At 63.5% G+C, this 57,671-nt stretch carries 45 protein-coding genes; 16 read left to right on the top strand and 29 right to left on the bottom strand.

The genetic code is table 11. The features are described 5' to 3' along the window. Together NKI88_RS16175 and NKI88_RS16180 are read left to right on the top strand one after the other, a co-directional pair. The coding region (locus tag NKI88_RS16175; RefSeq protein WP_352656107.1) for an SDR family NAD(P)-dependent oxidoreductase at positions 1-729 on the top strand (729 nt) is incomplete at its 5' end. Then, positions 726-1,448 (top strand): SDR family oxidoreductase, encoded by a 723-nt coding sequence (locus NKI88_RS16180; RefSeq protein WP_352656109.1) that lies wholly within the window; start codon positions 726-728, stop codon positions 1,446-1,448. The genes NKI88_RS16175 and NKI88_RS16180, both read left to right, overlap by 4 nt. Positions 1,449-1,493: 45 nt before the next feature. Here the strand turns inward: NKI88_RS16180 and NKI88_RS16185 are convergent, their stop codons facing one another. From NKI88_RS16185 to NKI88_RS16220, 8 genes are all read right to left on the bottom strand, one after another. After that, positions 1,494-1,991, bottom strand: a complete 498-nt coding sequence (locus NKI88_RS16185) for a hypothetical protein (RefSeq protein ID WP_352656111.1) — start codon at positions 1,989-1,991, stop codon at positions 1,494-1,496. Between the two features lie 106 nt (positions 1,992-2,097). Beyond that, positions 2,098-2,499, bottom strand: coding sequence for a DoxX family protein (locus NKI88_RS16190; protein WP_352656113.1), 402 nt, complete (start codon positions 2,497-2,499; stop codon positions 2,098-2,100). A 52-nt stretch (positions 2,500-2,551) separates the two neighbouring features. Next, positions 2,552-3,010, bottom strand: coding sequence for a carboxymuconolactone decarboxylase family protein (locus tag NKI88_RS16195; RefSeq protein WP_023690827.1), 459 nt, complete (start codon positions 3,008-3,010; stop codon positions 2,552-2,554). 32 nt (positions 3,011-3,042) lie between these two features. Beyond that, entirely contained in the window at positions 3,043-3,561 is a 519-nt protein-coding gene (locus tag NKI88_RS16200) for an RrF2 family transcriptional regulator (protein WP_023697058.1), read from the bottom strand. 110 nt (positions 3,562-3,671) lie between these two features. Continuing rightward, a complete protein-coding gene (gene preA / locus NKI88_RS16205) occupies positions 3,672-4,985 on the bottom strand; it encodes an NAD-dependent dihydropyrimidine dehydrogenase subunit PreA (protein WP_023746950.1) in 1,314 nt (437 codons plus the stop codon). A gap of 12 nt (positions 4,986-4,997) precedes the next feature. Next, positions 4,998-5,840 carry a class I SAM-dependent methyltransferase gene (locus tag NKI88_RS16210; RefSeq protein ID WP_352656116.1) on the bottom strand — a complete coding sequence of 281 codons (843 nt, stop codon included), beginning with the start codon at positions 5,838-5,840 and terminating at the stop codon, positions 4,998-5,000. Positions 5,841-5,845: 5 nt separating this feature from the next. Further along, positions 5,846-7,201, bottom strand: coding sequence for an NAD(P)-dependent oxidoreductase (locus NKI88_RS16215; RefSeq protein WP_352656118.1), 1,356 nt, complete (start codon positions 7,199-7,201; stop codon positions 5,846-5,848). Between the two features lie 134 nt (positions 7,202-7,335). Then, on the bottom strand, positions 7,336-8,052 hold the full coding sequence (locus NKI88_RS16220) for a gamma-glutamylcyclotransferase (protein WP_352656120.1): 717 nt from the start codon (positions 8,050-8,052) through the stop codon (positions 7,336-7,338). 192 nt (positions 8,053-8,244) lie between these two features. Between NKI88_RS16220 and NKI88_RS16225 the strand changes: the two genes are divergently transcribed. Next, a complete protein-coding gene (locus tag NKI88_RS16225; protein WP_352656122.1) occupies positions 8,245-9,021 on the top strand; it encodes a VOC family protein in 777 nt (258 codons plus the stop codon). 75 nt (positions 9,022-9,096) lie between these two features. On the opposite strand, the gene NKI88_RS16230 is transcribed toward NKI88_RS16225, so the two are convergent. Further along, entirely contained in the window at positions 9,097-9,585 is a 489-nt protein-coding gene (locus NKI88_RS16230) for a hypothetical protein (RefSeq protein ID WP_352656124.1), read from the bottom strand. 209 nt (positions 9,586-9,794) lie between these two features. Between NKI88_RS16230 and NKI88_RS16235 the strand changes: the two genes are divergently transcribed. Beyond that, on the top strand, positions 9,795-10,187 hold the full coding sequence (locus tag NKI88_RS16235) for a DoxX family protein (protein WP_352656126.1): 393 nt from the start codon (positions 9,795-9,797) through the stop codon (positions 10,185-10,187). A 113-nt stretch (positions 10,188-10,300) separates the two neighbouring features. On the opposite strand, the gene NKI88_RS16240 is transcribed toward NKI88_RS16235, so the two are convergent. After that, the gene (locus NKI88_RS16240; RefSeq protein WP_352656128.1) at positions 10,301-12,742 is read right to left on the bottom strand and encodes a GcvT family protein; all 2,442 of its coding nucleotides are present in this window, start codon (positions 12,740-12,742) and stop codon (positions 10,301-10,303) included. Between the two features lie 78 nt (positions 12,743-12,820). Further along, a complete protein-coding gene (locus tag NKI88_RS16245) occupies positions 12,821-14,359 on the bottom strand; it encodes a trimethylamine methyltransferase family protein (RefSeq protein ID WP_352656130.1) in 1,539 nt (512 codons plus the stop codon). Positions 14,360-14,601: 242 nt separating this feature from the next. Here NKI88_RS16245 and NKI88_RS16250 point away from each other — a divergent pair, with 242 nt between their 5' ends. Then, the gene (locus NKI88_RS16250; RefSeq protein WP_352656132.1) at positions 14,602-15,123 is read left to right on the top strand and encodes a transglycosylase SLT domain-containing protein; all 522 of its coding nucleotides are present in this window, start codon (positions 14,602-14,604) and stop codon (positions 15,121-15,123) included. A 56-nt stretch (positions 15,124-15,179) separates the two neighbouring features. Here the strand turns inward: NKI88_RS16250 and NKI88_RS16255 are convergent, their stop codons facing one another. The 8 genes from NKI88_RS16255 to NKI88_RS16290 all read right to left on the bottom strand — a co-directional run bounded on the left by NKI88_RS16255 (position 15,180) and on the right by NKI88_RS16290 (position 30,561). Beyond that, the gene (locus NKI88_RS16255) at positions 15,180-15,617 is read right to left on the bottom strand and encodes a TA system VapC family ribonuclease toxin (protein WP_352656134.1); all 438 of its coding nucleotides are present in this window, start codon (positions 15,615-15,617) and stop codon (positions 15,180-15,182) included. Beyond that, complete coding sequence (locus NKI88_RS16260) at positions 15,614-15,841, bottom strand: hypothetical protein (RefSeq protein ID WP_023707713.1); 228 nt, start codon at positions 15,839-15,841, stop codon at positions 15,614-15,616. The genes NKI88_RS16255 and NKI88_RS16260 overlap by 4 nt, the downstream gene beginning before the upstream one ends. Positions 15,842-15,983: 142 nt before the next feature. Continuing rightward, the gene (locus tag NKI88_RS16265) at positions 15,984-18,200 is read right to left on the bottom strand and encodes a dipeptide ABC transporter ATP-binding protein (RefSeq protein ID WP_023668190.1); all 2,217 of its coding nucleotides are present in this window, start codon (positions 18,198-18,200) and stop codon (positions 15,984-15,986) included. A gap of 47 nt (positions 18,201-18,247) precedes the next feature. Then, positions 18,248-19,405 carry an ABC transporter permease gene (locus NKI88_RS16270; protein WP_023690814.1) on the bottom strand — a complete coding sequence of 386 codons (1,158 nt, stop codon included), beginning with the start codon at positions 19,403-19,405 and terminating at the stop codon, positions 18,248-18,250. Positions 19,406-19,418: 13 nt separating this feature from the next. Continuing rightward, positions 19,419-20,453 (bottom strand): ABC transporter permease, encoded by a 1,035-nt coding sequence (locus tag NKI88_RS16275; protein ID WP_023668188.1) that lies wholly within the window; start codon positions 20,451-20,453, stop codon positions 19,419-19,421. 223 nt (positions 20,454-20,676) lie between these two features. Beyond that, positions 20,677-22,329 carry an ABC transporter substrate-binding protein gene (locus tag NKI88_RS16280; protein ID WP_352656136.1) on the bottom strand — a complete coding sequence of 551 codons (1,653 nt, stop codon included), beginning with the start codon at positions 22,327-22,329 and terminating at the stop codon, positions 20,677-20,679. Between the two features lie 253 nt (positions 22,330-22,582). Next, the gene (locus NKI88_RS16285; protein ID WP_352656138.1) at positions 22,583-28,630 is read right to left on the bottom strand and encodes a translocation/assembly module TamB domain-containing protein; all 6,048 of its coding nucleotides are present in this window, start codon (positions 28,628-28,630) and stop codon (positions 22,583-22,585) included. Between the two features lie 2 nt (positions 28,631-28,632). Beyond that, complete coding sequence (locus tag NKI88_RS16290) at positions 28,633-30,561, bottom strand: autotransporter assembly complex protein TamA (RefSeq protein ID WP_352656140.1); 1,929 nt, start codon at positions 30,559-30,561, stop codon at positions 28,633-28,635. Positions 30,562-30,838: 277 nt separating this feature from the next. Between NKI88_RS16290 and NKI88_RS16295 the strand changes: the two genes are divergently transcribed. The 7 genes from NKI88_RS16295 to NKI88_RS16325 all read left to right on the top strand — a co-directional run bounded on the left by NKI88_RS16295 (position 30,839) and on the right by NKI88_RS16325 (position 43,571). Beyond that, positions 30,839-36,325 carry an alpha-2-macroglobulin family protein gene (locus tag NKI88_RS16295; RefSeq protein WP_352656142.1) on the top strand — a complete coding sequence of 1,829 codons (5,487 nt, stop codon included), beginning with the start codon at positions 30,839-30,841 and terminating at the stop codon, positions 36,323-36,325. Positions 36,326-36,408: 83 nt separating this feature from the next. Further along, entirely contained in the window at positions 36,409-38,514 is a 2,106-nt protein-coding gene (gene pbpC / locus NKI88_RS16300) for a penicillin-binding protein 1C (protein WP_352656144.1), read from the top strand. Between the two features lie 253 nt (positions 38,515-38,767). Then, a complete protein-coding gene (locus NKI88_RS16305; RefSeq protein ID WP_352656146.1) occupies positions 38,768-39,451 on the top strand; it encodes a M15 family metallopeptidase in 684 nt (227 codons plus the stop codon). Positions 39,452-39,681: 230 nt separating this feature from the next. Further along, entirely contained in the window at positions 39,682-40,710 is a 1,029-nt protein-coding gene (locus NKI88_RS16310; protein WP_023673082.1) for a sulfate ABC transporter substrate-binding protein, read from the top strand. Between the two features lie 18 nt (positions 40,711-40,728). After that, positions 40,729-41,580, top strand: a complete 852-nt coding sequence (cysT, locus tag NKI88_RS16315; protein WP_023687973.1) for a sulfate ABC transporter permease subunit CysT — start codon at positions 40,729-40,731, stop codon at positions 41,578-41,580. Next, a complete protein-coding gene (gene cysW / locus NKI88_RS16320) occupies positions 41,573-42,457 on the top strand; it encodes a sulfate ABC transporter permease subunit CysW (RefSeq protein ID WP_023690809.1) in 885 nt (294 codons plus the stop codon). The genes cysT and cysW overlap by 8 nt, the downstream gene beginning before the upstream one ends. A 73-nt stretch (positions 42,458-42,530) precedes the next feature. After that, positions 42,531-43,571: a sulfate/molybdate ABC transporter ATP-binding protein gene (locus tag NKI88_RS16325; protein WP_352656148.1), complete on the top strand. Its 1,041-nt coding sequence runs from the start codon at positions 42,531-42,533 to the stop codon at positions 43,569-43,571. A 14-nt stretch (positions 43,572-43,585) separates the two neighbouring features. On the opposite strand, the gene NKI88_RS16330 is transcribed toward NKI88_RS16325, so the two are convergent. Both NKI88_RS16330 and NKI88_RS16335 read right to left on the bottom strand, forming a co-directional pair. Next, complete coding sequence (locus NKI88_RS16330) at positions 43,586-43,984, bottom strand: type II toxin-antitoxin system VapC family toxin (RefSeq protein ID WP_352656150.1); 399 nt, start codon at positions 43,982-43,984, stop codon at positions 43,586-43,588. Further along, a complete protein-coding gene (locus NKI88_RS16335; RefSeq protein ID WP_081730991.1) occupies positions 43,984-44,256 on the bottom strand; it encodes an antitoxin in 273 nt (90 codons plus the stop codon). Before NKI88_RS16335 ends, NKI88_RS16330 begins: the two co-directional genes overlap by 1 nt. A 240-nt stretch (positions 44,257-44,496) precedes the next feature. On the opposite strand from NKI88_RS16335, the gene NKI88_RS16340 reads away from it, so the two are divergent. Continuing rightward, a complete protein-coding gene (locus tag NKI88_RS16340) occupies positions 44,497-45,483 on the top strand; it encodes a sulfate ABC transporter substrate-binding protein (protein ID WP_023829213.1) in 987 nt (328 codons plus the stop codon). Positions 45,484-45,744: 261 nt separating this feature from the next. Then, positions 45,745-46,194: an RrF2 family transcriptional regulator gene (locus tag NKI88_RS16345; RefSeq protein ID WP_023673075.1), complete on the top strand. Its 450-nt coding sequence runs from the start codon at positions 45,745-45,747 to the stop codon at positions 46,192-46,194. 65 nt (positions 46,195-46,259) lie between these two features. On the opposite strand, the gene NKI88_RS16350 is transcribed toward NKI88_RS16345, so the two are convergent. Next, positions 46,260-47,801 (bottom strand): acyl--CoA ligase, encoded by a 1,542-nt coding sequence (locus tag NKI88_RS16350; protein WP_502902360.1) that lies wholly within the window; start codon positions 47,799-47,801, stop codon positions 46,260-46,262. A 113-nt stretch (positions 47,802-47,914) separates the two neighbouring features. Between NKI88_RS16350 and NKI88_RS16355 the strand changes: the two genes are divergently transcribed. Beyond that, positions 47,915-49,060 carry a hypothetical protein gene (locus tag NKI88_RS16355; RefSeq protein ID WP_352656152.1) on the top strand — a complete coding sequence of 382 codons (1,146 nt, stop codon included), beginning with the start codon at positions 47,915-47,917 and terminating at the stop codon, positions 49,058-49,060. Here NKI88_RS16355 and NKI88_RS16360 read toward each other — a convergent pair. From NKI88_RS16360 to NKI88_RS16390, 7 genes are all read right to left on the bottom strand, one after another. Then, a complete protein-coding gene (locus tag NKI88_RS16360) occupies positions 49,055-49,609 on the bottom strand; it encodes a gluconokinase (RefSeq protein WP_352538907.1) in 555 nt (184 codons plus the stop codon). The two genes, NKI88_RS16355 and NKI88_RS16360, sit on opposite strands and share 6 nt — an antisense overlap. 2 nt (positions 49,610-49,611) lie before the next feature. Beyond that, positions 49,612-50,598: an ABC transporter permease gene (locus NKI88_RS16365; RefSeq protein WP_023673071.1), complete on the bottom strand. Its 987-nt coding sequence runs from the start codon at positions 50,596-50,598 to the stop codon at positions 49,612-49,614. After that, complete coding sequence (locus tag NKI88_RS16370) at positions 50,595-51,575, bottom strand: ABC transporter permease (protein ID WP_023690800.1); 981 nt, start codon at positions 51,573-51,575, stop codon at positions 50,595-50,597. The genes NKI88_RS16365 and NKI88_RS16370 overlap by 4 nt, the downstream gene beginning before the upstream one ends. Further along, positions 51,572-53,137: a sugar ABC transporter ATP-binding protein gene (locus tag NKI88_RS16375; RefSeq protein ID WP_352656154.1), complete on the bottom strand. Its 1,566-nt coding sequence runs from the start codon at positions 53,135-53,137 to the stop codon at positions 51,572-51,574. The genes NKI88_RS16370 and NKI88_RS16375 overlap by 4 nt, the downstream gene beginning before the upstream one ends. Before the next feature lie 94 nt (positions 53,138-53,231). Then, positions 53,232-54,356, bottom strand: coding sequence for a sugar ABC transporter substrate-binding protein (locus NKI88_RS16380; RefSeq protein WP_023682221.1), 1,125 nt, complete (start codon positions 54,354-54,356; stop codon positions 53,232-53,234). Positions 54,357-54,680: 324 nt separating this feature from the next. After that, positions 54,681-55,709 carry an HTH-type transcriptional regulator GntR gene (gene gntR, locus NKI88_RS16385; protein ID WP_023682222.1) on the bottom strand — a complete coding sequence of 343 codons (1,029 nt, stop codon included), beginning with the start codon at positions 55,707-55,709 and terminating at the stop codon, positions 54,681-54,683. Between the two features lie 159 nt (positions 55,710-55,868). Further along, positions 55,869-57,041: an MFS transporter gene (locus NKI88_RS16390; protein WP_050587434.1), complete on the bottom strand. Its 1,173-nt coding sequence runs from the start codon at positions 57,039-57,041 to the stop codon at positions 55,869-55,871. 230 nt (positions 57,042-57,271) lie between these two features. Here NKI88_RS16390 and NKI88_RS16395 point away from each other — a divergent pair, with 230 nt between their 5' ends. Then, positions 57,272-57,559, top strand: coding sequence for a DUF3175 domain-containing protein (locus NKI88_RS16395; protein ID WP_352656156.1), 288 nt, complete (start codon positions 57,272-57,274; stop codon positions 57,557-57,559). Positions 57,560-57,671 lie beyond the last annotated feature (112 nt).

The raw sequence follows: 57,671 nt of genomic DNA on the forward strand, positions 1-57,671 counted from the left end.
CCGGGGGCCGCCGCCATGCATACCGCCCCAAAAAGCTACGCGGGCCGGGCAAACGCATTGTCGCCCCCCGCGCCCCCCGCGGCGCTCCCGGCGGCCCGCCGCCTCGCCGAGGCCGTACGCGCAAAAACCGACCGGCTCGACATCCTCATCAACAATGCCGGCATCGGCACGGCCGGCGCCAAGCGACAGCTCAGCGCCGACGGCTTCGAACTGCGCTTTGCCGTCAACTATCTCGCCGGTTTCCTGCTGACCTCGGAACTGCTGCCGCTGCTCAAGGCGAGTTCGCCGGCGCGCATCATCAACGTCGCCTCGGCCGGCCAGCAGGCGATCGATTTCGGCGATGTCATGCTGACACGTTCCTATGACGGCGTGCGCGCCTATTGCCAGAGCAAGCTGGCGCAGATCCTGTTCACCATCGACCTGGCCGGAGAGTTGAAAGGCAGCGGCGTCACGGTCAACGCTCTGCATCCGGCGAGCTACATGAACACCACCATGGTCCGCCAGGCCGGCGTGACGCCATGGAGCTCGGTCGAAACCGGCGCCGACGCCATTCTCAACCTCGCGACATCGCCCGCGCTGGAGGGCCGCAGCGGCCTCTATATCGACGGCCAAAGGGAGGCCCGCGCCGACGCACAAGCCTATGACGCCAAGGCCAGACAGCAATTGCGAACCCTGAGCCTCGACTTCGTCGGCCAGGCTTCTCCAAAATCGAAGGAACAGCATTCATGACCGGCAAGATCGAACACACGGTCGTCGTCGGCGGCTCATCCGGCATCGGCCTGGCGACGGCGCGAAAACTGCTAGGCCCAGGCATGAAGGTGACCATCACCGGACGAAACCAGGACAAGCTCACCAGCGCCTGGAAGAGCCTCGGCGGCGCCGCCGAAAAAGCTGCCTTCGATGCTTCGAAGCCGGACGAAGTCCGCCAGTTCTTTGGGGAACTCGGACCGTTCGATCACCTCGTGCTGGCTGCCAGCGGCGGCAAGGGACTTGGGCCGTTCGAAACCCTCGACCTCTCAGACATCGCCGGCGGGGTCGACGAGAAAGTCCGGCCGCAGCTGTCCTGCCTGCAGGCAGCCTTGCCGACGCTCGACAGATCGGGATCGGTCACTTTCATCTCGGCGGTGTCGGCACAATTGTCGGCGCCCGGCGTGGCTGGCATTGCCGCCGTCAACGGCATGCTGCTGACGGTGGTGCCGATCCTGGCGGTCGAACTGAAGCCTCTGCGCGTGAACGTCGTGGCGCCCGGCGTCATCGACACGCCATGGTGGGATTTTCTGGCCGAAGACCAGCGGCAGGCGGTATTCAGCGAATATGCCGGCAAAACCCCGGTGGGCAGGATCGGCCAGGCCGAAGACGTCGCCGGCGCAATAGCGTTCCTCGTCTCCAACGGCTTCATGACCGGCCAGGTGCTGACCTGCGACGGCGGCCTGCGCTACGCGGCGTAGCAAATGGTGTTGCAATGGCTTCCCGCCGCCACTGCGGCCACCAAACTACTGGCTCGCCACCACGCCGACACCAACGGACACAACGATGAAAATTACCAAAATCAAAACGCCAACTGAATTTGCCCTCTGGTAGATGGCATTTCCGGAGCCGAGTTTTGTCCTCAGAAAAAGGAGGACATCTGGGGACATTGCCGCTAGAAAAATCACTAGAAAACTGAAATGCCCGATAAATTCAGGCTGAAACCGCTTTTCCACAAAGGGGTACAATATGATTGACGCATATACGAGATAGAAGACGAGCGTGAATCGAGTTGGTGAGCTTGTCAAACCAAGTGACGAAAGAGCGCTTTTCTCTTCAGATTCGTGTAGAAAATACAATACACTCAAGATGCTTGCTGTGAAATAAATACTTAGCAGAGCGTACGAATTTCTGGCGCTAATTGCATGGACATAATTTAGGGCAGCTACCAAGGCCACCGTCAGGAGCCCCACCACAAGCAACCATCTCAGCGCAACGCGTCTTTTACCTTTAAGAACGTACATTGATTGCCCCACACGTCGCATCAAGGATCAATACCGTAACGGTCTTAACTCTAAGTATCGAAGACAATGATAAATGGCGACGCCATGGTAGCAGCGCCATTGCCGACTAGAGCGACTGCGCGATCAGCGTCAGGAATCCGCCGGCGAGCGCGACATTGCCGACAAAGCCGTTGATGCGCGAGGCCCGGTCCGGGCCCTGATGGTCCCAGAAATTGTGGAACATCGGCGTCGCGACAATGAGAAACAGCACCAGCACAGCACTGGCGATCGCGGTCCACAGGCCGGCCATCACCAGCGCGCCGGCAATGGTCTGCAGGACGATGCCGGCCCACAACGCCAATCTCGCCTGCGGCACGCCGCGCGCGGCCATCAGCCCGGTCAGGAACGCCTCGTTTTGAACATTGCGCAGTCCCGCGACAACGAAGGCGCCGCCAAGCAACAGGCGGCCGAGAAACAACAGGGTCGAAGGCAAATCGACAGGCACGAAATCTTCCCCGTACTTAAGCATGAAACAGGTGGAGCGCCGCCCTTTCCACGGCGCTCCATGACTAACCGGACGGTCAGGCTGCTTTGGCAGCCGGCATCGGGTGAATGGCGTGGAACGGGATGCAGAGCCGGTTCCAGGTGTTGATCATGCCGATCGCGACCGACAGCTTGACCAGTTCCTCTTCCGAGAAGTGCTCTAGCGTGCGGGCATAGAGTTCGTCCGAAACGCCATTGTTGGCGATCAGGGTCGTTGCCTCGGTCCAGGCAAGCGCCGCGCGTTCGCGCTCGGAAAACAGCGGCGATTCCTGCCAGGCCGAAACCAGATAGAGCCGTGTCTCGGTTTCGCCATCGCGCCTCGCCTCGCGGCTATGCATCTCGACGCAGTAGGAGCAGCCATTGATCTGCGAGGCGCGGAGCTTGATCAAATGCAGCAGGCTCACTTCAAGCCCGCATTCGTCGACCGCCTTGTTGAGCGCCGACACGGCTTTCATGATCTCAGGCGCCTTGGCGAAGAATTGCAGTCTCTGTTTCATCGTCTTTCCTTTCACATCTGTCTGGCGGGGGATTAAATCTGTTTGGTCGAAGCGGGTTTCTGCGGCCGCTGATGGCGCGCCACAAAGGCACAGCTGGCGGCAAACGATCGCGGATCGCCTTCGGCCTTGTAATCAGCCACGATGTCGGACAACCGGGTTTCCGCGAGGGCCGCGCGATAGGCGCGCTCGGCCTTCAGCATCGCGGCATTGATGCCGCACGGCTTCACATAGGCCGAAGCATCGATCTTGACCGGGCCGCGCTGGCGGATCTCGCCGCAACGGAAGGCCGGCTCGCGACCCTCGACCGCAAGCACGATATCGAGCAGCGTGATGCGCTCGGCCGGACGCGCCAGCCGGTAGCCGCCCGCCGGTCCCGGCACCGATTCCAGGATGCGCGCAGCCGTCAGCTGGTTCAGATGTTTCAGCAGATAGCTCGGCGACAGGCCGAAGGACTCTGCCAAAGCAGCACCCGGCATCGTGCTGTTGCCCTCCACGCTGGCCAGTGTGGCCGCGCAATGGATGGCCGCCTCTACACCCTCGCCCAGCTTCACGATGTTGCGCTCCTATTCATGGATATCTTTTATCCTAGATAAATGTTATCTGCAATAGGAAAATGAAAAACGGCGCTCGAAAAGCGCCGCTTTTTTCTTCGACCCGTTCCCTACTCCGCGGCCACCTTGGCCATCGGGTTGTTCGGGTGCGTCGTCCAATTGGCGTAGACCGGCGACACCGGCTTGCCGGTGCGCTGGTCCATGACGCCGGCGGCCAGCGGCTCCATGGTGATGCAGTTCTCGACCGGACAGACATTGACGCACAGATTGCAGCCGACGCATTCGGCCTCGATCACCTCGAAATGCCTGACCCCGTCGACCATGTTGGTGATCGCCTGGTGTGAGGTGTCTTCGCAGGCGATGTGGCAGCGGCCGCATTTGATGCAGGCGTCCTGGTCGATATGCGCCTTGGCGATGTAATTGAGATTGAGATACTGCCAGTCGGTGACGTTGGGCGTGGCGCGACCGACAATATCGTCGAGCGAGGCATGACCCTTCTCGTCCATCCAGTTTTCGAGACCGGCGATCATTTCCTGCACGATCTTGAAGCCGTAGGTCATCGCCGCGGTGCACACCTGCACATTGCCGGCGCCGAGCGCCATGAACTCGGCGGCGTCGCGCCAGGTGGTGATGCCGCCAATGCCGGAGATCGGCAGGCCGTGGGTCTCGGGGTCGCGGGCGATCTCGGCCACCATGTTCATGGCGATCGGCTTCACCGCCGGGCCGCAATAGCCGCCATGCGAACCCTTGCCGTCGATAGTGGGCTCTGGCGCAAAGCTGTCGAGATTGACGCCGGTGATCGAGTTGATGGTGTTGATCAGCGACACCGCATCGGTGCCGCCGGCGTGCGCGGCGCGCGCCGGCTTGCGCACATCGGTGATATTCGGCGTCAGCTTGGTGATGACAGGCATGCGGGTGTTGGCCTTGCACCAGCGCACCACCATTTCGATGTATTCCGGCACCTGGCCGACAGCCGCGCCCATGCCGCGTTCCGACATGCCGTGCGGGCAGCCGAAATTGAGCTCGATGCCGTCGGCTTCGGTCTCCTCGACCACCGGCAGGATCGCCTTCCAGCTTTCCTCGACGCATGGCACCATCAGCGAGACGACGATGGCGCGGTCGGGCCAGTCCTTCTTGACCTGCTTGATCTCGCGCAGGTTGACCTGCAAATCGCGGTCGGTGATCAGCTCGATATTGTTGAGCCCGAGCAGGCGGCGGTCGGCGCCCCAGATGGCGCCATAGCGCGGGCCGTTGACGTTGACCACCGGCGGGCCTTCTTCGCCCAGCGTCTTCCACACGACACCGCCCCAGCCCGCCTTGAAGGCGCGGATGACATTGTAGGCCTTGTCGGTCGGCGGCGCCGAAGCCAGCCAGAACGGATTGGGCGATTTGATGCCGACGAAATTGTTGCGGATGTCTGCCATGACAGGTCCCTTTTAACCGAGACGAAGGAGCATTTCCACGGGTGCGAGAATGCCGCCTTTAAGCGCGGGGGTGAGATTGCCGATCTTGGTGCCGGCGTTCTCGCCCATGATAAGATTAACGCCAGGCGGCGGCTTTTTTCCTTCCGCCTGCGCCGCAGCCAGGCGCGCCCGTATCGTGTCGAAAAATTCGATGGCGAAGGCGCCACGAGGGCGCTCGGCGGTTACAGAGAACCCCGCGGCGGCGGCAGCCGAACGATAGTCGTCGGGCGTGGCGACGAAGGACATGCTCTCGTCGGATGCCCATGGCAGCGGATACGTCAGCGCACCTGCCTTGAGCCGCATCACATCGTAGACGGCAAAGACGCCGCCCGGCTTGAGCACACGCGCCGCCTCGCTCATCAGCTTTTTCTTGTCGGGAAGATTCATACCGACATGCAGGATCATGGCCGTATCAAAGCTTTTGTTGCTGAACGGCATGTCCAGCGCGCTGCCCTGCACGAACCGGACTTTGTCGGCCATTCCCACCCGCTTCGACAGGCTGGTCGCGATGTCGACATAGCTTTGCGTCAGATCGATGCCGGTGACATCGGCGCCGGCATTGTTGGCGGCGAAGCGGGCTGGACCACCCACGCCGGAACCAATGTCGAGCAGCCTGGCCCCCGGCTTCAAACCCATCTGGCCGATGAGTTCCCTGGTGGCGGCGATACCGCCAATGTGGAACTCGTCGACCGATTCGAGATCGCCAGCGCGTAGATGGGCAATTTCCACGCCGGTATCGGCGAGCACGGCAAGAATGTGCTGCTCAAGATCCGAGACGTCGTAGTGACGGGCGATGCCCGATTCCGCTGAGGCCATGATCTCTATCCCTGTGCCAGACTCCGGTTGATGCTCTCCGCCGCATCGCGGCCTTGCGCCACGGCCGAAACCGTCAAATCGTCACCGCCAAAAATGCAGTCGCCGCCGGCCCAGACATTGGCGAGCGAGGTGCGCCCTTCTGCGTCGACCTTGATGCGGCCGGCTTCGAGTTCGATCGCAGCACCGCTGCCGTTGAGTGCCGCCGGCACAAAGCTCTGGCCGATCGCCTTGAACACCTGGTCGGCGGCCAGCGTAAGCCGCTCGCCGGTGCCGGCAAGCCTGTCGCCGTTCATCGCGGTGTATTCGAGTTCGATGCCCGACACTTTGCCGGCCTCAGTGATGACCCGCTTCGGCTGCAGCCAGTGGCGGATGGTGACGCCGTTGGCGGCAGCCAGATCCTGCTCGAACTCGGAAGCGTTCATGTGTTCCTGGCCGCGCCGGTAGCAGATCGTCACCTCCTCGGCGCCGAGCAGCTTCGACTGCACGGCGGCGTCGATCGCCGTCATGCCGCCGCCGATGACGACGACGCGCCGGCCGATTGGCAGGCTCGCGAGATCGCTGGCCTGGCGCAGTTCGGCGATGAATTCGACTGCATTGACGACGCCACCGGCGTCCTCGCCATCGGCGCGCAGCGCATTCACGCCGCCAAGCCCCATGCCGAGGAAGACGGCATCGTAATTCAGGATCAGGTCCGACAGCTGGTAGTCGCGGCCGAGCGCCTTGCCGTTATGGATATCGATGCCGCCGATCCCCGTGACATAGTCGACCTCGGCCTGGGCGAAATTGTCGATGCTCTTGTAGGCGGCGATGCCATATTCATTGAGGCCGCCGGCCTTCGGGCGGGCTTCCAGAATGGTAACGTCATGGCCGTGGCGAGCGAGCCGGTGCGCGGCGGCGAGGCCGGCCGGCCCGGCGCCGACCACGGCGACCGACTTGCCGGTTGTTTCAGCGCGCGGATAAAACTGCTTGTGCTCGGCCATGGCGACATCGGTGGCGTAGCGCTGCAGGCGGCCGATCTGCACCGGCTTGCCTTCCGCCACCTCGCGCACGCAGACCTCTTCGCACAGCGTCTCGGTCGGGCAGACGCGGGCGCACATGCCACCCAATATGTTCTGGTCGAAAATCGTCTTGGCCGAACCGATCGGGTTGCCGGTCGAGATCTGGCGGATGAACAGCGGAATGTCGATCGAGGTCGGGCACGCATTCATGCACGGCGCATCGTAGCAGAAATAGCAGCGGTCGGATTCGACCAGCGCCTCGTGGTGATCGAGCGGCGGATGCAGGTCGGAAAAATTCTCGGCGTACTGGTCGGCGGCAAGCCGGCCGCCGGCAATGCCGTCCTTGAACTGGCCTTCTGGCATCGTCAGTTCCCCTGTTTTCGTTTTGGGGAAGGCTAGCACGTTTTATTTTTTTATCAATTGGTCAATTTTCGCCGCAAGTTACTGAAAAGCCTAGCTGATAATATGATTTAGTTGCTCATGTTATGGCTTTCAGCCTATGGCACGGGCGAAAGGCCGGAGCTCGTAGCGCCGCCATGGATCGACCGGATCTCGTCGGCAACCAGTTGCTGCAGCCGCCACAGATTGCGGTCGCGGATGCCGAATTCCTCGAGGTGGCTGACGGTGTTGTAGAGATATTCCGCGCCTGAGCCGACATGGCCGCAGGCTCTGGCAAGCACCCCCGCCACCGTGTCCAGCGGCTGCCCGAGCGACGTTCCCCTGCCCGTCGCCCCGACCCAGAAGCCGAGCGCCCGTATCCGGCCCTGCTCCGTGCGCACGGGAACCCACCGGACCGAGCTGACACTCTCATGGTCGTCGATCTCGCGCCGCAACAATCTTTCGATCTGCTGCGGCTTGTCGCCGTCGGGCAGGCGGTAGATGACGCCGTCGCATCGGCCGCCGCGTTCGAGCGCCATCATCAGCCCCGGCTGCGCGACGCTGCCGCGCCAGCGCACCATGTCGAGGCAGAACGAGCGATGCCAGCCAAACGCAGTGGCGCGCTGGCGTTCGACGGACTCGAAAGCCGGCTTCCAGATCAGCGAGCCATAGGCGAACACCCATAACGGCCCCGCATCGGCTTCGTCGGAGAGCCGTAAGGCAAGCGTGCGAAAATCCTCGTCGTTCAGCTGCGTCCAGCTGCCGTCCGGTCCGGGATCGACCTCTTCGCGATGACACAGTGACACAAGCTCAGGCGTGAGCGACATAAGGCGCATGAAACGACTACCCCTCGTTTGCCCAAGGAAAGTCGAAAACCGCCGCACGTGCAAGGCGTCGGTGGGGCGAAGTGCGGAACGATGTGTCAACGCAGCCGTTGAATTTTCTCCGGTTCGCTGTCGGATTCGCGTCGCTGAAAACGTCCTTTGATGGATCGGACGACGATCTATGCATAGGTGAGGAGACCGAGAATGCCGAGATCCCCAATGCCCTTCTTCTGGTACGAGTTGATGACCAGCGACCTCGATGCGGCGCAAGCGTTCTACACCACCGTGGTCGGCTGGCGGGCTGAGCCCTTCGACAAGGCGCCCGGCATGCCGCGCTATATCGTGGTGAACTCCGCCGAGCGTGGCGTCGGCGGGCTGATGACCCTGCCCGAGGAAGCAGCCAGGACGGGTCTGAAGCCGGCCTGGTTCGGCTATATCCACACCAGCGATACCGATGCCTCGACCGAGGCAGTGAAAGCCGCCGGCGGGACTGTTCACCGCGAACCCGACGACATTCCCGGAGTCGGCCGCTTCTCCGTCGTCGCCGACCCGCAAGGCGCCGCCTTCATGTTCCTGCAGCCCAATGGTCCCGACCAGCCCGTCCTTCCGGCAACGACGCCGGGCCATGTCGGCTGGCACGAGCTTTATGCGTCCGACCGCCAGAAGGCCTTCGATTTCTACTCCAGCCAGTTCGGCTGGACCGATGCCGGTAGCATGGACATCGGCGAGATGGGCATCTATCAGACCTTCTCGGCCGGCCCTGAATCCGGCGGCGGCATCATGAACAAGCCACAACAGCTGCCGGTGCCGGTGTGGCTGTTCTACTTCAATGTCGATGCCATCGACGCAGCCGCCAAACGCGTCACTGACAATGGCGGCAAGATCGTCATGGGTCCGATGCCGGTGCCGACCGGCCAATGGATTGCCCAGTTCACCGATCCGCAAGGCGCTTATTTCGCGCTGATCGCGCCGGGCCGCTGATCCCCTCCGGTACTCGCCTGCACGGAACTGCTCTCATCGCGCCGCTGGTGCGATGAGAGGCGCGTCCGGGCGCGGTCACTCCGGCGCCAGCACCGCAACTTTGAGGTTCTCTTTCCTGGCGCCGCTGAGCTGGATCGTGGCTGCGCCAGGCGTCAGCTTGAAGCGCAGGCTCTTGCGGATGCCGGGGCAGGTCTTCACGCCGCTGAAACCCGCTGATTTCACGGCCTGGCCATCCTGAATGACGTCGACCCAGGCCTCATCGGACAGGCTGATCTGGAGCTCTCCTTCCGGTGGCACGGCCACGTTTGCCGTCGCGCCGAACGTGCCGGCTGCCGGCGCGCGTTGCGGTGAGACGGTGAAGCTGACCGCATCGACCGGCTCCAGCGCCATATCCGCGGCTTCGCCGAGAGCAAGAGAGGCACCGGACTGCGCGGCGGGCGCTGCCGGAAACAGTTCCTGCTCGCGTGTCACCGGCCATTTGAAGGCATCGCAGCCGGCATCAGCGGCCATGGCGAAGCTGGTGCTTGCGAGGATTGCGAACAGGCTGATGGCGACTTTTTTCATGGCTAAGGAACCCGTTTGGTTTGGAGTGTCTACATGCAGGTATACAACTTAAACGATCTGTATGCAACCATAACGAGAACGAATTTCGGAGTCCAGACTGGAAGTGATTTCCAATCACCGATTGTTGATGGCAGGCCACGCGAAGTGAATGGTCCAGCGCCGGGTGATAATTTATGGCCGGGCCGCAGGGTTGGAAAAATGGAGTTTAGATGAAGGTTTTTGACGGTCTCGCCAGATTTCAGCCGCAGGCGCTCGGCGTCCTGCGCATCATCACAGCCCTGCAGTTCATCGAGCATGGTTCGCAGAAACTGTTCAATTTTCCGGTCAGCGTCGAGCCTCACGCTCTTAGCGGCCTGACGGCGACGGCAGCCATCCTGGAGTTCGCCGGTGGCATCCTGCTGGCGCTCGGTCTGTTCACCCGCCCGGTCGCGTTCCTGCTGGCCGGCGAGATGGCCATCGCCTATTTCATGGCGCACTATCCGCGCGACTTCTTCCCGGTCAACAACGGCGGCGATGCGGCGATCTCCTTCTGCTTCATCTTCCTCTATCTTGTGTTTGCCGGCGCCGGCGCTTTCGCGCTCGACAACCGCCGCAGCACCTGACGCGCCTGATGCATGTCGCCCAAAAGTGCGCAGCGGTTTTGGGATAACGACTTGCACAAAAAACGACTTGCACAAAACAAGAATCTGAAGCGCCTTGGCGAAGTCGAAGCGCTTCAGGCGCGCATTCGCTCGAAGTTCGCGTCAAAGAGCGGCGCCGCCTGAACGCGCGCCGCGTGGCGCTTGCCCAAAAGTTCGATTTCGAAGCCGTCGCTCTCATCGGCGATCTCCTTCGGCACATAGCCGATGGCGACGGATTTTTTCGAGTGATGCGCATAGCCGCCTGACGTGACCCAGCCGCGCACCGCGCCATCGTACCAGATCGGCTCGTCGCCGATGACATCGGCATCGTCGGCATCGAGGATAAATGTGCGCAGCCTGAGCTTGCCGCCCTGCTTGCGCTCGGCCAGAGCGCCGGTTTTGCCGATGAAGTCGGCATCCTTGCCATAGGCGACGAAACGGTCGAGCCCGGCCTCCAGCGGCCCGTAGATCGGCCGGTATTCGCGCGCCCATGAGCCGTAGTTTTTCTCCAGCCGCAGCGCATTGAGCGCGCGCGAGCCGAACAGGCCGAGGCCGAATTCCTCGCCTGCCGCCATCAATGCCCGGAAGGCAGCGCGCTGATATTCCGGCGCCACCCAGATCTCGTAACCGAGATCGCCGGTGTAGCTGACGCGGCCGACCAGGCATGGCGCCGTGCCGATGTCCATTTTCGCGACCGCCATGAACGGGAACCCGGCATTGGAGACATCCGCGCGGCTGACTTTCGCCAAGACATCCCGCGCCTTCGGGCCGGCGATTGCGAGGCCGGTCAGCTTCTGCCCCAGCGCCTCTAAACGAACCGAGCTATCCGCAGGCAGATGCGCCTCGAACCACCGCATATGATACTGCTCGGCAATGCCGGAGCCGGCGATGAACCACTCGGTCCCGTTGGAATTGGGGGCACCGATATTGGCCAGCGTGAAATCGCCGATGAGCTTGCCGTCGTCCTTCAACATCGGCGCCAGCGTCATGCGGCCGGGCTTCGGCAACTTGCAGGCAAAGATCCGGTCGAGCCAAGCGGCCGCCCCTTCTCCCGTCACCTTGTATTTGGCGAAGTTCGAAATCTCCGCCAGGCCGACGCTCTCACGAACCGTCGCGACCTCATTGGCGACATGGGAAAAATCGCTGGACCGCCGCCACGAGAACTCGTCCTTGACACCCTCGGGCGCAAACCAGAGCGGCACTTCCAGCCCATAGGACACGCCCCATTGCGCGCCCTTGGCCGACAGCAGATCGTAGATCGGCGTCGTCTTCAGCTGCCGCCCGGCGGGCAGCTCCTCATTGGGAAAGCGGATCGAGAAGCGGCGCGAATAATTCTCGCGCACCTTGGCGTTGGTGTAGGCCATCGTCGCCCAGTCGCCGTAGCGCGCCACATCCATGGCCCAGATGTCGGCGCCGGGATCGCCCTCGATCATCCAGTTGGACAGCGCCAGGCCGACGCCGCCGCCTTGTGAAAAGCCCGCCATGACGCCGCAGGCGACCCAGAAACCCGGTAGCCCGCGCACCGGCCCAACCAGCGGATTGCCGTCCGGTGCAAAGGTGAAGGGCCCGTTGATAATCTGCTTGATGCCGGTCCTCTCGAAGGCCGGGAAATGCCGGAAGCCGACCTCGAGCGACGGCGCGATGCGGTCGATGTCCGGCTCCAGCAGTTCATGGCCGAAATCCCAAGGCGTCTGGAACTCGGACCACACCTTGTTGGCCTTCTCATAGGTGCCCATCAGCATGCCGCCGCGCTCCTGGCGCAGATAGAGCTCACCGTCGAAATCGACGGCGTGGATGATCTCGGTGCCGGTCTTGGCGTTCCACGCCGCGACTTCCGGCATATCCTCGGTGATCAGGTACATGTGCTCCATGGCCAGCACCGGCAGTTCCAGCCCGACCATGCGGCCGACCTCGCGCGCCCACAGGCCGCCGGCATTGACGACATGCTCGGCCACCACTTCGCCCTTGTTGGTGATGACGCGCCACATGCCGTCGGGCCGGCGCACAATGTCCTCGACCTTGGTGAAGCGCTCGACCTCGGCGCCCAGTTTCCGCGCGGCCTTGGCATAGGCATGCGTAACGCCGGAGGGATCGAGATGGCCGTCCTCCTTGTTGCGGACGGCGCCGACGAATTGTTTCGGGTCGAGCAGCGGCATCAGCTCGGCCGCTTCATTGGCCGATATTTCTTCGAGCTCGATGCCGAGGTAACGCCCTTTGGCGACGACGCCGCGCAGCCAGTCGAGCCGCGCCTCGGTCGCCGCCAGAAGCACGCCGCCCGTCAGATGCACGCCGGTCGCCTGTCCCGACAGCTCCTCGATCTCCTTGTAGAGCGAGATCGTGTATTTCTGCAGCTTGGCGACGTTGGGGTCGCCATTGATCGTGTGCATGCCGCCGGCCGCATGCCAGGTCGAGCCGGAGGTCAGCTCGTCGCGCTCCAAAAGCACGACATCGGTCCAGCCATGACGCGCCAGATGGAACAGCACGGAGCACCCGACGACGCCACCGCCAATGACCACGACCTTTGCATGCGATTTCATGAGTTTTGCTCTGTTATCAACGAGTTGAGGAGATAAGGTGAATGAGAAAGGCAGCGCCGCGCGCCGACGCTGAAAAAGTCACGGCTCGCCCTGCCCGATCGCTTCCTTGCGCCTGGCCACATACGCCTCCAGCGCCTCGCGCACGGCGATATCCATCACCGGCTCGACATAGTCTTCCAGCGCCTTCTTCCACAGCCGGGTCGCGCGCGCCGTCGTGTCGAGGCCGCCGGCCTCCTGCCATGCCTCGTAATTCTGCCAGTTGGACAGCATCGGCTGGTAGAAGGCGGTGGCATAGCGTTCCAGCGTGTGCGGTTCGCCGAAGAAATGGCCGCCGGTCGGCACCGCGCCCAGCGCCTCGACCGCAAGCTCCGCCTCGTCGACGACGATCGGGCGCAGGAATTCCATCATGTGCTGGATCATCTCGACATCAATGATGAGCTTTTCGAACGATGCCGTCAGCCCGCCCTCCTGCCAGCCGGCGGCATGATAGACGAGGTTGCCGTGGCCGAGCACAGCGCCCCACAGCGCCATCAGCGTCTCGTAGGCGCCTTGCGCGTCCGCCGCATTCGATGCCGACCCCGGTGTCGTGCGGTAGGGCAGATTGTAGCGCCGCGCCAATTGCCCCGAGGCGATGTTGGCCTTGGTGTTCTCCGGCGTGCCGAAGGCCGGCGCGCCCGACTTCATGTCGACGTTGGAGGTGAAGGCGCCGTACATCACTGGCGCGCCGGGGCGCACCAGTTGCGTCAGCACCACGCCGAACAGCGCCTCGGCATTCTGCTGCGCCAGGGCGCCGGCGAGCGTCACCGGGCTCATCGCGCCCATCAGCGTGAACGGCGTCACCGCCACCGACTGGCCGAACTCGGCCATGGTCATCAGCCCCTCGGCCATCATCTCGTCGAAGCGGCGCGGCGAGTTGACCGAGATGATGGTGGCGATGCCGGGATCATCGCGCATCTCATCCAGCGTCAGCCCGCGCGCGATTGCCATCATCTCGATGCCGTCCAGCGCCCGGCCTCGTCCGATCGCCGAGACATGGAAGGATTTATCGGTCAGCGTCAGATTGGTGAAATAGGTATCCATGTGCCTGGTGTTGGCCGGCAGTTCCACCGGCGCGCAGACCTGGTTGCCGAGCATGTGGATGCAGTTGAAATGCTGCGCCAGCCGGGTCAGATCGGCATAGTCGTGCAAGTTTCCAGCGCGCCGGCCGCGCTCCATGTCGTGCACATTGGGCGGCCCGGCGACGAGGGTGAAATTGATCGTGTTGCCGCCGAGATGAATGGTGTTGGCGGGGTTGCGCGGCGTCAGCCGGTAGCTGGACTGCGTGGTCTTCAGCGCCTCGGCGACAAGGCCACGGTCGATGCGGACGTTCGCCGTTGCATGGTCGACCTTTGCGCCCGCCTTCTCGAACAGCGCCAGCGCCCGCTGAGACATCACCTCGATGCCGAAATTTTCCAGAATATGCATCGACGCCTGATGGATGGCTTCGATCTGGTCGGCCGACAGCATCGCCATCGGCGGATAGGGATTGGTCACCCGCCGCAGTGGAAGTTGCGGGATGGCGGCGGGCCCCCGGTTGCTGGTTCGCTCCGCGCCGCGCTTGCGTCTTGGTTCATTCATGCCTGGCATCAGAGCGCCGGCATCCGGACATCGCTGTCAGAAATCCGCCCTTTGCGGACGTGATTTTAGCCAAGGCGGCATTTTTGAATTCTGACGGAGACAGAGGCGACGCAAAAGGTCGGAATAATGGTACAGGCCCACTGAGCGCAGCCAGGCCGGCAAGCCGTTAAGAAACGCCGCAAGATTCCCTTTATGATTTCGGCCTATTCGTTTTCCAATGCGTAGTTCGAGTTTGAGTAAAATTGCCCAACCATATCAACGATGTCTGCGCCGTCTTCGACCAGAACGACGGCTGGTTCGACAACTGGCAGTCGGCCGCCGAGCGCGCCTCGCAGAAATACGGCGTCCCTGTCCCCGTGCTGATGGCGACGGTGCGCAAGGAATCCGGTTTCAAGAGCAATGCCAGGCCGCCGCGTACCAAACTGCTCGGCTTCATTCCGTGGAAACATGTCTCGTCGGCCACCGGTTTCTCGCAGGCGCTCGACGGCACCTGGTCGCAATATCAGAGCGAAACCGGCAGTTGGGCGGCGCGGCGGACCAAGTTTGCCGATGCCGTCGATTTCGTCGGCTGGTATCATTCCAAGACATCAGACACGCTCGGCGTCGCCCGCAACGACACCTACAATCTCTATCTCGCCTACTATCTCGGCTGGACCGCCTACGGCCGCGGTAACCGTGGCGATGCCGGCGTGCAGGGCTATGCCAGGGCGACCGAAAAGATGGCCCGCGACTATGCCGAACAGCTGCAGCAATGCGGCAGCTGACGTTGCCAAGCGGTCTTGCAGCCACGCAGTTTGCGATCGAAGCGGAACTCAGCCATTCATTCGCTTGGGATCAGGTGGAGGATCGACCTCCCTCCCTTTACCGCTGCCGTCGACAGCTTTCGGTCGAACGTCGCCAATTGGCCGTCACGCGCCTTGGCGAGTCCCAACAGATAGCTATCCGATACCTGTGCCGGGGTGAGGATCCTGGCTGCATCGATGTCGTTGGAAGCGACAAGGCTGATCTCGTCAGGCCAGAACTGATGTCCTGAAAGGGCATGCAGCTTGCCGACAATCTGCGCCACCACGGCGGGCGAACCCGGAGAATTGGGGTATTTCGGGTTGCTTACAATCCTGATGACGCCATTCTCGGTAGTGGGACATGTTGCCCATGATAAATGCCCGGTGGATTGGAACCACCGATGGGCATCTTCATGCGCGACGTGAGCTGGATCGATCAACGCAATCAACACATTGACGTCGAGCAGGAAGGTCACGCCAATTCGTCGCGAAGCGCATTTACCATTTCGAGATCGACCATCGGGCCGTCGGGCCGCGATGCAAGCAAGGGGATGCCGTTGCGTTCACCGCCGGTCGGTGGCCTGCGCAGTGAGCGGCGAGCCAGATCGGAAATGACATCGCCAACGCTGCGATCCTGCTGTCGCGCCATGGCCTTGGCCGCAAGGAGGACATCGTCGTCGATTGCAAGTGTCGTTCTCACAACATGCTCCCTATCGCGCATCAAACATCACGCATCACATAAGGCAATTGACAGCAATATTCAAGCGAACGTGGCTGTCGTTCCTTGAGCTATGGCGACGCTGCGGCAATGCGCCAACGAGCGGAATTGCCTCTATGGCTGGTCAGCTCGGCTTCTTGCCATGCGGGCGCTTCGGCGGTTCGCCGGCGAAACCGGGGCCGATCCCATCCGGTGCGTCTTCCGGCACGCCCTCATGCGCTGCGTGTTCCCTGTCGAACTTGATCACCGGCTCCATCGTCGCCAGCACATCGTCCGACAGCCAGCACAGGCTCATATGGCCATCGCCGAGATGCTTCACCGGCGGCACCTTGGTCTCGCACAGATTGTCCGGCACCAGCCTCTTGTAGCCGCAGCGCGTCTGGAACGGGCAGCCGCTCGGCGGGTTCATCGCCGACGGGATATCGCCTTCGAGCACGATGTGCCGTTTGACCACGCTGGTGTCGGCGATCGGGATCGCCGACAGAAGCGCCTCGGTGTAGGGGTGGTAGGGCGGCGCGAAGATCTGGTCGGTCGTACCCTGCTCGACGATGTAGCCGAGATACATGACGACGACCCGGTCGGCGATGTAGCGCACGACGGACAGATCGTGACTGATGAACAGCATCGTCGTCTTGTTCTTGCGCTGGATGTCCATCAGCAGCTCGGTCACCGCCGCCTGCACCGAGACGTCGAGTGCCGACACCGGCTCGTCGGCCACCACCACCTTGGCATCGCCGGCAAAGGCACGCGCCACGCCGATGCGCTGCTTCTGGCCGCCTGAGAGCTGACGCGGCTTGCGCGTCTCGAAGGCCCGCGGCAGCTTCACCAGGTCAAGCAGCTCCAGCATGCGCTTGCGCCGCTCCGCGACATTGTTGCCGACTTTGAATTTTTCCAGCGTGCGGATGATCTGCGAACCGACGGAGTGGCTGGGATTGAGCGTATCGAACGGGTTCTGGAACACCATCTGGATCGATGACACCGTTTCGACGCTGCGCTTCTCGATGCCGGTCGACTGGATCTCCTTGTTGCCCAGCGTCACTGTGCCGGCACTTGCCGTCTCCAGCCCGAGCAGGACCTTGGCCAGCGTCGACTTTCCGCAGCCGGACTCGCCGACGATGGCGACGGTCTCGGATTCGCGGGCCATAAACGAGATCGTCTCATTGGCCTTGACGACGCGGCCTTCGCTGGAGCCGAACACTTCGCTGCCGCCGACCTTGTAGTATTTTCTCAAATCCTCGATCTTGAGCACCGGCGCGCCGGGCACAACCTTCTCATTGACCTTCTTGGCGCCGGGAGGCAGCGCTTCCCAGTCGATCTCGTTGAAGCGCACGCAGCGCGAGAAATGCCCTTCGTGACCGGCGACCTCGATCATCGGGATTTCGGCGGCATTGCAGACGCCCTCGACGAAATGGTGGCAGCGCGGCCCGAAATTGCAGCCCTTGGGCCGCTCATGCGGCAGCGGCAACTGGCCGGGGATAGAGATCAGCGGCCGCGAATTCTTGTCGGCGCCCGGCAGCGGGATCGAACGGAACAGCCCTTGCGTATAGGGATGGCGCATCCGGTCGAAGACGTCCTTGATCTTGCCGGTCTCGACCGCTTCGCCCGAATACATCACCGTGATGCGGTCGCAGGTCTCGAGGATGAGGCCGAGATTGTGCGACACGAAGATCATCGACGTGCCGAACTTCTCGCCCAGCCCCTTGACCAGTTCGACGATGCCGGCCTCCACCGTCACGTCGAGCGCCGTCGTCGGCTCGTCGAGCAGAAGCAGCGCCGGTTTCGACAGCAGCGCCATGGCAATGACGATGCGCTGCTGCTGGCCACCGGACAGCTGGTGCGGATAGGAACGCATCATCCGTTCGGGATCGGGCAATCTCACCGAGCGCACCATTTCGAGCGCCCTTTTGTAAGCCTCTTCCTTCGACACCTTGTCGTGGATCAGCGGCACTTCCATCAATTGCTGGCCGACCTTCATCGCCGGATTGAGGCTCGCCATCGGCTCCTGGTAGATCATGGCGATCTTGTTGCCGCGGATGGAGCGCAACTCCTCGTCGGACAGCTCGCCCATGTCCTTGCCCTGGAACTTGATCTTGCCGCCGACGATCTTTCCGATGTTGGAGAGGTCGCGCATGATGCCGAGCGACACGGTCGACTTGCCGCAGCCGGACTCGCCGACGATGCCCATGGCTTCGCCCGGCATCACCGTGCAGGAAAAGTCCATGACGGCGGGGATCTCGCCCTTGCGGGTGAAGAAGGAGATCGACAGGTTCTCGATCTCGATGATCGGCGCAGCGCTTGGCCCAAGGGTCGGGTTGCCGGGATTTCGAACTGCCTCATTCATGGGTCGCTCCAATCCTATTTTCATGCTCGCGGGCCGAAACCCGCAGATCAGTCTTTCATCGATTGTTCGCGCAGCGAGTCGGCAAGCAGGTTCAAGCCCAGCACGAACGACATCAGCGCGATGGTCGGCGGCAGCGCCGGGTGGATGAAGGAGCGCAGCAGGCGGCTGGCGTCCTTGATTGCGGTGCCCCAATCCGGGCTCTCCGGCGCCAGACCCAGCCCGAAATAGCCGAGCGTGCCGAGCAGGATCGTGGTGTAGCCGATGCGCAGGCAGGCATCGACGATCAGCGGTCCGCGCGCATTGGGCAGGATCTCCCACAGCATGATGTACCAGGGCGATTCACCGCGCGTCTGCGCCGCCGCCACATAGTCGCGCGTCTTGATGTCCATCACCAGGCCGCGCACGATGCGGAACACGCCGGGGCTTGAAGCAAACACCACCGCCACGAAGATATTGAGCTGGTTGGGGTCGATGTGGATGATCTTGAACGGATCGGCATCGAAGACCAGGCCGGCATAGACCCAGCCGCCGATGATCAGCGTCAGCCCGAGCAATATATAGAGGCGGTCCGGCCGGTTCTTGTAGCGCGTCCAGAACAGTACGGAAAAGAAGATGATCGGGAACAGGAAGAACAGCCCGGCCATGGCGTAGGGGATCGGCGTATCCATGATGCCCGGCGTCACCAGCAGGTAAAACAGCAGGATCACCGGGAAGGCCAGCACCAGATTGGCCAGGAAGGACAGCACAGTGTCGATCCGGCCGCCATAGTAGCCGGCGGGCAGACCGAGCGTAATGCCGACCATCAGCGCGAAACCGGTCGCAGCCGGTGCGATGATCAGCACGATCTGGCTGCCATAGACCATGCGCGAAAAGACATCGCGGGCGAGCTTGTCGCCGCCGAAATAGTAGATGAGTTTCGATACCGGCTCGAGCGCGCCCGGCAGCGCATCCTTCATGATCGGCACCTGGGCGAGCGGATCGAAGGGCGCGACGGTCGACGCGAAGATTGCCGTGAACAGCCAGAACAGGCAGATGCCGACACCGACTATGCCGACGCCGCTATCGAACAGCTGGCCGTAGAGGCCGAGCCTTTTCTTGTAGGTGAAGCTCACCCCCATCACCAGGGCAAGCCCTAACCAGACCGGCCAGAAACGCCCAATCACGCCGAGCACGACATTGAAGGCACCGATATATTCGACCTGCATCTGCCCCAGCCCCCTATTGAACTCTGATACGCGGATTGAGGAACGCGTAGCCGACATCCGAGATGAGCTGCGTGATCAGCACGATGAACACCGAGACCAGTGAACAGCCAAGCAGCAGATCGATGTCGTTGTTGCCGGCGGCCTCGACCAGCGTGTAGCCAAAGCCCTGGTAGCGGAACATCACCTCGACGATGACGACGCCGGTAAGCAGCCAGGGAAATTGCAGCATGATGACGGTGAAGGGCGCGATCAGCGCATTGCGCAGCGCGTGCTTGACGACGACGCTGCCGAACGAAAGCCCTTTCAGCCGGGCGGTGCGGATATATTGCTGCGTCATCACCTCGACCATCGAGGCGCGTGTCATGCGGGCGATGTAGCCGATGCCGTAGATCGCCAGCGTCATCACCGGCAGGGTGAAATTGTAGAAGGTGATGCCCTGGCTTGCCGAGGCGGCCGAACCGTTCAGCCAGCCGAGCCAGGAGGCGAAGATGACGGTGAAGATGACGCCGGACACATATTCGGGCGTCGCCGTCGACGCGATCGATGCGACGGACAGCGTTCGGTCCGTTCGCGAGCCCTCGCGCATGCCGGCCAGGATGCCGATCAGCAGCGAAATCGGCACCATCACCAACAGCACGCAGAGCATCAGGATACCGGTGGCGGCGAGTGCGGGGAAGAGCTTTGACGCAACCGAGGTTTTGAACTTGGTCGAGCAGCCGAAATCACCTTCCAGGATGCCGGAGAATTTCGGCTCCAGCGGATCGTTGCAGAAGGAGAAACGCTGCGTCGGCTTGCCGGTCGCCGGATCGGTCACCGGTTGCTTCGGGACGACGCCCAGCCATTGGCCGTAGCGCACGAAGAAGTTCTGCCGGTAGCCATGGTTGACCAGCCAACTTTCGAGCTGTTCGGCCGATGTGTGCATTTCGGTCTGGCTGATCGCCAGCTTCTTCAAATTCGGCTCGAGGTTGATCAGGAAGAAGACGATCATCGTCAGGCACAGCATCGTCAATGCCATGGTGCCGAGACGCCGGATTACGAAAGAAAGCATGGCGGTCCCCTGCCGGTCTGGTTGGGGTTGGAGCCAGTTCGAAAAACCAGCTTTGCCGCTGCCGGCAGAGTTGGCCGTCAAATCGGCACTCGGATGCAATCAACCCAGTTTTATTGAACGGTCTTTCAGGAGAGTCCGCAACTTTTTGCTGCGGCGGCTTCCGGTTCTGGGCCATGCGAGGCGTGACGGGAAGGAGCGAAGCGCCCCTTCCCTGACGTTCCAATCACGCCTGGTCGAGCCAGACCTTGCCGTAGTCGCGCTCGAAGGTCGGATGCATCTTGTAATTCTGCACCGCCTTGACCGAGTGGCTGTAGAGCTTGCGCCAGTATGGCTGGATCATGATGCCGGAATCCTGCAGGATCTGCTCGATGTCCTTCATCATTTCCTTGCGCTTGGCCGCATCGGCGACGGCCAATGCTGCATTGAGCTTGGCATCCCATTCGGGGTTGGAATAGGCCGACTCGTTCCACGCCTCGCCGGTGCGGTAGCCGATCGCCAGAACCTGGACGCCGAGCGGCCGCATGTTCCAGTTGGTCATGGACAGCGGATACTTGGTCCAGTCGTTCCAGAACGTCGAGCCCGGCAGCACCGTGCGCTTTACCTTGAGGCCGGCGTCGCGCATCTGCGCGGCGATGGCGTCGCCGGTATTCTTGTGCCAGTCTTCGTCGACCGTGATCAGCTCATGCTCGAAGTCGGCCTGGCCGGCTTCCGCCATCAGCGCCTTGGCCTTGGCCGGATCGCGAGCGACTTTGGGCAGCTCGTAATATTCCGGGTGGATTTGGCAGACATGGTGGTTTTCAGCCACCGTGCCGGCATTTCCGTAGCCAAGCTGCAGAACGACATTGTTGTCGACCGCCAGTTGCAGCGCGTTACGCACCTTCTGATCGCCGTAAGGCTTGTTGTTGATGTTGGTGCGGCACACGATGGTCGAGGCGGTGACGATTTCGGACTTGACCAGGTCCAGTCCGTCGAGGATCGACACATAGTCGGCCGAGGTCTCGAAATTGGTATGGACTTCGCCGGCCTCGAAGGCACTGACCATGGCTGCCGGATCGGTGCCGTAGTCGACGAACTCGATGCCGTCGAGGAACACCTCGCCGTCCCACCACTTGTTGTCCTCGCGGCGCTTGTAGACCACCTTCTGGCCGACATCGTAGGAGACGAGCTCGAACGGGCCGGTACCGATCGGGCAGGCTTTGAAGTCGCCGCCCTTCTCGTCGAAGCTCTTGTGCACGATGAGGCCGGGATAGTCGCACATGTTCGGAATGAGCGCGATGTCAGCCTTGCCGAGCTTCAGCTTGACGGTGTGGTCGTCAACCTTGGTCACGGCGCTTTCGTCGAGCTTGTCGTCCTTGACCAGCGTGCCGAGACGGCCAGGCATGGAATTGCCCTCGGCCTTCTTGTCGGCCCAGCGCTTGAGATTGAAGATGACGTCATCGGCGGTGAAGGCATCGCCATTCGACCAGGTCACACCCTTGCGCACATGCAGCGTGTACTCGGTGGCGTCGTCGTTGACCTCCCAGCTCTCCAGAAGGTACGGGCGGAACGTGTATTCGCTGGTGTACTTGACCAGCGGCTCAAGCGCCTGACGCTCGGCATTGGCGATTTCCGACCAGTCGGCCTTGCGCGGATCCTTGGGATCCTTGACCCATTGCGCGACTTTAAGGATGCCGCCCTTCTTGCCCTGCACCTCTTCGGCCCTGGCTTGGGTCGGCACGGCTACGCCGAGCATGCCGTAGGCCATCGCAGTCGACGCGCCGAACACGCTCGCCATGGCGAGGAACTCGCGGCGATCGACTTTGCCTGCCTTGGCTTCTTCGGCCATGGCCAGGATGTGATCGGGAACGCGATCGCAATTGCTCTTGTAATTTGTCATACCTTAACTCCCATTGTTGGCTTTCCGCCTTTTAACATTCCGCATCCCTGCCGTGATGTCAAAGACGGCATGGCTACGGAACCTGTTAGGGAATGTGCAACTTTGAAAAGGGAGCGGTTCGCGTGATAACGACAGACTTGGCGCAAAAGTGCTAGCGCGCCCAGATTCCGCCGGAATCTGCTTAGGCGAGTAATTGATACATTTTGGGCGGGTTGAGACAGCGCCAGTTCCGGCGGCGGTAAGGGCCAGGAACTCAATATTCCTTTTCGTAGAATATGCCGCCCTTGGCCTCGCCGCCATCGTTGGCCTCGCCGCGCAGCTTGACGCCGCGTCCCACATTGAGGTCGATCGTCGCCTTGCCCGATCCTGGCCTGTCGCCTTTCTGGATCGTCACATAGGTGCGGTCATTGAGGTACTTGCCCGCCGACACGGCGGTGCCGCCCTGGTCATCGGTGGTCACATCCAGGTCATCGACGCCGATTGCACTGCGCAGGTTTTCGAGCAGCGAGGTGGAGCCGCCGACGCCGGCCAGTTGGCCGGCGGCCTCGGCCAACTGCGCGATCTGAAGCGGCGACAGGTTCGACATAGAGCGGCCGAAAATCAGCTGCGCCAGCACCTCGTCCTCGGGCAGCGCCGGCACCGATGAGAAGTCGAATTTCGGATTGGTCGCTTCGCCCGAGACGACGATGGTGACGGTGGCGCTGGTCGTGGTCGATGTCGCGGTCAAGTTGAGGTAGGGCACCAGCGAGCCCGAAAAGCCGACCGTGCCTTCGGTAAAGGTCAGCCGCTTGCCGAGGATCGACAGCCGCCCACGCTGCAAGGTGAAGGTGCCGACCGCCTGCGGCGAAGCCGCCGGGCCGGTCAGCCTCAGCGAACCGCCGAACTCGGCATCGACACCCCTGCCCTGGATGAAGATCTGGTTCGGCGCATTGACCGTGACGTCGAGGACAAGTCCACTGCCGCCACCCCCGCTGGCCGCCGCCGGTCGCAAGGCCTTGTCCTGCGCCCGCACGGAGGCGGGCGCGTTCTTGTGCTTGACACCGAGCGCTGCCAGCGAGCCCGGCAGCTTATCGGGAACGGTGATGACGGTCTTGGCCAGGTTGACGGTGCCCGAAATCACCGGCGCAGAGGTGAGCGGCCCCTTGATGGTCAGGTCGCCGCCGAGATTGGCTGTCACCACCCTGCCGTCGGTATAGCGGCCGTCAACCAGCTTGATCGACAAATCGGCTGGGAAACCTTGCGCCGGATTGATGCCGAGGGTGCCGGAGGCCGACAGGCTGCCGCGTGTCGACAGCGTGCCGGTCAGCCGGTTGATCCGGGCAACGCCATTGCCGATCGAAATGTCGGCGGCAATGTCGTTGACGGCAAGGCCGGAACGCGCGTCGACCAGGCGGGCGCCCGACGTGCTGACCGTGCCGCCGATCACCGGCGACGCCGCCGGGCCGCGCATCTGGATATTGACGTTGGCGGTGCCGCTGAGCGACAGCCCTTGCGCCGCAAGCTTGGCGGCCAGGAAGGAAAATGGCACCTTGCCGTTGAAGTCGAGCACCAGCGCTGGTGTGCCGGCCGTCGTCACCGTACCGCCGCCCTTGAGGCCAAGCCCGGCGCCGTCGCTGATGTCGGCGTTGAAGGTGAGCTTCTTGCCGGCGAATGTTCCCGACGAAGAGATATTCATGCCGCCAAGACCGGCGCTGCGCGTCTGCGAGGTCTGCACCCCACCAGCATCGATATCGAAAGCGACAGCCGGATTGCCCGGCGCGCCGGTTACCTTGACTGTTCCCGAAATCGAACCGGCGGCCTGGAGGCCCGGCGAAAAACTGTTGGCCAGCGAAGCCGGCACCTTCGACAGCGCGGCACTGATGTCGAGTGCCTGCCCGACCTTGCCGGTCACCGTCGCCGTGCCGCCACCGAGATTGAGCACCAGCTTGTCCAGCGTCGTGGTGCCGTTGGCGATGCTGACGGCCGAGGCCTGGGCGATGGCCGCCTTGATGCCCTGCACCGTGGCCTGGCCGGAAGCGAGTTCGATGGTGGTGGTGCCGCCAGCCACCTTTATCCTGCCCGCAGCCCTCGCCGGAATGCCCTTGACGGTGGCGCCGCCGGAAAACCCGGTCCAGTCGCCGTCGCGCTTCAAATCGACATCGATGCCGCTGATGGCGGTGCCGCCGGAAATGACGCTGTCGGCGCGAATCTTGCCCGAGATGACCGGCGCGGCGAGATAGTTGGCGACCAGCGCATCGATCGACACCGTCTTCGCCTGCAGGTCGCCGCGCGTGATCGAAGCGGTCGCAGCCTTGACGGCGACGTTCGGGCCATCCGCGGTCTTGGAGAATGCAATAGTGCCGCGCACATCGCCTTCGGCCTTTTCCAGCGCCAGCGCCGCCAGCGGTCCGATATCGGGCAGGTCGAGCGCGATGGTGCCGACCGGCACGAAAGCCTCGTCGAGCGCAAGGTCGCCGGAAATCCTATTCTTGCCGAGTGACAGCAGCAGGCCGTTGATGGCGCTCTTGCCGTCGGCAGTCGCCAGCACCGCGCTGCCTTGCAGTGCCTGCCCCGCGACATTGCCGGTCAGTTGCACATTGGCTGCCGGGTTCGCGGCATCGGCCTTGCCGGTCGCAATCAGCTTAAGTCCGGTGATTTCGCGTTCCGCCACCAGCAGGCGGTCGCTGTTGACCGTCAGCGACAGGTCCGGCGCCAGGCTGGGCCCCTGCGCGTTGAGTGCAAAGCTGATCGCGCCTTTGGCATCTTTCGACAACAGCGAGATGTCGGCCAGTGCACCCTTGATATGTGCGCTAAGCTTGTTGTCGGCGAGGCTGGCCTGACCGTCCGCGGTCAGTGCGCCCGACGCCAGCGTGACCGGATTGGCGCTGACATTGCCATTGGCATCCCGCTTCAGCGTGGCGCTGAGCTGCGTGCGCTCTGCCAGCACGCTGCGCGCCGCCGCCGGCAACGCCGCCGACAGCACGTCGGCGTTGAGGTTGAGGTCGATTGCTCCATCGGCAAAGCCGACACGGCCATTGAAGGCGCTGCCCAGCGCATCGCCCTGCACCGAGCCGCTGTCGATGGTGATCGCATCGGCCGCCAGGCTGCCCGCGACCTTGGCGGTGACTTTGCCGGCGATCAGCGGTGCGATGGTCGGATTGTCCAGACCGATCTTGTCCGCCGTCATCGTGCCCGAGATCGGCCCGGTGCGGCTTCTCACATCGAACGCGTCGGAATGCAGCGCCAGCGAGATGCCCTCGACCTTGGTGAAATTCGTCGCCACCGACGGCAACACCGCCGAGATATCGAGCTTGGCTTGCGCAGCCTGCCCCGCCGCCTTCACAGACAGCGCCTGCAGTTCGAGCTTGATCGGGCCTTCCACGCTCCCGAACGCCAGCGGCAGGCTCGGACCGGAAGAGGTCAGGTCGAGCGCGAAATCGCTGGCGCCGTTCGGGTTGAGGGTGCCGGCCGCGTTGCCGGAGATTTTCTCACCCGAAAGCGTCGCCTGGTCGAGCACGACGCCGCCGGCCGCGGAATAGCTGCCGGCCGCATCGACATCGAGCGGCCCGAGCCCGGCCTGACGGGTCTGGCTGGTCTCGGCGCCGGCCAGCTTTGCATCGAAGTGGATGTCGGGATTTGCCGATGGCCCGGTGATTTGCGCCGTGCCGTCGAGCGTGCCCCCGGCATCGAGGCCGGGTGAAAAGCCATTGGCAAGCGCAGCCGGCAGCGCCGAGAAGGTCGCCGCCAGATCGAGCGTCTGGCCCGCCGTGCCCGACAGCGTCACCGAGCCACCGCCGAGATCGACTACCAGCCTTTGAATGTTGGTTATGCCATCGGCAATGGTCAGGCTCGACGGCTCGGCGATCGCCACCTTGATGCCGCGCACCGTCGCCTCGCCGGACGCGATCTCGACGCTGGTCGCGCCGCCGGCAATCTTCGCCCGCCCGGCAGCTGTCGCCGGAATGCCTGATATGGTTGCGCCGCCGGTGAAATTCGTCCAGTCGCCGTCACGCTTGAGGTCGACGCCGATGCCACTGACGACGGTCGTTCCCGAGGTCACGCTCTCGGCCTTGATCCTGCCGGAGATCGCAGGGCTGTTGAGATAGTTGGCGATCAGTGCGCTGACGGTGACTGCCTTGGCTGCCACATCACCGCGCGCGATCGACACGCTGGCTGCATTGATGGTGACAGTGGGAGCCTCGCCGTCTTTGGCGAACACCACGGTGCCGCCGATATCGCCGGCCGCCGTCTGCCCGGCCAGCGACGCCAGCGGCGCGATATCGGGGGCGGAGATCGTCAGCGTCCCCAGCGGCAGGAATTTTTCATCGAGCGTGAGGTCGCCCGACACCTTGTTGTCGCCCAGCGCTACGCTGAGCCCCTTGATGGAGCGCTTGCCATCGCTCGTCACCAGCGCCGCCTTGATGGCGAGCGGCTGTTCGTCGACCGCGCCGGTCAGCGAGATATCTGCGGCCGGGCTCACAATGTCAGCCTTGCCCGATGCGGTCAGCTTGATGTCCTTGACCGTGCGGCCGGAGGCCGTCAGGCTGGCACTGTCGGCCGAAACCGAGAAATCCGGTGCGTTGCGCGCGCCGCTTGCCGTCAGCGCGAAATCGACCCCGCCGGCGACCGGCACGCCGACCAGCGAAGACAGCACCGAGACGTCGCCGAGCTTGCCCTTGATGTCGGCCTGGATATCGCTGCCTTGCGCGCTGGCGGTGCCGCTGGCGCTCAGCGAACCGGAAGTGAGTTCGATCGAGTTGGCGGCGAAAGAGCCCTGCGGATCGCGCGTCGCGGTCGCCGAGAATTTGACCCGTTCGCCAAGCAGCGAACTGATCTGCGGCGGCAGCGCCGTCGACACAGCATCGGCATTCATCTTGAGCGTCATGGCGAGATCGGCCAGCGTCACCTTAGCCGTCAGCCCGGCATTGAGAGCATCGCTGCGCAGCGTGCCTTCGTCGAGGGAAATCTCGTCCCTGCTGATCGAACCGGCAAGAGAGGCCGTCAGCTTGCCGGTGATCAGCGGCGCCAGCGTCGCCACGTCGGTCTTCAGCCCGGCGGCCGCCAGACTTACACTGACCGGGCCGCTGCGGCTCTCGATGTCGAAACCGTCGGAATGGATCTTCGCATCCAGATTGTTCACCTGAGAGCCGCCCGCCACCACCGACACCAGTGAAGCGCTGGCGTCAATCATCGGCGCCTTGCCGTCACCGAAGGCGCGCGCGGTCACATTGTTGATGGCCACCATGATCGGCTGCGCCTGGGTACCGACATTGACCGTGACCGGCTTGGCTTTGGCCACGAGTTCGACCGAAAGGTCGCTGGCGCCCTTGGGGTCGACCATGCCGGCAGCGGTACCATGAACTGCGTCGCTCTCGATCGCAGCGCGCTCGATGTCGACGCCGCCGGTCGCGGTCGCGGTGCCGGCTAGGTCGAAGCTGGTCTTGCCGGCAAACAGCGACTTGAACCGTTCCGGCAGGAAGCCTTCGAACGAACCGTCGCCCTTGGCCTCGATCCGGTTGCCCTTGTCGGTGAGCTGGTGCCGGCCGGTGAGCTGGGTAACGATCTGACCGTCGACCATGAAGGTGCCGATGCCGCTCCAGTTGGCCAGCGGCCCGGTGCCCGAGACGACGATGTTGACCGGCGGCGCGCCGGGTAGCTTGAGCAGGTTGGCGATGATGCCGCCGGCCGGCTCGGAAGCCTTGAGATCGAGGTCGAGCTTGTTTTCATCCGGCGCGAAGTGGATGTTGGCGTCGACATTGCCTTGCTTGCCGTCATGGCGGGTAACGTTGAGCACCGTCTGGATCGCCAGCGGCGACGCATCGACCTTGGCCGATCCCTTGGCCGCAAGTTCGGCAATGCCGCTGCCGGCAAGTTGCTGGCCGAGCGCGATCTCCGGCAAATCGATCGCTCTGATATCAAGCGAAACCGGCAGGCCGGTCGACCCGCTCTTGCTCGGCTCGGTGCTCGCCATAGGCAGCCGTGCCAGTTCTATCCGTTCGGCCGCTATGCGGTCGGCGCTGAAATTCTTCGACAACAGCGCCAGCGGCGACCAGTCGACGGCCACCTTGCGGGCCACCAGCCAGGCGCCCTCGCGGTCTTCCAGCACGACATGGTCGACCGTCAGCGCGCCGGACCAGATACCGTTAATGCCGCTGACCGTGACTTTGCTGTCCCCTGACGAGGCCATGTCAGAGATGATGCCGGCGAGATTTTCGCGGCCGCGCTCGGTCTTGGTCAGCACGACCAACGCGCCGATGCCCGCCGCCGCCACGATCAGCAGCGTGTAGAAAAACAGGCGAAGGATGCGTTTCAAAATCTTCATCGTCAGAACGCCTGTCCGATCCCGGCATAGATGCCGAAACGCGGGTCGCCACGGTCGCGGTTGAGCGGCACGGCGGCGTCGATGCGCAGCGGCCCGAACGGCGTGATGTAGCGCAGGCCAACGCCCGCGCCGACCTTCACGTCTGAAAAGTCCGGCGTCGCTGTGGTCGAGACAGTGCCGGCGTCGACGAACGGCACGATGCCGATCGTGTCGGTCAGAGCAATGCGCATTTCGACCGATGTTTCGAAGAAGGAAAGCCCGCCGATCGGCTGATTGTCGATGTCCTTCGGTCCGATGCCCTGATAGGCATAGCCCCGCACCGAGCCGCCACCGCCGGAATAGAAGCGCCTGTCGGCTGGAACGTTCTGAAGGCCGGTGCCGACGATCGAACCCAGCGCGACGCGTTCGGCAAGCACGAATTTCGAGGCCGTGTCGAGCGACTGATAGGCCGACCCCTCGCCCCTGAGCTTGAGGAAGGCGGCGCCGCTCAGAATGTCGTAACTCGGTTCGGCATAGGCCAGAACCCTGAAGCCGCTGGTCGGGTTGAGCCGGTTGTCCCTGTTGTCGTAGACATATTGCAGCGGAATGCTGGCGATCAGGTATTTGTGCTTGCCGAAAGCGTCGGTGATCCTGGAGTAGTCGAGCGCGATTTCAGCCGAAACCGTCTGCTTCTTGTCGATCTCATAGGACAGGCCGGTGCTGCCCTTGACCGAAAAATGGTCGTAGGCGTCGGGATGTTCGAGTACGGTCTTGACGCTGGCGATGAATTTCGAGGCCGGCCCGACCACCCCCGGCTTCTCGAACATGATGCCGGCATTGTAGTTGAGCTCGCTGAGATCGTTGCTGCCGATGCCGCTGATCTTGCCCTCGATGCGCAGCTTTTCGGCCCGGCCGAACAGATTTCGGTGGCCCCAATAGCCTTCCAGGCCTAGCCCTTCGGTGTTGGAGAAAGTGCCGCCGACGCCGAAATAGCGTGGTTTGCGCTCGCTGACCTGAACGCCGATCGGAATGTTGCCGTCGGGGTCAAGACTGTCGGCTTCCTTCAGCGTCACGCTGTTGAACACTTCGAGCCTCAGCAGCCGGTCGCGGGCATCGTCGATCTCGTCAGGCGAATATTGCCGGCCGCGTTTCAGCCCGGTCATATATTCGGTGAACTCGCGATCGACCTTCTCGGTGCCATCGACGGTGGTGTCGCCATAACCGGCAACCGGCCCGGCGGCCACCGTCAGCGTCACGTCGAGCGTCGAGGTGGTGTGCTCGGCCACGACCTGCCTGTCGGTGATCCGGGCCAGCGGCCGGCCCTCCTGCTTCAGCGCCCGCACGATCAGCGCCTCGGCCTTGAGCACGGCGCCCGAGCCGGCATCGCCGCCGGCTATCAGGCCGAAATCGGCGCTCGCCAGCCCGGCGGCATCGCCCTCCAGCCGAATATTGCCGAGCGTGAATTTGGGCCCGCTCGAGATGCTGATCACCACCGGGATCGGCTGCGGACCCGTAAATTCGGCATCGGGCGGCAAATCGTCCAGCGCCTTGCCCTGGATGGTGATGGTGACGACGCCTTCATAACGGGCGTCGGCATAAAGCGCCGCGACCAGCTGTTCGCGGTCGCTACGCGCCTTGGCCAAAAGGCCGAGCGAGCCGGAAACCGGGCGGTCCTCGTCGGATTTCAGCGACGAGGCGTTTTCGAGCTTCTTAACCAAGTCCTTGTCGGCATTGGGCGCTTCGATGGTCACCGCATAGCGCAGCGGGTCGACGATATCGGCGTCCTCGTCATTCGAAGAGCCCCACAATTTGATGCCGAAGAGCTCAAAGGCGGCCGCCGACCCCGATTCGGTAACGAGCACGGTCGAGCACGCCAACGCCACAATCAGCGCGCGCGAAAGCGTGCGCCGTGGCGCACTTACCTTCGACATCTGCGCTTCATACGCCGGCATCAGGACAACCTAGGTTACAAAACTAAAATTGGAATGAAGTTTTGAAGCGCTCGTAAAGGGGCCACAATCCAATTGTCTGAAATAGGCAGGGCTTGGAATTCACACCTTCTGCGTTTTCGCAAGAAAGCGTGATCCCTTTCCCGTGGATGAACTATCGGCATACCGGTCATTGGCCGGTTTGGGAACCGTTGGCGGGCGGAAACCTGCCCGTCCTCGTGTTGACAAGCTTGACTGAAGCTTGAACATGCCGCGGACGTAGCAGTGTCTGGAGGGTGTTATGGCGATGCGCGCGGCGGCTCGTGGTCTGTCGATCTTGATTCTTCTCATTTTCGCCTGGGGGTCTGTAGCGCAAGCGGCCGAAGCCCGCCGGGTGGTGACCTCAAATAATTCCGACTATTTCGGCTTCGATCTCAGATCGGACCAGAATGTCAGCCTCGATCAGTGCAAGACGACATGCCTCGGCGACCCCGCCTGCCGCGCCTTTACTTACAACAACAAGGCCAAATGGTGCTTCCTAAAATCCGACTATAACCAGTTGAAACCCTTCAGCGGCGCGGTCGCGGGCAAGGTCGTCAATGTCGATGGCGACCCCGATATCGGCGCCCCGCCGGAACTCGCCTTCTTCCCCAACTGGATGGCCGACCAGGCCCAGCAATACCGCAACAAGCTGACCGATCCGGCCTATGACAAGCCGACCGACGGGCTGGAATCACTCCGCGCCGCCGCCGAACAGGCTGCACTGACCGGCGACCATGGCCAGGCCATGAACAAATACGAGGCCGCGGTCTCGGTCCTGCCTGACGACGGCCAGCTTTGGCTCGGTCTGGCGCGTGAAACGCTTGCCATACAGCCGGCCAGCGGCACCTCCGAATCCTACAATCTGCCGGTCAAAGGCACCTCCGCCGCCATCAACGCCTACAAATTGCTGCGCACCACCAAGACCCGCGCCGAAGTGCTGGCGCTGCTCGGCAACGGCCTCGACCGCCGCGATCTCTACCGTCCGGCCCTGCAGGCTTATGAAGCCAGCCTCGCGCTGGTCAGTTCGCCGGCGGTCAAGGCCGAATATGAGGATCTCAAGGCCCGCAAGGGCTTCCGCGTCATCGATCACTCGATCGACGCCGACACCAGCGCGCCGCGCATTTGCGCGCAGTTTTCCGAGGAGCTGGTGAAGACCGGCGTCGACTACGCCCAGTTCGTCACCGTCGACAACCAGCCGCCCAAGGGCGTCGAGGCCAAGGACAAGCAGATCTGCGTCGAAGGCCTGGAGCACGGCCAACATTACGAAGTGACCTTCCGCGCCGGTCTGCCGGCCGCCATTGGCGAGGTCACCGCCGCTCCGGTCGTGCTGTCGATCTATGTGCAGGACCGCGCGCCGTCCGCCCGCTTCACCGGCGACAGCTTCGTGCTGCCCGCCGGCGCCCGCCGCGGCATCCCGGTCGTCACCGTCAACATGAATGCCGCACAGATGAAGCTCTACCGCATCGGCGATCGTTCGCTGGCGCAGCTTCTGTCCGGCTATCAGTTCCTGAAGCAGCTCGACGGCTATGATATCTCCAGCATTTCCGACCAGATGGGTGAGCCGGTCTGGCAGGGCCAGCTCGACATCGCCAACGACCTCAACAAGGACGTCACGACGTCGTTCCCGGTCGACGAAGCTTTGCCGCAGCGCAAGCCCGGCGTCTACGTGCTGACCGCGCAAGCGGTAAACGAAAACGACGAGGACAATTACAATTCGCTTGCCACGCAGTGGTTCGTCGTCTCCGACATCGGCCTGTCGACCTATACCGGCCAGGATGGCCTCAATGTCTTTGCCCGCTCGCTCGGAACCGCCAAGCCGATCGCCGGCGCCGAACTGACGCTGCTGGCCAGGAACAATGAAATCCTCGGCACAGCCACGTCGGACGCCGAAGGCCATGCTGTCTTCAACCCCGGCCTGACGCGCGGCGACGGCGGCATGGTGCCGGCCGTTCTGATGGCCAAGCAGGGCGACAACGATTTCGTCTTCCTCGACATGGGCCGCGCCGGCTTCGATTTGTCCGATCGCGGCGTCGCCGGACGCGCCGCACCGGGCGCGCTCGATGTCTATGCCTGGACCGAACGCGGCATCTACCGCGCCGGCGAGGATGTGCATGTCGCAGCCCTAGCCCGCGACGGCGCCTCCAAAGCGGTGGAAAACCTGCCGCTGACCTTCATCTTCACCCGTCCCGACGGCGTCGAGAACCGCCGCATCGTTGCCGATGGCGTCTCGGCCGGCGGCTATGCCGTCGACCTGCCGCTGGAAGCCAACGCCATGCGCGGCACCTGGACGGTGTCGATCTATACCGATCCCAAGCAGGCGGCCGTTTCCAGCCAGATGTTCCTGGTCGAAGACTTCGTGCCGGATCGCATCGAGTTCGACATGAAGTCCGACAAGCAGGAGATCGCACAGGGCGAAACCGCCAACATCGACATTGACGGCCGCTTCCTCTATGGCGCGCCGGCCGCCGGCCTCGCGCTCGAAGGCGAGCTGACGCTGTCGACGGCGCGCGACTGGGACCGTTTCGCCGGCTATTCGTTCGGCCTTGCCGACGAGCAGTCGGCCGAGCCTTCGGTCACCCCGTTCACCGGTCTGCCGGTGGTCGGCGACGACGGCAAGGCGACCTTCCCGGTCACGGTCGACCAATTGCCCGCGACCACCAAGCTGGTCGACGCCAAGGTCACGGTTCGCATGCGCGAAACCGGCGGCCGCGCCATCGAGCGCTCGCTCAACATCGGCATCCGCCCGCAAGGCCACATGATCGGCATTCGTCCGGATTTCGCCGACAATGAGGTGCCGCAGGGCGGCACCGCCAAATTCAGCCTCATCGCGGTCGATCCCGACGGCAAGCGCGAGACGCTGAAGGGCGCGCAGTGGTCGCTGGTCAAGGTCGAACGCAATTACCAGTGGTATCGCAACAACAACTCGTGGAACTACGAACCGGTCACCTTCACCAAGTCGATCGCCAACGGCCAGGTCGATCTCAGCGCCGATGCCGAGGCGACCGTGACGATGCCGGTCGACTGGGGCCAGTACCGGCTCGAGATCGAGACTGCCGATCCCGAGGGCCCGGCGACCAGCTATGAGTTCGACGCCGGCTGGTATGTCTCCTCGACCTCCACCGAAACGCCTGATGGGCTCGAGATCGCTCTCGACAAGGACAGCTATGCCGTCGGCGACGTGGCCAAGCTGAAGGTGTCGCCGCATTTTGCCGGCGAACTGCTGGTCACCATCGGCGCCGACAAGCTGCTCAAGACCGTCACGGCAACCGTGCCGGCCGGCGGCAGCACGGTCGACATCCCGGTCGGTGACGACTGGGGCGCCGGCGCCTACATCACCGCAACCCTGCTCCGGCCCGGCGATGCGCAGGAAACCCGCATGCCGGCGCGCGCCATCGGCGTAAAATGGCTGACGGTCGACCCGGGCTCGAAAAAGCTCGCGGTTACCCTGACGCCGCCGGACAAGACGATGCCGCGCCAGCAGCTGTCGATCCCGGTTTCGGTCGCCGGCGTAGCGCCGGGCAGCAATGCCTATGTCACGGTCGCTACCGTCGATGTCGGCATTTTGAACCTCACCAACTACAAGGCGCCGGATCCGGAGGGCTGGTATTTCGGCCAGCGCATGCTCGGGCTCGAAGTCCGCGACATCTATGGCCGTCTCATCGACGGCTCGCTCGGCACCAGCGGCAAGCTCAGGACCGGCGGCGACGGCGCCTCGATGCAGCCGCAAGGCAGTCCGCCGACCGAAAAGCTGGTCGCCTTCTTCTCCGGCCCGGTCCAGCTCGACGCCGACGGCAAGGCGAGGATCGACTTCGACATCCCGCAGTTCAACGGCACCGTGCGCGTCATGGCCGTCGCCTGGACCAAGGAGGCCGTCGGCCATGCCACGACCGATGTCATCGTGCGCGATCCGGTGGTGATCACCGCCGGCCTGCCCCGCTTCCTGGCGCCTGGAGATGCAGCGATCATGCGGCTCGATGTCGCCGACACCGACGGTCCGGAGGGCGACTATGCCCTGTCGATCGCCACGACCGGCGACCTCTCGACCGGCGACAAGCCGTTGCCCGAAAAGCTGACTCTCGCCAAGGGCAAGCGCCAGACGCTGACTGTGCCGCTGGTTGCACAGACGGCGGGTAATGCCTCGATCACCATCAAGCTCGCCCATGGCGACGGCACCTCCGTCGAGCAGACGCTGTATGTTCCGGTGCGTCCGGCGCAATTGCCGGTCACCACCCGTCTGGTCGTCGACCTCAAGGGCAATGGCGGCTCGCTGCGCGTCGACAAGGAGCTGCTCGCGGCAAGCCTGCTCGACGGCGCCTCGATCAGCGTCGGCGTTTCTCAGGCTGCCGCATTCGACGTGCCGTCGCTGCTGATGACGCTCGACCGCTACCCCTATGGTTGCGCCGAGCAGACCACCAGCCGCGCCATGCCGCTTCTCTACGTCAACGATCTGGCGTCCGGCGTCGGCATGCAAAGCGATCCCGAACTGCACGACCGCGTTCAGGCGGCCATCTACAAGGTGCTGAGCTACCAGGCTTCGGCCGGCAGCTTCGGCCTGTGGGGTCCGGGCTCCGGCGATCTGTGGCTTGACTCTTACGTCACCGACTTCCTGACCCGGGCGCGCGAGCAGAACTACGACGTGCCGGCCCTGGCGATGAGCCAGGCGCTGAGCAATCTGCAAAACTCGGTCGGTTACGACCAGGACGTCCAGGATCGCGGCAGCGAAATCGCCTACGCGCTCTATGTTCTGGCCCGCAACAAGAAGGCCTCGGTCGGCGATCTGCGCTACTACGCCGACACCAAGCTCGAAGCCTTCTCGAGCCCGATGGCCGTCGCCCAGTTGGCGGCGAGCCTGGCGCTCTACGGCGACGCGCAACGTTCGGAAGCAACCTTCCAGACGGCGCTGCAGCTGGCCAAGTCGACCACCGAGTACGACTACTACCGGTCCGACTATGGCTCGCGGCTGCGTGATGGCGCCGCGATCCTGGCGCTCGCCGCCGAATCGAAGCCGGTGCCGACCATCGTGCCGGAACTGATCCGGCTGGTGGCAAGGGAACGCGCCGATGCCCGCTGGACCAGCACGCAGGACGAATCCTGGATGCTTCTGGCGGCCCGCGCGCTGAAGTCGGGCAACGACTCGATCACGCTCTCGGTCAACGGCGCGCCGCATGCCGGTGGGTATTCCAACCACCTCAGCGGCACCGACATTGCCGACAGCCCGCTGACCATCGCCAACACCGGCGCCACGCCGCTGCAGGCGGTCGTCACCACGGTCGCCTCGCCGGTAGAGCCCTTGCCGGCCGGCGGCGACGGCTTCACCATCGACCGCACCTACTACAAGCTCGATGGCACCGAAGCCAACGTCACCGAGGCGACGCAGAACGAACGCTACGTGGTCGTGCTCAAGGTTTACGAGCAGAACCGCTGGCCTTCGCGCCTGCTGATCACCGACCTGTTGCCGGCCGGCTTCGAGATCGACAATCCGGGCCTTGTCTCCAGCGCCCAATTGTCGAACTTCACCTGGCTGGCGCAAACGGACGCGGCCCATCTCGAATTCCGCGACGACCGTTTCGTCGCGGCATTCAATCCCAATGACGGCGATGGCGACCGCAACATCATGCTGGCCTACGTCGTGCGTGCGGTAACGCCGGGCACCTATGCCCATCCGGCAGCCACGGTGGAGGACATGTACCGGCCGCAATATTCGGCCCGCACCGCCACCGGCATGATGGAGATCAAGGCGCCGTAAGGCGCCTTGACGAAGATGAACACGCCGATGTCCGCGACCATCTCCTTCTCCCCGCTATGCGGAGAGAAGGAGCCGGCAGGCGGATGAAGGGCACCACCATGCTCTCCAGAAAATTTCTCCGTCGAACAGGCATCGCCGCCGCCTCCCTCGTCGGCTTTGCGGCGATCGCTGCCGCTTCTCTCTGGGAGCTCGACCGCGCCTTCCCGCCACCCCTGCCCGAAAAACTCACCGTCTCCACCGAGGTCCAGGACCGCGACGGCCAGCTGTTGCGCGCCTTCGCCACGCCGGACGGTTACTGGCGGCTCGACACTGATCTCGACCAGGTCGACAAGCAGTTCGTCGACATGCTGGTCACCTATGAAGACAAGCGCTTCTGGGACCATGATGGCGTCGATGTGCTGGCGCTGGCGCGCGCCGCCGGCCAGTTCGCCACCAGCGGCCATATCGTCTCCGGCGGCTCGACTTTGTCGATGCAGCTTGCCCGACTGATCGAGCCGCGCGAAAGCCGCAGCCTCGGCTCCAAGATCAAACAGATGCTGCGTGCCATCCAGATCGAGCGGCGCCTGTCCAAGCAGGAGATCCTCGAACGCTACCTGACCTTGGCGCCCTATGGCGGCAATCTCGAAGGCGTGCGCGCCGCCTCGCTCGCCTATTTCGGCAAGGAGCCGAAGCGGCTGACGGTCTCGGAAGCCGCCCTGCTGGTTGCGCTGCCGCAATTGCCGGAAAAGCGCCGGCCCGACCGCAATCTCACCATCGCTCATGCCGCCCGCGACCGCGTGCTGACCCGCATGGTGTCGGCTGACCTGCTTGGCGAGCGCGAGGCCGCGCGCGCAGAGCTCGATGATGTCTCGGGCTTGCGCCGCAAACTGCCGGCGCTGGCGCCGCATGCCGCCTATGCCATGCTTCCCAAGGCCGTACCCGGCAAGCCATTGCAGCTGACGATCCGCAAAAGCGTCCAGCAAGGGCTGGAGCAGGTGGCGCGCGATGCCGCGATCAAGCTTGGTCCGCGCCTCTCCGTCGCCATGGTGATGGCCGATGCCCGCACCGGTGACATCCTCGGCGAAGTCGGCTCTGCCGATTTCTTCGACGCCAGCCGTTCCGGCTGGATCGACATGACCAAGATCGTGCGGTCGCCCGGCTCTACGCTTAAGCCGTTCATCTATGGCCTCGCCTTCGAGCAGGGGCTGGTGGCGCAGGAAATGCTGATCGAGGACAGACCGGTCGATTTCGGCGGCTACCGGCCAAAGAATTTCGACATGGGCTATCAGGGGGATGTCTCGATCCGCCAGGCGCTGCAGCTGTCGCTCAACGTGCCGGCAATCCGCGTGCTCGACTCTGTCGGCCCGGCACGGCTGATGGCGCGCTTCCGCCAGGCCGGCGTCAGCCCGGTGCTACCGGTCAACGAGGCGCCGGGCCTCGCCATCGGCCTCGGAGGCGTCGGCGTAACGCTGCGCGATCTCGTCCAGCTCTATACCGGCCTCGCCAATGGCGGCAAGGCAAACACGCTCCATGACGGCACCGAGCCGGCCAACGACGAGCGCGCCACCGCCACCATCCTTGACGCCCAGGCGAACTGGCAGATCACCGACATATTGTCGGGCGTAAAGCCGCCTGAGGGCGCCTTGCAGCGCGGCATCGCCTACAAGACCGGCACGTCCTACGGCTATCGCGATGCCTGGTCGGTCGGCTTCGACGGCCGCTACGTGCTGGGTGTGTGGGTCGGCCGCGCCGATGCCGGTGCGGTGCCCGGCCTGTCCGGCTATGTCTCGGCCGCCCCCATCCTGTTCGAGGGCTTCGTCCGTTCAGGCCTCACCGCCGTCCCGTTGCCCAGCCAGCCGGCCGGCGTCGTCAAGGCCAGGCGCGAAGACCTGCCGGTGACATTGGCGCGCTTCGGCGCCGGCGCCGACGGACTGGTGCAGGCAGGCCCGACGGAACCGGCGCCAACGATCATTTTCCCGCCCAACGGCGCCCGCGTCGATCTCGCCACCAATTCCGCCGAGGCCTCGCCGCTGGTGCTGAAACTGCAAGGCGGCCGCGCGCCGTTCCGCTGGCTGGCCAATGGCAAGCCGCTCGTCGGCATCGACCGCCGCCGCACCGCGACCTGGCTGCCCGACGGCGCCGGCTATTCGAGGCTCACCGTCATCGACGCCGTGGGACGCGCGGCAAGCGTGAAGGTGTTCGTTGAATAGATGGCGCCAAGCGATTCAGGGGATTGGGCTTCTTCGCCCGAGACCCGGCGCGAGGCACCCCCCTCTGGCCTGCCGGCCATCTCCCCCGCAAGGAGGGAGATTGGCAGCTTCGGCGCCGCGCTCATTCAGCAACGTTGAAAATTGGCGAAAGCCGCAGCGACATCTGATCTCCCCCCTTGCGGGGGAGATGGCCGGCAGGCCAGAGGGGGGTGTGCCGAAGCGCTTGCATCGACGATTGGCCTTAGCCGTATCCATGTTCGTTTCGACTTGCTCCCCCGCCTCCGCCGATCCCGTGCCCGCCGGCTTTGTCCGCCTGGCCGATGTCGATCCCTCGATCCGCCAGGACATCCGCTATGCCGGCCTGGAAAATTTCCTGCATCGCAAGGCCGATGGCTACGACGCCCCAGTCTGCATCCTCACGAAGCAAGCTGCGCAAGCGCTGTCCGGCGTGCAGAAAGCGCTCGCCGCCGACGGCCTAACGCTGGTCGTCTTCGACTGCTACCGCCCGGCCCGCGCCGTTGCCGACATGGGCAAATGGACCAGAGAGGGCGGCCCGCCCGATCCGCAATGGTACCCTCTGGTGCCGCGCGGCGACCTCATCGCCAAGGGCTATATCGGCGAATTGTCCACCCATTCGCGCGGCTCGACCGTCGATGTCGCCATCGCCCGCAGCGACGGCAAGAACAAGTCATCCGCCGCTTGCGGCGCGGCCGGCGCCGGCACGCTCGATTTCGGCACCAGCTTCGACTGTTTCGACCCGGCGAGCGAAACCGCCCATCGCCCATTGGCGGCAGAAGCAGCGGCAAACCGCAAAAAGCTGCTCGACGCCATGCGCGCCGGCGGCTTCAAGAATTATGCGCGCGAGTGGTGGCACTACACGCTTCGGGATGAGCCGTTTCCAAAACTGCGCTTCGATTTTCCCATCACTGCGGGCTGAAGTGCCCGGTGCTACAGCGAGCCTTCCGTCGCTCGGCCTTGCTTCTGCGCTGTCAGCTCCTAGATAGCGTCAAACCGGCCGGATTCGGGTTAGACCAATATGAGGAAAATATTTCCTTCCGAAACCCAATATCGGCGAAAATTTCCTTCGGGGGGACAAAAAATGCAACGTTGAATGCATCTAATTTCTATCAATTCGATAGAGTTCAGCCGTCATCAACGGAGGCGGAAATGACCAAACCTCATTTCAAGAAACTGCTCGGCGCACTGGTCGCCACATCGATCCAGTTCGGCACGCTCGGTTTCGCGTTTGCCGATACGACCATTCTGAACGTGTCCTACGACCCGACACGCGAACTCTACAAGGCCTATGACGAAGCCTTCGTCGCACACTGGAAGGCTGAGACCGGCGAGACGGTTACCATCCAGCAATCGCATGGCGGATCGGGCGCCCAGGCCCGCGCCGTGATCGACGGCCTCGATGCCGATGTGGTCACGCTGGCGCTGGAGGGCGACATCAACGCCATCGTCACCAAGTCGAAGAAGATCAATCCGGACTGGCGCAAGAAATTCGAAAACAATTCGGCGCCATACACCTCGACCATCATCTTCCTGGTCCGCAAGGGCAACCCCAAGGGCATCCATGACTGGAGCGATCTGGTCAAGGACGGTGTCCAGGTGATCACCCCGAACCCGAAGACGTCGGGTGGCGCCCGCTGGAACTACCTCGCCGCCTGGGCCTATGCCAACGCCAATGATGGCGGCGACGAAGCCAAGAACAAGGAATTCGTCGGCAAGCTCTACGCCAATGCTCCGGTGCTCGACACCGGCGCGCGCGGCTCGACGGTCACCTTCGCGCAAAAGGGCATCGGCGACGTGCTGATCGGCTGGGAAAACGACGCCTATCTGGCGCTCAATGAATTCGGCGCCGACAATTTCGAGATCGTCTACCCCCCGACCTCGATCCTGGCCGAGCCGCCGGTGGCGATCGTCGACGCCAATGTGGATGCCAAGGGCACCCGCAAGGTCGCCGAAGCCTATCTCGGCTGGCTCTATTCCAAGGAAGCCCAGACGATCATCGCCAAGAACCACTATCGTCCGGCCAAGCCCGAGCTGGTGGATGCGGCTGACATTCCGAAGACGCCCGAAATCAAGCTGATCTCCATCGACGATCCGCTTTTTGGCGGCTGGAAGAAGGCACAGCCTTATCATTTCGGCGATGGTGGTATATTCGACCAGATCTACAAGCCGGCCCAGTAGGATTTAGATCAGGACGACATGACCATAGCACCCGCCAAGGCGGGGTGGCGATTCAGACAGCCGAGTGTCATTCCGGGTTTCGGATTGACGCTCGGCTTCTCGCTTGCCTACCTCACGCTCATCATCCTCATCCCCCTATCGGGCCTGATCTGGCGCTCGGCAGCCCTCGGCTGGACCGATTTCTGGGCGATCGCCACCGACCGCCGGACCATCAACGCACTCGAAATCAGCTTCGGCACAGCCTTCATCGCAGCCGCCGTCAACGTCGTCTTCGGCACGCTCGTCGCCTGGGTGCTGGTGCGCTACCGCTTCCCCGGCCGCCGCGTCGTCGACGCCATGGTCGACCTGCCCTTCGCGCTGCCGACCGCGGTCGCGGGCATTGCGCTGACCACTCTTTATGCGCCCAATGGCTGGATCGGCCATCTCCTGGCGCCGCTCGGCATCAAGGTCGCCTACACGCCGCTCGGCATTGTCGTGGCGCTTGTCTTCATCGGCCTGCCGTTTGTCGTGCGCACGGTGCAGCCGATCATGGAAGAGATCGACAAGGAAGTGGAGGAAGCCGCCGCGACGCTCGGCGCCAACCGCTTCCAGATCATCACCCGCATCCTGTTTCCCGGCCTGGCGCCGGCCATCATCACCGGCTTCTCACTCGCCTTCGCGCGCGGCGTCGGCGAATACGGCTCGGTCATCTTCATCGCCGGCAACCTTCCCTACAAGTCGGAGATCGCACCGCTTCTGATCGTCATCCGGCTCGAGGAGTACAATTATCCGGCGGCCACCGCGATCGCGGCGATCATGCTTTTGCTGTCGTTCGTGATGCTGCTGGTCATCAACCTGGCGCAGTCATGGAGTCGCAAGCGCTATGGCTGACCCCGAGATCAAATCCTACGAACCGCATCACGAGAGCCGGTCGGCGGCGGTGACCGAAAGCCGGCCGGTGCGGCTGCTGCTGATGGCGGTGGCCTTCGCCTTCCTCGCCATCTTCCTGCTGCTGCCGCTGATCATCGTCTTCCACGAGGCGCTGGCGAAAGGCATTGGCGCCTACACGGAATCGCTCTCCAATCCCGATACGCGCTCGGCGATCCGGCTGACGCTGCTGGTGGCGGTGATCGCCGTGCCGCTTAACGTCGTCTTCGGCATTTCGGCTGCCTGGGCGATCGCCAAGTTCGAGTTCAAGGGCAAGGCTTTTCTGACCACGCTGATCGACCTGCCCTTCTCGGTCTCGCCGGTCATTTCCGGCCTGGTCTATGTGCTTTTGTTTGGCGCTCAGGGACTGTTCGGTGAATGGCTGAAGGCGCACGGCATCCAGATCTTGTTCGCCGTGCCCGGCATCGTGCTCGCGACCATCTTCGTCACCTTCCCCTTCGTTGCCCGCGAACTGATCCCGCTGATGCAGGAACAGGGCAACGGCGACGAGGAAGCCGCGCTCTCTCTCGGCGCCAATGGCTGGCAGACCTTCTGGTACGTGACGCTGCCCAACGTCAAATGGGGATTGCTCTACGGCGTGCTTTTATGCAACGCCCGCTCGATGGGCGAATTCGGCGCGGTCTCGGTCGTGTCGGGCCACATACGCGGGCTGACCAACACCATGCCGTTGCATGTCGAAATCCTCTACAACGAGTACAACGCCGTCGGCGCTTTTGCCGTCGCTTCGCTGCTTGCCGGCCTGGCGCTGGTCACGCTGGTCTTGAAAACACTTCTAGAGATGCGCTACGGCGCCGAGATCGCCGCGACGCGCGGGCACTGACTAAATGCATGTCGCCCAAGACTGGCAACCGGTTTTGGGACAACGACATGCACCAAATTACTGAGGGATTTACATGGAAGTTCGCGTTGCCAACGTACGCAAGGAGTTTGACCGGTTTCCGGCCCTCCATGACGTATCGCTTGACATCAAGTCGGGTGAGCTGATCGCGCTGCTTGGGCCATCCGGCTCCGGCAAGACGACGCTGCTGAGGCTTATCGCCGGCCTGGAGCGGCCGACGCGCGGAAAGATCTTCTTCGGCGACGAGGACGCCTCGCACCGCTCGATCCAGGAGCGCAATGTCGGCTTCGTCTTCCAGCACTATGCGCTTTTCCGGCACATGACGGTCGCCGACAATATAGGCTTCGGCCTCAAGGTCCGGCATGGACCGTCGCGACCACCGGCGGCCGAAATCCGCCGACGCGCCACCGAACTGCTCGATCTCGTTCAGCTTTCCGGCCTGGAAAAGCGCTATCCGGCGCAACTTTCCGGTGGCCAGCGCCAGCGCGTGGCGCTCGCCCGGGCCATGGCCATCGAGCCCAAGGTGCTGTTGCTCGACGAGCCGTTCGGCGCGCTCGATGCGCAGGTGCGCCGGGAACTCCGCCGCTGGCTGCGCGAGATCCATGACCGTACCGGCCACACCACCGTCTTCGTCACCCACGACCAGGAAGAGGCGCTCGAGCTTGCCGACCGCGTCGTGGTGATGAGCCAGGGCCGCATCGAGCAGGTCGGCTCCGCCGACGAGATCTACGACACGCCGAACTCGCCCTTCGTCTACTCCTTCATCGGCGAATCGAGCATGCTGCCGGTCAAGGTTGAGAATGGCGAGATCTGGCTCGCCGACCGTCCGATCGGCGTGTCGGCGCCGCACGCACCCGAGGGCGATGCGACGCTGTATTTCCGCCCGCACGATATCGAACTGCTCGACGGCTGCAGCGGCTGCATCGCCGGCACGGTCGCCGCCAGCCGCCGCGTCGCCGGCACAAGACGCGTCGAACTGGAAATCGGCGGCGAGCGCCAGCGCGTCGAGATCGAACTGCCTGTGGACCATCCTGCGGCGCAGAAGAGCCGGGTGGCGTTCAGGCCAAGGCGCTGGAAGCTTTTCCCGGCGGCATAGACATCGATCCGGCGCTACTCCAGCCAGTTCTCGACCGTCAGGCCCTTGATCCGACGGAACTCAGCGGTGTTGGCCGTCACCAGTGTCGTCCCCAACACACAGGCATGGGCAGCAATGAAAAGATCATTGTGGCCGATTGGCTGGCCTCTGGCCTCCAGCTCGGCACGAAGTGCTCCGTATTCGTTATCCATCGGCACATCGAGCGGCAGCACAGGTAACTCGGCGAGCAATTGCTCGACCTTGGCGAGCAGCTTGGCCGATCCCTTGCGGGCGCAGCCATAACGCAGCTCCGAGGCGACAACGATGCTGGTGCACAGGGCACCGTCTCCCGCGCGAACCGCCGTACTGGCAGCCTTGCCGGCAGGGTTTCGGATCATGTCGCTGAGAATGTTGGTGTCCAGCATGAACCGCATCAAAAGATATCCTCAGGCCCCACGGGCGCATCATGGATCTCGGGAAAGTCGTCTTCAGGACCAAGCGGCGGCTCTTTCGCCCATTGGGTGAGCAAGGCGGTGAGGCCTGGTTTACGGACTGGCTCGATAACCAGGCGATCGCCGTCGCGGCTGATGAGGACTTTTTCGCCGGGAAGCTCGAACTCGACGGGAATGCGCACCGCCTGGCTGCGGTTGTTGCGGAAGAGCTTCGCCTCCCTGGGCGGTGGTATTGAGTGACGGTGCTGCGGCATGGCAGCCTCCCCTGTCTGTTCCACTTGTATATGCCATTTGTATATGCCACTCGGCTTCGAATTGCAAACCACAGAAAACCCCAACGCACCGGCATTTCGGCTGGAATGAATTTTCGCCAATAACCTGCTTCAGCGATTTCTTTTTCGCTGCAACGCCATACGTCTGCCCCGTGTGCCTCGCAGTACACCCTCCGGCCCGGCTATGTTCTGGCAACGCATTGCACATCGGAGCCTGTTTTCATGAAGCGTTTTTTGCTCAGCGTCGCCACCGTCGCCGGCCTGGTCCTCGCCTCTTCGCAGGCCTGGTCGGCCGACAAATTGCTCAACGCTTCCTATGATGTCGGCCGCGAATTGTTCGCCCAGGTGAACAAGGCTTTCGTCGCCGGCCATCCGGGCGTCACCGTCGACCAGTCGCATGCCGGCACCTCGGCGCAGGCGCGCGCCATTGCCGAAGGCCTCGGCGCCGATGTCGTCACCTTCAACCAGGTCACCGACATCGACTTTCTGGTCAAGAAAGGCCTCGTCGCCGCCGACTGGCAGAAGGATTTCCCCGACAACGCCTCGCCCTTCTATTCGCTCCCATCCTTTCTCGTCCGCGCGGGCAACCCCAAGCACATCAAGGACTGGAACGACCTCGTGCGCGACGACGTGCAGGTGATCTTCCCCAACCCCAAGACCTCGGGCAATGCGCGCTACACCTATCTGGCCGCAACCGCCTACGCCAAGGAAGCCTTCAAGGGCGACGACGCCAAGGTGAAGGAGTTCGTCACCAAGCTGTTCAACAACGTGCCGATCTTCGACACCGGCGGGCGCGCCGCCACCACCACCTTCGTGCAGCGCGAGATCGGCGACGTGCTGATCACCTTCGAGTCGGAAACGCGCGGCATCCGCAAGGAGTATGGCAACGACAAGTTCGAACAGGTCACGCCAACGGTCAGCCTGCTCGCCGAATTCCCGGTGGCGATCGTCGACAAGGTCGCCGACGAGCACGGCAGCCGTGACCTCGCCAAGACCTATCTCGACTTCCTCTACACGCCCGAGGGCCAGACCATCGCGGCTGAAAATGGCCTGCGCGCCCGCAACGCTGAAGTCGCGGCAAAATACAAGGCCGACTTCCCCGATGTCCGCCTGCTGACGGTGGAAGACGTCTTTGGCGGCTGGGACAAGGTACAGAAGGAGCACTTCGCCGCCGGCGGTCTGCTCGACCAGACCTATGGCAGCCGCTGATATCAGCAGCGTTCGACCTCACCTCACAAGAAAGCCGGCGCTTTGCCGGCTTTTTCGTTTTCGCGCGCCGACAAACGGCTTTCATGCGGAATCTGTCGCGATCGGCGAAAAACGTTACAAAGAATCAACGCCTTTGTGCCTAACGTCTCAACCGGGCGGCTTGTTCTACGCGAAACCGGGTTGTTCAGACGAAACGTCATGATTTGCACACAAACAACCGCCAGATGCGGGTGGTTGGGGTTTTCATGAACTGAAGCGGGCATGCTTACCAAAAAAGGCAAATACGGCCTCAAGGCCCTCGTGCATCTTTCCGGCCTGCCGGTCGGCCAGCTTGCATTCGTCAACGACATCGCGATCGCCAACAACATCCCGAAGAAATTTCTGGATGCCATTCTGGGCGAGCTGCGCAATGCCGGCTTCGTCCTCAGCCGCAAGGGCAAGGAAGGCGGTTATCGCCTCGCCCGGCCGGCTTCCGAAATCAAGATCGGCCACGTCGTGCGCGTGCTGGACGGCCCGCTCGCTCCCATACCCTGCGCCAGCCGCACGCAATACCAGCGCTGCGAGGATTGCGACGAGGCGACCTGCCAAGTCCGGCACATGATGCTGGAAGTGCGCCAGGCGATCGCCGAAGTGCTGGACAATCGCAGCCTCGCCGCCATGCGCGACGCCGACAATGATGATTTTCCGGTCGAGCTGACATCGCAGATCTAAATTAGAGCATGGTCCCGAAAAGTGCGAACCGGTTTTCGGACAAGATCATGCTGAAATGAGAGTCCTCAGACCAGGCCGAGCTTGCCGGCCAGGCCGACGCGCTGGATTTTGCCGGTGGGACCCTTGGGTATCTCCTGGAGAAACAGGATGTGGCGCGGCACCTTGAACTCGACGATCCGGCTGCGCGCGAAATCGCGTATCTGCTCGGCATCGGCGGTGGCGCCCTCGGCCAGCACGATGGCCGCACCCACCTCTTCGCCGAGCATGGCGTGCGGCACGGCGAAGGTCACCGCCTGCGCCACCAGCGGATGATCGAGCAGCACATTGTCGACCTCGAGCGGCGAGATCTTTTCGCCGCCGCGATTGATGATCTCCTTCAGCCGCCCGGTGATCTTCAGATCGCCATCCTCGTCGATGAGGCCCTGGTCGCCGGTGCGGAACCAGCCATCGCTGAAGGCAGCTTCATTGGCCACCGGATTGTCGAGATAGCCATCATGGATGTTGGCGCCGCGCACCGCGATCTCGCCCTTTTCACCCGCCGGCAGGATCGTCCCCTTGTCGTCCAGGATCGTCACCTGCGGACCCGCAGGCAGGCCGACCGAGCCTGGCTTGCGGCGTGCCGGCGGCAGGCCGTTGGATGTCATCTGGTGCGCCGCCTCGGTCATCCCATAGGCCTCGACCACCGGACAGCCGAAGACGCGCTCGAGGTCGCGGAACACGGTGTCGGGAAGCGCTGCCGAAGACGAGCGGATGAAGCGCAGCCGCGCAGCCGCGATGGTTTCGCCATTGCGGGCGGCGCGCGCCAGGATCGCCTGATGCATGGTCGGCACCGCGCTGTACCAGCTCGGCCGGAAATCGCCCAGCCAGCCGTAGAATTTGAGCGGGTTGAAGCCCGGCGTGCAGACAACAGCGCCGCCGACTGCCAGCTGTGCGCTGAGCGCCGCCATCAGCCCGTGAATGTGGAACAGCGGCATCACGTTGAGACACATATCGTTTGCCGACAGCGCCAGGGTGCTGGCGATGTTGGCCATCGATGCCTGCAGATTGCGCTGCCGCAAGCCGACGATCTTCGGTCGCGCCGTGGTTCCCGATGTGTGCAGGACAAGCGCGAAATCGTCGGGTCCGTTGAACTGCATATCGTCGAGGCGAGCCTCGCTGGCAGCCTCCACCTCGGCGTCGCCCGCCAGCAGAAACTCGCCGGCCTTGGCGCCGTCAGTCACGATGACGTCGAGCACCGCAATGCCGAGCCCCTTTGCGGCGTTGCGCGCGGCATCGCCCATGCCTTGTCCGCACAGCAGCAGCTTCACATCGAGATCGCCGAGATAGAAGCGGAATTCGTCTTCGCCGTAAGCCGGATTGAGCGGCGCCGCCGTCGCCAACGCCGAGACCGCCAGGAAACAGGCCGCCATTACCGGGCCGTTGGGCAAGACGATGCCGACGGCCGTGCCGCGGGCAACGCCACGCCTGGCGAGATCGCCGCAGAGCTTGTCGACAAGATTGGCGAGGCCGGCAAAGCTCAGGGACGGCCGGTCCGGCGCCATCAGCGCCACCGCAGCCGGCCGCCAGGGCGCCAGTTGGGGAAGTGCTACCGATAGGGCCTGTTTCAAGTTCGAACCCTGAATGGCGTTCACCATGGCCTTGCCGGCGCCGATTGCGCGCCCGTGGCAGACGCAGTAAAGCGATTTCCGGACGCACGCAAGAACAGGTGGACACCGATCGGATGAGGCTGCCGTGGTTGGGAAAATCCCGGAAAGCCGACCGGACACCATCTTCCGCCGTCATTTATCATACGGAAATCATCGCCGACATCCTGGTGCCCGAACGCGCCGAGCATGTCCGCTTCTTCAGCCGCAAGCAGGTCCGCGCCGGCAAGTTGCGCACCTTCAACAACAGGGATTTCCGCGAGCTGCTGCTGGCCGCCTTCTATCTCGGGGTCGCGGCATTGCTGCCGGTCAATTGGTGGGCCGCGATCTGCAGTCGCATATCGGGGCTGCGCCTCAAGCGCCATATCCGCAAGGATTTCGTGCGCTACGCCGCGGCGACGCGCGCCGTGCTCGGCAATGGCATCGATGCGCAAAGGCAGTTCAGGGCCTTGCTCTGCGCCAACCACCGCCGGCGTTTGCTGCTTGCCGCGCATCTCATCGGCCGCCGCTGGTCACCTGATATCCGGCTGGAGGGCCTGGAAGGCCTGCAAGCGGCGCTGAAGCGCGGCCACGGCGCTATCATCTGGTGCGATCAGTTCACGGCACAGACCATCATCGGCAAACGCGCTCTCCATGAGGCCGGTATCGAGACACACCAGCTCAGCGTCAGGGCTCACGGCATATCCGATTCGACGTTCGGCTTGCGCTTCCTGAACCCGCCGATGGTTCGGGTCGAGAACCGTTTCCTGAAAAGCCGGATCGTGTTCGACCGCAGCGACGCCTACCAGGTCACCGGCCGGATCCAGAAGATCCTTGGCAACAACGGCGTCGTATTGGTGACCAACACCGTGCATGCCGGCTCGACATTCACCGAAGTCGGCCTTGGCGAGAGCGGCTGGACTCACCTCGCCTCGGCGCCAACGAATTTCGCTGCCAGAGGCAAGGCGGCGCTGTTTTCCATGTCGACCTTCGAGACCGATCCGTTCCGCCAATACCGCGCCGTCCTAAGTCCCGAACTGGTGCCGGCCCCGGCAGAGGCCGGCGAGCGCGCGGCCAGAGCCGGCGCCAAGAACATGGCGCTGCAGGCCGAGTACATATTGCTCAAGCGCGACCGCTTGCTGGAGGCGCTGAAACTCTATCCCGAGCAAATGATGGTCTGGTCCGGCGCCGACCGGTTCACCGAACGGCCGGAAACCGCCTTGCCCGACGAGGGTGGTTCATGATTTTGCGCCGGCCAGCAGGCTGGCAACGGCGGTGACGATCTCAGCCACTGGAAGTGTGGCGTCGGCCGTCAGCGCCCGCTCGTCGGCGCCAGGCGGCTCAAGGATGGCGAACTGGCTTTCGACCAGGCTTGCCGGCATGAAATGGCCCTTGCGGTTGGCGACACGCTGCTTGGCGGTTGCGGGATCGATCTTCAGATAGATGAAATCGATATCCCGGCGGAAGCCACGCAGACGATCGCGGTAGCTGCGCTTCAGCGCCGAGCAGGCGGCAACCACGCTTTGGCCGCTGCCGGTCAGGTCGGCGATCCGCTCGCCGATGGCATCGAGCCAGCCCTCACGCAGTTGATCTGTGAGCGGCTCGCCGCTCGCCATGCGGGCGACGTTTTCGGGTGGGTGCAGCCTGTCGCCTTCGACAAAGACGGCCCCTTCCTCTGCTGCCAATGCTTTGCCGACAGCCGATTTTCCGCAGCCGGCGACGCCCATCACCACAATGGCCCGAGGCACTGAGCCGGTAGCGCCCATTGGCGCCTGTGCCGTCTCTTCGTCCACGGTCAGCGGCTTGCCGGCGCGCGGCCGTAGAGCAGGAGCATGGCGACGATGACCAGGCCATAGACGATCTGCCGCCCCGCCTCCGGCATCTGCATGACCGAGAGTATGGACTGCAGGAGGGTGATCAGAATGACACCGGCGACGGTGCCGAGATAGGAGCCGCGGCCACCCAGGATGGAGGTGCCGCCCAGAACCACGGCGGCGATCGACGGCAGGAGATAGGCATCGCCCATCGATTGCGCCGCCTTGGAGGCATAGCCGGCGAGAAGCACTCCGCCAAAGGCGGACAGCCCGCCTGAGATAGCGAAGGCGATCATCACCACGCGCCTTGTATCGATGCCGGAGAGATAGGCGGCACGCTCGCGGTTGCCGATGCCGTAGACGGTGCGGCCGAAGCTGGTGCGGGACAGCACGAACACCATCGCAGCGCCAATCAGCGCCCAGATGATGACGGCGTTAGGCACGCCAGGAATGGTAAAACCTGTCGCAAGATAGCGCATGGCGCCGGTGGCCGAATCCTGTGGCGAGTAGCCGCCGGTATAAACGACCATGAGCCCTTGCGCGACAGCGTTGGTGGCGAGCGTGATGATCATCGAGGGTATGCGCAGATAGGCGACGCCAAAGCCGTTGACGATGCCGATCAGCACCCCGCAAAAGATGCCGAACGGGATGGCCAGCGCCACACCGATCGGGCCATAGGCGGCAGCCGCACACGCCATCATCGCGCCCGCCGCCACCGCCCACGGCACCGACAGGTCGATTTGGCCTAGCAGGATGACCAGCATCATGCCTGTGGCGATGACGCCGAGGAACGAGGCCACCTTGAGCTGCTGCAAGAGATATTCAGGCGACAGAAAGCTCCTGGAATAGAGGCTGCCTAGGAACAGCAACAGCACGATGCAGGCGAAGGCCGTCAGCACCGCCGGATCGGCGCGGCGGATGAATTTCGGCATGCGGCCGGCGATGCCGCCCAACGTCGTTTCGCTCACAGGAACCACTCCAGCCGGTTGCGGACCCGAAACAGTGCGAAGGCGCCGAGGCTGACCGCAACCAGCAGGATAACGCCCTGGAACAGTGGCTGCCATAGCGGGTCGAAATCGAACACGAACAACAGGTCGCCGATGGTGCGGAAGGCCAGCGCGCCGAAGATGGCGCCGATGGCGCTGCCTTTGCCGCCGAACAGCGAGACGCCGCCCAGCACCACCGCGGCGATTGAAAACAGCGTATAGGCGTTGCCGCTGGCATAGGCTGCATCGCCCGTATAGGTGAAGAAGGTCAGGAACAGTCCGCCGATCGCGGCCAACAGGCCTGCGAGCGCGTAGGCAGCGAACTTGCCGCGCCTTATCGGCACACCGGACATGTAGGCCGCCGTCTCCGAGGATCCGGCCGCATAGGCCGCGCGCCCGAGCACCGAGCGGCTGAACGGTACCCAGACCACGAGCACGACGGCGAGCAGCACGACCAGGCTCGCCGGCACCACGCCCAACAGGCGTCCGGTCAGCGCGTCGGCGAGACCTTCGTTGACCGAACCGCCGGGAAACGGCCTGAGCAGCAGCGCGATGCCGAAATAGACCGCACCCGTGGCGATCGTGGCGACGATCGGCTGCAGGCGGCCGTAGATGACGATGGCGCCGTTGATCGCTCCGCACAGGAGCCCGGTGCCGAGCACGGCGATGACGCCGAAAGCGGTCTCGAGGCCGGTGCCGATGACCAGCCAGGAGGCGAGGCAATTGGTCAGCGTGAAGATCATGCCGACGGAGAGGTCGATGCCGGCGGTGATCACGACCAGTGTCTGCGCCATGGCGACGAAGGCGAGCAGCACGCCCTTGTTGGACGCCGTCTGCACGACATTGGCGGTGAAGCCCGCCGGATGGTTCGAGGTGTAGATGACGAACATGACAATGAATATGCCGAGTGCCATCAGTGTTCCGCGCTGCTCGGCCAGCCAGTAGCGCCACTCTTTCACGCGTCCGCTCCCTGTCTTGCGCCGGCATCGTCTCTTCCGCCGGCGTCATCGCCGTGGATGTTGAGCGCGCTTGCAATCAGCGCCCGCTCGGTGATCTCGGCTCCGACCAGCTCGCGCTTGACCGCGCCGTCATAGAGCACCAGCACGCGGTCGCAGCAGCCGATCAGTTCGTCATAGTCGGTTGAATAGAACAGGATCGCCGCCCCCGCATCCGCCAGCTTGCGCATCAGTTGATAGAGTTCCTGCTTGGTGCCGACATCGATGCCGCGCGTCGGATCGTTGAGCAGGATGATGCGCGGCTGGCGCATCAGCCATTTGGCGATGACCACCTTCTGCTGGTTGCCCCCCGACAGCGCACCGACCGGAATGTCGAGGCCGGCCGTCTTGATCGCCAGCAGCCCGACCATGTCGTCGATCAGCCGCTGTTCGGCGGCGCGGTCGATGATGCCGGCCTTGGACAGCCGGTCTAGGGCGGCAAAGGAGAGGTTCTCGCGCACCGTCATCGGCAGCATCAGGCCTTCGGTCTTGCGGTCCTCCGGGATCAGCGCCATGCCGATGCGGTCGTCGCGCGCCGCTTGCGGGCTGGCGATCGAAACCGGCTTGCCGTCGATAAGGATATGGCCGCCGAGGCCGCGCAGCACACCGAAAAAGGCAAGCAGCAATTCGCGCTGGCCCTGGCCGTCCAGGCCGCCAAGGCCGACGACCTCGCCTGCCCCGACGGTCAGCGAGACATTGTCCAGCCGGTCCGTCCAGGACAGCTTGCGCGCCTCCAGCACAGGAACGGCGGCGGCGGCAGCGCGCGCGGGTTTCGGCGGGAAAATATGGCTGTATTCGCGCCCGATCATCAGTTCGACGACTTCGTTGTCGCTCTTTGTGCCTGCCTTGTAGCTGGCGACATTGCGGCCGTTGCGAAACACCGTGCAGTGGTCGGCAAGCTCGGCGATCTCGTTCATGCGGTGCGAAATGTAAAGCAGCGCCAGCCCTTCCGAGCGCAGTCGCTTGAGCACGCTGAATATTCTGGCAACGTCCGTCGCGGTCAGCGCCGAGGTCGCCTCGTCGAGGATCAGGATGCGCGGCTTCCTGGCCAATGCCTTGGCGATCTCGACCATCTGTCTTCTTGAAAGCGGAAGATCCTTGACCAGCGCCAATGGATGGATGTCGGCCGCACCTGCGCGTGCCAGCGCATCCTCGGCAATGCGGCGCTGCGCCTTGCGGTCGATCATGCCGAAACGCTTCGGCGGATCGGAGATGACGATGTTGTCGGCAACGCTGAGTTCGGGAACCAGCGACAGCTCCTGGAAGATGCAGACGATGCCGGCCTTGTTTGCAGCAGCAGGCGAAGCGAACGTCACCTCGCTGCCGTTCAGCATCATGCGGCCTTCGTCGGGCGCGACGACGCCCGCCATGACCTTGATCAGCGTCGATTTGCCGGCGCCGTTTTCGCCGAGAATGGCGTGGATGCTACCGGACGAGACCGAAAGCTCGGCCTTTTCCAGCGCCCGCACACCACCATAGCGCTTGGATATGCCTTCCATCCGGAAGAGCGGAACCGCACCGTCCATCGGCCCTCCCGAGGCAGTTTGACTTCAAGGGATATCGAGTGGCCGGCGCCGCGGAGAGCCCGCGGCGCCGGATATGCCGCCTATTGGTCAGCCCCTATTGGTCAGCTTTGGTCTGACCCATGATTTCCTGCGCGGTGAAATTGATGCCGCAGGTCGGGAAGGAATTGCCGACGAAGAAATTGTCGGACTGGTCGGGGAAGAAATCCTGACCGGCCTTGAAGTTCGGATCCTCGACGATCGCCAGTGGCAGTTTCACTGCTTGCGGAACGACGTTGCCTTCGAGCGCGGCAATCGCCGTCTTGATGGCAACCGCGACCTGCGCCGGACCGGTGCCGGCCGATGAGCATTTCAGCCCGTCGCCGGCATGTGCCGCGCAGAACTTGCGGAAACCGTTCTCGGTCTCCCCCCCGAACGGCACGAAAGCATGCTTGGCATCGATCATCGCCTGCACGATGCCGGTGTCGCCGCCTTGCCCGGTGATACCGTCGAACGGACCGTTGGTGGCAATGGCGTCGGCCGTGGCTTTCTGCGCCACGCCGTCGTCCCATTTGCCGACCACCTCGGTGACGTCCCATTTCTTGCCCGAGGCATCGAGCGCTTCATGGATGCCGTTGTGACGGTCGGTGTCGACGGAAGTTCCGGCAACGCCGCGCACTTCGAGCACCTTGCCGCCATTCGGCACATGGCCGACCAGCCATTTGCCCCACAATTCGCCAAGGCCCTTCTGGTCGACATTGACGTTGATGGCGTCCTTGGTGTCGAGAATATTGTCGAAGGCGACGAGGATGACGCCAGCTTCCTTGGCGCGCTTGATGACCGGCCCGAAAGCGGTCGGGTTCTGGGCGTTGACGACGATCGCGTCATAGCCGGAATCGATGAAGTTGTTGATCGCCGAAATCTGGGCCGGCACGTCCTCGCCGGTCGAGACGACCTTGAATTCCTTCAGTTTCGCGGCGACCTCCGGCTGGGCCGCATAGGCCTTGGCGGTCTGCACCATCTGGATGCGCCAGGTGTTGGCGATATAGCCATTGGCGAGCGCGATGCGGTATGGGCCGTCTTTCTTGGGGAACTTGAAGAACTGCGTATCGGCCGCCCAGGGCGCAAAGCAATCCGGCTCAGCCGACGGTCCCTTGACGACTTCCGGGTCGGCCATGGCCGACGAACTCAGCATGACGAATGCAGTGGCGGCAACGATGCCACCAACAAGTGACTTGATCATAGATATTCCTCCCAGTTGTAGTTTTATTTGCTGCTGCTTGTTTATTTGATGCGGTTTGTCGTGGTGTGTTTTCCACGCCTGCCGAAGGCCCTCCAGCCTGGCCGGCGCCACGTCTCAAGGGCCGAAGCCGGCCCGATCCCCTCCCCCTCGCCGCTTCACAGGCGAGAAACGAAACTAGCATATTATACATAATAAACAAGCATGAGCTGTTGCTTATGTATAATAAACAGGGGCGGCCTTTCATCAAAACGTCTGCCCGGCGAAAATGGTAGCGCTACCATGACGTTGTGTAAAGCACCATTTGCTGAGGCCGCCAAAGCCTGTTCAGCGTGCGGTGCTCTCGCGGGGCTTGAGTTCGAAACCGAGATCGACGACCCGCTGCTCAGGCCTTCGTCCTGCGATCGCCGCCAGCGCCATGGCGACAGACCGACGGCCGATTTCATAGCGAGGGGTGCGGATACTGGTGAGCGGCGGGAACGCCGCCTGCATCATTTCGAGGTCGTTGAAGCCGACAATGCCGATTGTTTTCGGCACGTTGAGCGCAGCGCTATGGCATTCGAACAAAACGCCGAGCGCGATGTCGTCATTGTTGCAGAAGACGCCGTCGAGCGCCGGCATCTTGGCCAGCGCATCGCGAAGCAGCTCGCGGCCGAGCGTCACGCTGGACAGTAGCGGCGTGGTGGTGACCAGCCGCGGGTCGAACAGGCCGGCCTTCTCCATTGCCGCGCGATAGCCGGCAAGCCGCCGCTGCGAGCGCGGGTCCATGCGTGCGCCGATGAAGCCGATCCGCCGGTAGCCCGCCTCGATCAGATGCTCGGTCGCGGTGCGGCCGCCGTCGAAATGCGAGAAGCCGACCAGCATGTCGACCGGATCGGGCCCGGTCTCCATCACCTGCACCACCGGGCAGCCCGCGCTCTCCAGCAGCTTTCGCGAGGTCGGCGTCTGGTCGATGCCGGCCACGATCAGCGCCGCCGGGCGCTGCGGTGCGAACACCTGCAGCAGGCGCTCCTCCTCGAGGCCGGAATAATGGGTGTTGCCGAGCTGGACGCGGAACGGGCCGTCCGACAGGCTGTCATAGATGCCGCGCACCACTTCTGCGAAGACGTTGTTGGTCAGCGACGGCACCAGCACGCCGAACACATCGGCGCGCGCCGAGGCCAGCGCCCGTGCATTGGGATCCGGGACATAACCGAGTTCGTCGACGGCGGCCTGGATCTGGCGCCGCAGATCTTGGCTGACGCGTTCCGGTTCGCGCAGCGCCCGCGACACGGTGATGGCGCCGACGCCGGCCTTGCGCGCCACATCTGATAGGGTCGGGCGGCCGCCCCCACGACGCGAGCGCGGCTTGGTCATGGACATCCTCCACGTGCCGGGCCCCGGCCGCTGCGCCCTTGCGAAACCATGTTCAGCTTTTCCACCGCCACCATGCCAACCGGCTGCTGCCGCACCCACTCGCCTGCTGGCGTCGCGCAGCCAATCGCCCTTGTCAAGCAACAGGGCAATCCTGCCTTCCTAAGCCATCAGGGCAGCACTGCGTTTTGCTTTCCACAGCAGCAGCCCGATGGCCACTATGTTCAGCAAGTTCCACGCGATCCCGTTGAGGAACGCGGCGGCGTAGGAGCCGGTCAGGTCGTAGATCCAGCCCGACATCCAGCCACCGATCGCCATGCCGAAGATGGTCGCCATCATGACGATGCCGATACGCTGGCCGGCCTCCCTGGCGGGCAGGTATTCGCGCACGATGATGGCATAGCAAGGCACGATGCCGCCTTGCGACAGGCCGAACACCAGCGACACGACATAGAGCGAGGCAAGCCCGTCGAACGGGATGTAAAACAAAAGCGACAGGCATTGCAGCACGGAACCGATAAGCAGGGTTTTCACGCCGCCGATGCGGTCGGCGACAAAGCCGGAGGCGAGCCGGCTGACGACGCCCGCCGCCATCATGATCGACAGCATGTCGGCGCCATGCGCAATGCCGTAGCCAAGATCCATGCAATAGGCGACGATGTGCACCTGCGGCATCGACATCGCCACGCAGCAACCGAGACCGGCAACGATCAGCAGCACCTGTAACGCCGCCGGCGACAGCGAAATCGACTGCACTGGCCGGCTTCCGGGTGAACCGGCGGCAGCCGCCGCCGGAGCAGCGCGCCGCAACAACAGCACCAGTGGCACCATGGTGACCAGGCAGAAGACACCGATGCCGGCATAGGTGAAGCGCCAGCCTTCCGCCTTGATCAGTGTCGGCATGATGGTTGGCCAGAGCGCTCCGGCGAGATAGTTGCCAGCCGCCGCCGCCGTGACGGCGACGCCGCGCCGACGGTTGAACCAGTGCGAGATGTCGGCGATCAGCGGCCCGAAGATCACCGATGTGCCGACACCAATCAGCACGCCCTGGGCAAGGGTGAATTGCAGGATAGAGGTCGACAACGCGGCGAGCAGCAGGCCGGCGGCGAGAGCCACCGAGGATAGCAGTGCCGGGATCCAATACCCCATGCGATCGACCGCGCGGCCAACCAGCACATTGCCGGCGGCGAAGCCGACCATGGTTGCGGTGTAGGGCATCGATGCCGCGGCGCGGTCAACGCCGAACTCGGCCTGCACGGCCGGCAGCACGACGACGACGGCCCACATGCCGACCGCACCGATCGTCGCCAGCAGCATGGAGATGGCAAGCCGCATCCAGGCGTAGCTGCTGTCGATGCCGGGGCTATCCGCCTGATTGGCGACGATCGGGGTCAAGGCGTTTCCTGTCTACGGTCCTGGGAAGTCGACCGTTGTGTCGCCACTATCGGCGCATTCACCGCGACGGGCAGCGCCACAGGGCCATGATTCGTGGCTCCAGCGGCCCGGCGACTTTCTCGGGAACCGGCGGCGGCCTGCCCGAGTTTTGCGACAGGAAGGAGTTTGTCATGACCGCGAAAAAGAAATGGTCGGCCGAGGTGACCGAGCATAGCGATGCGATGGACCTTGAGGACCACATCTTCGAAGCCGACGACGCCAGGAAGATCGCGGCCTCGCTCAAGCGCTCGGCCGAGCACAGCGACCGCCGCAAGGCCGAGCCGTTTCAGTCGGCCATGGCGATGCTGAATTTCTACATCAACCGCGCCGGCAAGAACCTGCCGCAGGCGCGCCGGAAAGTGCTCGAGGACGCCAAGGACGAACTGCGCGCGGCCTTCGGACGGCCGCAGCAGGATTAATGCATGTCGCTCAAAAGTGGCGCCGGTTTTGAGACAACGACATGCATAAACCAAGACCTAAGCGCGTCGACTTAGTCCGTTCAAACGTTTAGCGCTCCCGATTGGCTCTGCC

Source organism: Mesorhizobium sp. M0317 (assembly GCF_040321555.1).
Taxonomy (GTDB): domain Bacteria; phylum Pseudomonadota; class Alphaproteobacteria; order Rhizobiales; family Rhizobiaceae; genus Mesorhizobium.

Excerpts from the sequence above, each read along its gene's own strand:
- NKI88_RS16220 (WP_352656120.1), bottom strand. The coding sequence starts at position 8,052 with ATGCGCCTTATGTCGCTCACGCCTGAGCTTGTGTCACTGTGTCATCGC.
- NKI88_RS16275 (WP_023668188.1), bottom strand. The coding sequence starts at position 20,453 with ATGCTTTCTTTCGTAATCCGGCGTCTCGGCACCATGGCATTGACGATG.
- NKI88_RS16340 (WP_023829213.1), top strand. The coding sequence starts at position 44,497 with ATGAAGCGTTTTTTGCTCAGCGTCGCCACCGTCGCCGGCCTGGTCCTC.
- cysW (WP_023690809.1), top strand. The coding sequence starts at position 41,573 with ATGGCTGACCCCGAGATCAAATCCTACGAACCGCATCACGAGAGCCGG.
- NKI88_RS16180 (WP_352656109.1), top strand. The coding sequence starts at position 726 with ATGACCGGCAAGATCGAACACACGGTCGTCGTCGGCGGCTCATCCGGC.
- NKI88_RS16225 (WP_352656122.1), top strand. The coding sequence starts at position 8,245 with ATGCCGAGATCCCCAATGCCCTTCTTCTGGTACGAGTTGATGACCAGC.
- NKI88_RS16330 (WP_352656150.1), bottom strand. The coding sequence starts at position 43,984 with ATGCGGTTCATGCTGGACACCAACATTCTCAGCGACATGATCCGAAAC.
- NKI88_RS16355 (WP_352656152.1), top strand. The coding sequence starts at position 47,915 with ATGAGGCTGCCGTGGTTGGGAAAATCCCGGAAAGCCGACCGGACACCA.
- NKI88_RS16185 (WP_352656111.1), bottom strand. The coding sequence starts at position 1,991 with ATGTACGTTCTTAAAGGTAAAAGACGCGTTGCGCTGAGATGGTTGCTT.
- pbpC (WP_352656144.1), top strand. The coding sequence starts at position 36,409 with ATGAAGGGCACCACCATGCTCTCCAGAAAATTTCTCCGTCGAACAGGC.
- preA (WP_023746950.1), bottom strand. The coding sequence starts at position 4,985 with ATGGCAGACATCCGCAACAATTTCGTCGGCATCAAATCGCCCAATCCG.
- NKI88_RS16345 (WP_023673075.1), top strand. The coding sequence starts at position 45,745 with ATGCTTACCAAAAAAGGCAAATACGGCCTCAAGGCCCTCGTGCATCTT.
- NKI88_RS16335 (WP_081730991.1), bottom strand. The coding sequence starts at position 44,256 with ATGCCGCAGCACCGTCACTCAATACCACCGCCCAGGGAGGCGAAGCTC.
- NKI88_RS16390 (WP_050587434.1), bottom strand. The coding sequence starts at position 57,041 with ATGCGGCTTGCCATCTCCATGCTGCTGGCGACGATCGGTGCGGTCGGC.
- NKI88_RS16290 (WP_352656140.1), bottom strand. The coding sequence starts at position 30,561 with ATGCCGGCGTATGAAGCGCAGATGTCGAAGGTAAGTGCGCCACGGCGC.
- cysT (WP_023687973.1), top strand. The coding sequence starts at position 40,729 with ATGACCATAGCACCCGCCAAGGCGGGGTGGCGATTCAGACAGCCGAGT.
- NKI88_RS16310 (WP_023673082.1), top strand. The coding sequence starts at position 39,682 with ATGACCAAACCTCATTTCAAGAAACTGCTCGGCGCACTGGTCGCCACA.
- NKI88_RS16295 (WP_352656142.1), top strand. The coding sequence starts at position 30,839 with ATGGCGATGCGCGCGGCGGCTCGTGGTCTGTCGATCTTGATTCTTCTC.
- NKI88_RS16245 (WP_352656130.1), bottom strand. The coding sequence starts at position 14,359 with ATGAATGAACCAAGACGCAAGCGCGGCGCGGAGCGAACCAGCAACCGG.
- NKI88_RS16325 (WP_352656148.1), top strand. The coding sequence starts at position 42,531 with ATGGAAGTTCGCGTTGCCAACGTACGCAAGGAGTTTGACCGGTTTCCG.
- NKI88_RS16305 (WP_352656146.1), top strand. The coding sequence starts at position 38,768 with ATGTTCGTTTCGACTTGCTCCCCCGCCTCCGCCGATCCCGTGCCCGCC.
- NKI88_RS16215 (WP_352656118.1), bottom strand. The coding sequence starts at position 7,201 with ATGCCAGAAGGCCAGTTCAAGGACGGCATTGCCGGCGGCCGGCTTGCC.
- NKI88_RS16285 (WP_352656138.1), bottom strand. The coding sequence starts at position 28,630 with ATGAAGATTTTGAAACGCATCCTTCGCCTGTTTTTCTACACGCTGCTG.
- NKI88_RS16395 (WP_352656156.1), top strand. The coding sequence starts at position 57,272 with ATGACCGCGAAAAAGAAATGGTCGGCCGAGGTGACCGAGCATAGCGAT.
- NKI88_RS16195 (WP_023690827.1), bottom strand. The coding sequence starts at position 3,010 with ATGAAACAGAGACTGCAATTCTTCGCCAAGGCGCCTGAGATCATGAAA.
- NKI88_RS16265 (WP_023668190.1), bottom strand. The coding sequence starts at position 18,200 with ATGAATGAGGCAGTTCGAAATCCCGGCAACCCGACCCTTGGGCCAAGC.
- NKI88_RS16375 (WP_352656154.1), bottom strand. The coding sequence starts at position 53,137 with ATGGACGGTGCGGTTCCGCTCTTCCGGATGGAAGGCATATCCAAGCGC.
- NKI88_RS16230 (WP_352656124.1), bottom strand. The coding sequence starts at position 9,585 with ATGAAAAAAGTCGCCATCAGCCTGTTCGCAATCCTCGCAAGCACCAGC.
- NKI88_RS16270 (WP_023690814.1), bottom strand. The coding sequence starts at position 19,405 with ATGCAGGTCGAATATATCGGTGCCTTCAATGTCGTGCTCGGCGTGATT.
- gntR (WP_023682222.1), bottom strand. The coding sequence starts at position 55,709 with ATGACCAAGCCGCGCTCGCGTCGTGGGGGCGGCCGCCCGACCCTATCA.
- NKI88_RS16280 (WP_352656136.1), bottom strand. The coding sequence starts at position 22,329 with ATGACAAATTACAAGAGCAATTGCGATCGCGTTCCCGATCACATCCTG.
- NKI88_RS16380 (WP_023682221.1), bottom strand. The coding sequence starts at position 54,356 with ATGATCAAGTCACTTGTTGGTGGCATCGTTGCCGCCACTGCATTCGTC.
- NKI88_RS16240 (WP_352656128.1), bottom strand. The coding sequence starts at position 12,742 with ATGAAATCGCATGCAAAGGTCGTGGTCATTGGCGGTGGCGTCGTCGGG.
- NKI88_RS16190 (WP_352656113.1), bottom strand. The coding sequence starts at position 2,499 with ATGCTTAAGTACGGGGAAGATTTCGTGCCTGTCGATTTGCCTTCGACC.
- NKI88_RS16235 (WP_352656126.1), top strand. The coding sequence starts at position 9,795 with ATGAAGGTTTTTGACGGTCTCGCCAGATTTCAGCCGCAGGCGCTCGGC.
- NKI88_RS16210 (WP_352656116.1), bottom strand. The coding sequence starts at position 5,840 with ATGGCCTCAGCGGAATCGGGCATCGCCCGTCACTACGACGTCTCGGAT.